The organism is Flavobacterium sp. PL11 (assembly GCF_035985025.1).
In the GTDB taxonomy this organism is placed as follows: Bacteria; Bacteroidota; Bacteroidia; order Flavobacteriales; family Flavobacteriaceae; genus Flavobacterium.
The window spans coordinates 1-50,345 of the sequence record NZ_JAXCIA010000026.1; the positions used below are offsets into that span (position 1 = coordinate 1).

A 50,345-nucleotide genomic window follows, 5' to 3' on the forward strand; every position below is an offset into this window, starting at 1 on the left:
CTTGATTCACTCAAACCTAATTTACCTGCGTGCAATAAACTATGTCCTAAGAAGTTCACCTTATAGCACGGTTTTATGCCGCTCTTTTCTCGGTTTACTTTTAGTTTCATCTTGTTTTCTATAAATTCTATGACGCTTGCCTGTACTCTTTCGGCACTCTTTTGACTGCTTACAAGTATTTGTACATCATCGGCATAGCGAACAAAATTTAAACCTCTGCGGCTTAATTCTTGGTCTAATTCATCTAAAACAATGTTGGAGAGTAATGGGCTTAGAGGGCTTCCTTGCGGAGTGCCTTTTGTCCGTTGTTCTTGAAGTCCATCGGTTAGAATGTCCGTCTTTAGAATCTTTAAGATAAGGCGCAAAAGTTGCTTATCTCCTATTCTAGTACTCAAGAGCCACATCAATCTTTGGTGATTGACTTCGTCAAAGAATTTGGCTAAGTCTAAATCTACTGCCTTGGTTTTGCCTAATTTGACAAACTTACAAGCCTGTCGCAGAGCTTGATGGGCGTTGCGTTTGGGACGGAATCCGTAACTGTTGGGCGAGAACTTGGGATCGAATATTGGTTGCAATACTTGACTGATGGCTTGTTGCACCACTCGGTCTTTGACCGTGGGGATACCCAATTGGCGAAAGCCGCCTTTGGGTTTTGGGATTTGGATCCCTCTAACGGCTTGTGGTTCATAGATTTCCTGTTGTAGTTCCATTTGAAGTTCTTGGTAATGCGTGGCAAACCAATCTCCAAAGTCTTGTACACTCATTTTATCTACTCCTGCACTCCCGCCATTGCTTCTTACCTGCTTATAGGCTTTTTGCAAATTACTGAAACTTATAACTTGTTTCAGTAAATTTGTTGTCTGATTTCGTTCTTCCTCGCATATAGAAAGCCACTCAGGATTTACCTTTCCACTGCTTTGATATCATACGGGTGTCGCTACAGCGAAAAGGGCGTTGCTATGAAAACATTCTTCCTGTCCAGCAGGCTTCATCTGATTCTTCAACTGTTTTCTATCCTTTTCCATTGTCTTTTACTATTCTAAAAAAAAAACTCCTCAGCTTTAAGGATTCAGCCCTTCGCTCCACATTCATTACAAATGCTTCTTCACTACTATGGCCTCGGCTGACTTCTGCAATAACACTTTGCCTAAACAGTTCGCTCGTCTCAGCCTCGGTTAACCATTGCAGACCTCCTACGGTAAACTCATATCTCTTTCAATGTAACTGACATAATTTACTACCTCTGTTTACGTCCAACTATCGGGCTTTGCGGTCTAATGCCCACTAACCCACAGAGTAAGCCTTGTATTATGTTTCTGTTCGTTCAGTCACTTGGATCAAGGAAGCTATTGCTATCGCAATAATCTTCAGATTCTCCCTCACGAAAGACACCCTTGCTCTTGGCTAACGATTCCCATTGGCAGGCTCGTTCGGGACTTGCACCCTATAGATATATGGTATGCGTAGCGCACAAACTAAAAAGCGTTTGCCTCGGCGACGCTTTTTTTATGAAGATTTAGAAATAATAATATTTTAATATGCTCTTTTCCACAAACTAAAATCTAAACTAACTCCTTAAAATATTGCAATAAAATACTATCATTTTTTAAGGTCGGCGTGAAAATTTCTAAAATACAAGGTTTCTCATTTTGAGTATATAATGTGTTCAAACTGCTAGTTAAACTCGTTTCGTTGCTCGCTATTGAATAATCATAACCATACATTTTAGCTAAGTGTTCTGCGGTTAAGCAGTGAGAGGTTTCAAAAAAGGTGTTAAAAACAGGACTTTCTTCATGTCCAGGCAAAATTCTAAATATACCGCCACCACCGTTATTTATGAGAATGATTTTGAAATTTTTGGGAACATAACTATTCCATAAAGCATTGCTATCGTATAGAAAACTAATATCACCAGTGATAAAAACGGTTTGTTTTTTATTAGCAACAGCCGCACCAATTGCAGTCGATGTGCTACCATCAATTCCGCTGGTTCCGCGATTACAATATACTTCGATTGATGGATTAATATCAATTAATTGTGCGTATCTGATGGCTGAACTATTACTGATTTGCAACTGACTATTTTCTGGTAAGCTTTGAATTACTTTCTCAAAAACAACAAAATCAGAAAATGGAATTTTAGACAAGTAGATTTCGTGTTTTGCTAATCGCAATTGTTTTATAGCATCCATCTTAACAAAATAGTCACAACTAATTACTTTTGTTAACGGTAAAAAAGCGTTAAAAAAAGCATTTGGCTCGAATTCAAAATGTTGGGTCAATACGCCAAAAGTGTCGTAAGCTCTGAGCGTATCAATATGCCAATGGTGTTTTGGTTTATATTTTCGCAAGAATGCCTTGATTCGCTTAGAGACAATCATTCCACCGAAAGTAACAAGTATTTCTGGTTTGAAATATTCAAAATCATTATTTGAAAAAGGAGATATTATCGTATCTATATTATTGATGAATGTACTGTGATGTAAGTTAGATGTAGTTTCTGTCATCACAACAATCGATTCATCTTCTCCAAAAGCATTGCTAATTTCTTGATCAATATTATCAGGATCATTTACACCAACTAAAACCATTTTTTTAGTTGATTGATTCCAAATATTCGCATATTGAGCAAGATCTTGAATGGAAATTTCCTGCGTATCTTTTGCGGAAGCGATATTATTTACATTTACAGAAAGCTCCGAAACAGTTTCGTAAAGAGGTTCTTCAAAAGGAGCATTGATGTGAACTGGTCCTTTTTTTATAATAGAAATATTAATTGCTTTATTAATTTTTACATCATTTTCATAAGAAACATCTGCTAGTAAGTTTGCATTATACAAAGAGTGATTTTCAAAAACATTTTCTTGACGAATGGTTTGGCCGTCGCCAATGTCAATTTTGCCTTGCGGACGGTCTGCTGAAATTACGATCAACGGAATCTGACTGTAAAAGGCTTCCGCAAAAGCAGGATAATAATTCAGTAAAGCAGATCCAGAAGTACACACTAAAACCACAGGTTTATTAGTTTGTTGCGCTATGCCCATTCCAAAAAAAGCAGCCGAACGTTCATCAGCAATACTGTAACATTGAAAAGCTGGATTATTGACAAATCCTATTGTTAAAGGAGCATTTCTAGAGCCTGGAGAAATAATTATGGTGGTAATTCCTTTGGCTAAACAAATTTCTATAATGCTTTGCGCTAAAGGTATTTTTGGGTAAATCATTGTATCATTTTTCTGAATTACAAAGTTACAAACTTGGAATGCTTTTTCCCTTAATTTTAGTTGTTTTTTATTAATTTTGAAGGAAATAAACAGCCAATGGAAATCAAATTACGAGCTTATAAAATAGAAGATACTCCCACGATTTTAAATATAATTAATTACAATATTTTGCACTCAACTGCTTTATATGATTACACTCTACGAACAGTAGAGCAGCAAAAATCAATCTTAGAAGATAAAGTGGCGAAAGGTTTTCCCGTTATCGTAGCAGAAATTGATGGATTTGTAGCAGGTTTTGGAATGTATAGTGAATTTCGTTTTCGTGAAGCTTATCGATTTACTGTAGAACATTCCGTTTATGTAAATGAGGAATATCATGGCCAAGGAATTGGCAAGTTATTGCTTATAGAACTTATCAAACTCGCTAAAATCCAAAAGCTTCATACAATGGTTGCAGTTATAGATGCTGAAAATAAAAGTAGCGTTGAATTTCACGAAAAATTTGGTTTTAAAACGGTGGGAATCATTAAAGAATCAGGTTATAAATTTGATCGCTGGCTTGATTCGGTTTTTATGCAATTGATATTGGAATAAAATTACTTTAATTTTAAAATCAACTTCTAACACTTTATTGATGTTACTTATAATTGTAAGTAAACTTTAGCTCTGCGGTGATATTAAATTCATTAGTATAAATGATAGAAACTAGTTGTCAAGTATTGAATTATTAAAAATAAAACAATTCCCACTAATGCCAATGTAATAAAACAACTTACTAAGTTGACAACCATATTTGGTAGGAAACGCAAATGACGATGCGTGAGGATTGGCTCTTGGTGCAGTCTTTTATAAAGGTAATTACTAAATATTTTATACTGATTTTTGATAAGTTCTATATTTTAAAAAGATTATTATTATCATCAAAAAAAGATTGAAAAAGCCTTATTAATTAATTATCTAAAGTACAAAATTTTTGAGAACAATAGATAGTTAGTTTAAAAAAAGCCGACTCAATTTATTGTGAGTCGGCCATACTGTTTTTAGAACTTAATTATAAAATATAATCAGTATTTATAAAATTTGATTCTTTACTGTCTAATAGTGCTTGTAGAATTTCGTTATTATAATCATTATCCTTAGATGCTACAAAAGTTCGTATTGAGAAAGATCGTAAGGCATCATGAATACTCAACGTTCCCACGGCAGAATCCTTTCTTCCGGTAAATGGTAAGACATCTGGTCCTCTTTGGCACGAACTGTTTAAGTTTACTCTACATACTAAATTTACTAAGGTATCGATCAGCGGAGCTATAGTTTTAATACTATTCCCAAATAAACTCACTTGCTGACCATAATTTGATTCAGCCATATCATTCAAAGGTTCTTGAATGTTTTTGAAGGCAATAATTGGAACAACTGGTCCAAATTGTTCTTCATGATATACACGCATTTCTTTATTTACTGGATATAAAACAGCTGGAAAAATATAATTATCAGTTCGTATTCCTCCTTTTTCATTAATAATAGAAGCTCCTTTGCTAATGGCATCATCTATTAATTCTTGAATATAGGCTGGTTTTTCTTTTTCAGGTAATGGAGTTAACATCACTGCCTTCTCCCATGGATTACCAAAAACAAGTGCATCAACTTTTGCAGCAAAACGCTTATTAAACTCATCAACAATGGTTTCGTGAACGTATAAAATTTTCAATGCTGTACAGCGTTGTCCATTAAATGAAAGGCTACCAGAAATACATTCTTGAATAGCTAAATCCAAATCAGCATCTGGTAAAATAATGGCAGGATTTTTAGCCTCTAAACCTAAGATCAAACGCAATCTATTTTTATTAGGATGTTGATCTTGTAATGCTATCGCCGAGGTACTATTTCCTATTAAAGCTAATATATCAACTTTTCCAGATTTCATAATGGGAGCCGCCACTTCGCGCCCGCGTCCATAAACAATGTTTATAACACCTTTTGGAAAACTGTTTCTAAATGCTTCTAATAATGGCGAAATAACTAAAACTCCGTGTTTTGCTGGTTTAAAAATTACGGGATTTCCCATAATTAATGCGGGAATTAATAATGAAAAAGTTTCATTTAAAGGATAATTGTATGGGCCAAGACATAAAACTACTCCAAGAGGTCCACGGCGCACCATTGCATTTATACCTTGAACTTTAGAAAAATGAGCGCTACGACTGTTTAATTCCTTAAGACTGTCAATTGTATCGTAAATATATTCTACTGTTCGATCAAATTCTTTTTCCGAATCTGAAAGTGATTTTCCTATTTCCCACATCAAATACTTAACAACTTCGGCTCTAGTTGTTTTCATTTGTGTAACAAAATTAGTCATACACTTAATTCTGTCTGCCACTTTCATTGTTGGCCATAGACCTTGTCCTTTATTAAATGCAGCGCTTGCAGAATTTACGGCCTCGAGTGCTTCTGCTTCTCCCATTAAAGGAACAGAACCAAGAATTGTTGCCGCATATTCTTCAGTTGACGATATCGTAGAAAAAACTGCTGTAGTCTGCCCTTCCCATTTTTTTAACTCACCGTCCACTAAGTAAGTATCTTGATTTAATAAATCTTTAATCTGATATTCTTCTGGTATTACATTCATAATTCTAGTTCGTTTGATTTGGTTTAGTAATTATTTTTATATTTCCTGCTCACTTACGGTGTTACAACTTCACCTTCCCAGTCCACTATTCCACCAGTAAGGTTATAAGCATTTTCGAATCCTAATTGATTCATGATTTCACAAGCTTTGGCACTTCTCATTCCTGAGCGACAGTACACAAAATAGTTTTTGTCTTTATCTAAAGCCTCGATAGCTTCTACAAATTCTTGCCCACTATGAATATCAATATTTATTGCGTTAGCAATAATTCCTTCTTTATATTCATCATCGGTTCGTACATCTAAAATTATTGCCTTTGGATCAGCATTTAATTTCGAAATCCAGTCGTTTTGCTCTAAATTCATAAGTATCTTTTTTTGTAAAAATACAATGTTTTTAATAAACAATTTGTCCAACATTTGTTAATTGCGAAGTTTTCTTAAGAAATCGTTTGCGAAATACAGTAAGTATCAACCGAATACAAATTCACCTTCAATAGCAAAAAATAATACTCTATAAAACCTATAGACTATTTTATATAATAATATACAAATCAGATACTTAACAGCGCACTTTATGGCAAAAGACCCTACATAAACGCTTTATTTAGACTACATTTACCGTAAATACCAGATAAAAAATTAAAATGCTTGATCCAATTAAAAAAATATTTCCCGCTTTCTCCTCTGAATTAATACAAGAAATCGAATCGAATGCCATTATCAATTCTTTTACAACTGATACTGTTATAATTAGAACTGGACAATATATAAAAAATACTGTTTTAGTGATTAGTGGTAAAATAAAAATCTACAGACAAGATGAAAATGGTGGTGAATTCTTTATGTATTATTTGCAGCCAGGCCAAGCCTGCGCCATTTCTATGATTTGTGCTACTAAAAACGAAAAAAGCCAGATTATGGCAAAAGTAGTTGAAGATGTAGAACTCGTAATGGTTCCTTTACCGCTAATGGATAAATGGATGATGGAGCATCGCAGTTGGTACGAATTTGTTATAAACACCTATCGAAGTCGTTTTGAGGAAGTACTTGAAGTAATTGATAGCATCGCATTTAGAGCTATGGATGAGCGATTAGAATTTTATCTTAAACGTCATGCAGATGTTTGCGGCTGCAATGAATTAAAATTATCACATCAAGAAATAGCCACAGAACTTAATACCTCAAGAGAAGTAATTTCTCGGCTATTAAAAAAAATGGAGCAACGAGGTTTAGTTAATTTATATCGAAACAACATCGAGTTATTAAAAGTGTAATTTACTGGAACTGATTATTTTTATTATTAAATAAATTGTTTCAAAAAATTAAATAATGGAATATTTAGGTTATTTTTTATCGATTATTATAGGAATTTCATTAGGATTAATTGGTGGAGGAGGATCGATTCTCGCAGTTCCTATTTTAGTTTATCTTTTCAAAATTAATCCAGAACAAGCAACAAGTTATTCCTTATTTATAGTAGGAATTACAGCGATGTTTGGAAGTTACAGCCATTATAAATTAGGTAACTTAAGGATTAAAGCGGCACTTATTTTTGCCATACCATCTGTGATCTCGTTACTTTTTGTTAGAGATTTCATAATGCCTAAAATTCCTACGGTTATTTTTAGCTTACATGATTTTGAATTTTCAAAAAACTTAGTGATCATGGTGGTATTTGCATTTTTAATGATAGTAGCATCACTTTCTATGATTAAAGAATCAAATCCAAGGGAAATTATAAAAGGTGACGGCTTTTTTAGAATAGCAAGTATTGGCCTTTTAGTTGGTTTTATAACTGGATTTCTGGGAGCCGGTGGCGGTTTTTTGATAATTCCTGCTTTACTTTTTTTGGGTAATATACCAATGAAACAAGCTATTGGTACCTCATTATTGATTATCTTTATTAATTCCCTAATTGGTTTTGGAGGAGATGTTATAAATGGATCTGAAATAAATTATCGATTACTTTTTAGCATATCAGCAATTGCACTTGCGGGGATGTTTATTGGAACTCATTTATCTAAAAAAATTGATGGCGCAAAATTAAAACCTGCATTTGGTTGGTTTGTTCTATTGATGGGAATTTATATTATCATCAAAGAATTCTTTTTATTATAAAGAGTAAAACTTTAATTTATAACAATTTAAACATACCTTAAAAACAATTCAAACTTAGATTTATAGATAAATTTTCTTTAGGTCTAATAACAAAAGATTTATGATCTACTTATCAATAATTTTTCATTTAGAATAAAATTTTAGTGCGACCTACGCAAATTAAAAAACAATGTAACTTATATCACTGTGTAATACAAAAAACAACGGTAAGTTTGTAAAACAAAAAATTATAATCATGCAAATAGAACAAATATATACAGGATGTTTAGCGCAAGGTGCTTATTACATCACTTCGAATGGAGAAGCAGCAATTGTAGATCCACTGCGCGAAACGCAACCATATTTAGATCGATTAGAACGAGACCAAGTAAAACTTAAATATATTTTTGAAACGCATTTTCATGCTGACTTTGTATCAGGCCATGTCGATTTAAGTAAACAAACGGGTGCTCCTATTGTTTACGGTCCTAATGCGAGCTGTGAATTTGATTGTATTTCTGCAAAAGACGGTCAGACTTTTGAACTTGGAAATGTAAAATTAAAAGTTTTACATACTCCTGGTCACACAATGGAAAGTACTACATACTTACTAATTGACGAAAACGGTAAAGAACATGCTATTTTTTCAGGTGATACTTTATTTATAGGCGATGTGGGAAGACCTGATTTGGCTCAAAAAGCAGCATCAATGACTCAGGAAGAATTAGCAGCCACGCTTTACCATTCTTTACGAGATAAAATAATGACCTTACCTGACGATGTAATTGTTTATCCAGCTCATGGTGCGGGAAGTGCTTGTGGAAAAAATATGAGTAAAGAGACAGTTTCTACTTTAGGCGAACAAAAAGCTACAAATTATGCTTTGCGAGCTGATATGACAGAAGCCGAATTTGTAAAAGAAGTAACCTATGGATTATTACCGCCACCAGCTTATTTTGGGATGAACGTTGCTATGAATAAAAAAGGCTACAACAGCTTTGAAAATGTTTTAAATTTAGGAATGCGAGCTTTAACTCCGGCAGGATTTGAAGCTGCGGCTGAGGAAACTGGGGCGTTGATATTAGATACACGTAAAAATGGTGATTTTGCTAAAGGCTTTATTCCTCAATCTATAAATATAGGAATCGATGGTGATTTTGCTCCATGGGTTGGCGCTTTAGTTGCGGATGTAAACCAGCCTATATTAATTATTAGCACAGTAGGTCAAGAGGAAGAAACTGTTACCAGATTAAGTCGAGTGGGTTTTGACAACTTAATTGGACATCTTGAAGGAGGATTTGAAGCTTGGTCAAAATCAGGAAATGAAATAGATACAATCAATAGAATCACTGCGGAAGAATTTGCTTCACAAGTTCAAATTGGCGAAAGCAAAGTCATAGACATTCGCAAAGAAAGTGAATACAGCGCAGAACATGTTGAGGAATCGTATAGTAAACCACTTGCTAATATTAATGAGTGGATTAAAGATATAAATCCAAAAGAACATTTTTTTATGCATTGTGCAGGTGGATATCGCAGTATGATTGCAGCTTCAATATTAGAAGCGCGCGGCTTTAGAAATTTTACTGAAGTTCAAGGCGGTTTCAACGCTATTACTGAAACAAATATACCAAAGACTGATTTTGTGTGCCAAACCAAAATACTAAAATAATTATTACACTTAAAAATGCTATTTTATGAAAAAGAATATGGGCGTAACTGATAAAATCACTCGGGTTTCAGCGGCATCACTAACTGCGATATTATATTTTACCAATATAACTAATGGGACAATAGCCATAATTTTAGGAGCAATTGCGCTACTATTTGTTTTGACTGGTTTTATTCGTTTCTGTCCACTGTATTTTCCATTTGGCTTTTTAACAAGAAATAAAATTTAGATGGTTAAATCAAACAAGGATGGAATTAAAATGGAGTCAATAACAGACTCAACATATTGGGAAACACAATATCAAAATAAAAATACCGGTTGGGATTTAGGAATGATTTCTCCTGCTATTACCTTATATATTGACTCATTAAAAGATAAAAATAGTGCAATTTTAATTCCTGGCTGTGGTAATACTTATGAAGCAGAATATTTATTAGCGCAAGGTTTTACAAACATTACAGTTATTGATATTTCCCCAACTCTGGTCTGTAGTTTAATAAAAAAATTTAGTCACAACGCATCTATTACTGTTATATTAGGTGATTATTTTGAACACGATGGAGTATATGATTTTATAATTGAACAAACATTTTTTTGTGCACTTCCGCCGGCTTTACGCCAAAAATATGCTCAAAAGATGAATGAACTATTAACTGTTGATGGTATTCTATTTGGACTTTTATTCAACAGACAGTTTGATTTAGGACCTCCTTTTGGAGGAAGTCAAAAAGAATATCAATCTATTTTTAAATCTAAATTTGATATTTTAAAAATGGAATTGTGTTTATACTCTGTTGCTCCTAGAGCAGGTTCGGAACTTTTTATCGAATTAAAAAAGTTAGCTTTTCCTTAATATCATCAAAAATTGGATAATTTTTTAATCCTTTAAAATTAAGTGTAATGAAAAATATATTAATGACAAATTGGAATATAATGCGATTTGTTCGCCTTGCAATAGCTCTATTTCTATTTAGCCAAGCTTACGTTACAAAAAATTGGATATTTGTGGGCATGGGAATATTTTTCTTAATCCAAGTAATCTTCAATTTTGGTTGTGGTCCAAATGGCTGCGCAGTTCCTAATCATAAATACAAAAAAAGATGAGTAATTTCGATGTAATAATCAATTCAGATAAACCTGTTTTAATTGACTTCTTTGCAACTTGGTGTGGACCATGCAAAATGCTTGGCCCAATTTTAAAGGAAGTAAAAGATAGTTTGGGCGACCGCATTTCAATTATAAAAATTGATGTAGATAGAAATCAACAGATAGCTTCAAAATTCCAAGTTCGTGGAGTTCCTACAATGATTTTATTTCAAAAAGGGAAACAATTATGGAGACAATCTGGTGTGCTTAGTAAGGAGGACATCATAAAGGTTATTTTAGAAAATAACAATCAGTAAACAAACGAATAAGTTTAATTTTAAAATAATGTCTTTACTAATTTTAAAATATAATTCTACTTTTCTATATTATTTTGCAAAGAATGGTAGCTCATTTTTATACTATTATTTATATTGCTTATTTAATTATATGTATCGGTACAAATAACATTCAAAAATTATAAAGACTATATATTTCTTAGTATTTTAGAGGTTAAATCTAATTTATAATGAGAAATATTTTTTTATATTTGGGATATCTGCACTGATTTTAACTGCAATAGTGTACTTTATTTTTGATGTTGGATTAATCTTAATATTTATATTAGCTATTATTTTAGTAATAGAATATGCTAATAGTACACAAAACAAACATGCTATTCTAAGAAATTTTCCCTTTTTAGGCTATTTCAGATATCTTTTTGAAATGATAAGTCTTGAGATCCAGCAATATTTTATTGAAAGACCTACTGATGGAAAACCATTTTCAAGAAATGAACGTTCCTTAGCATACTAGCGTGCTAAAAATATCGATTCTATAACACCTTTTGGAACACAATTAAATTTATGCGATTCCAATTATGAAGGAATTAAGCACTCTATTTTTCCAGTTATAGTCCGGGAAGAACTTCCGCGGGTTTTAGTGGGAGGCCCAGATTGTGCACAACCCTATCTTGCCTCTCTTCCAAACATTTCTGCGATGAGTTTTGGTTCGCTAAGCGAAAATGCGATCGTCGCTTTAAATAAAGGAGCTTTAAAAGGTAATTTTTATCACAATACTGGAAAAGGAGGATTGACTGATTTTCATTTACAAGGTGGAGATATAACCTGGCAAATAGGAACTGGTTATTATGGTTGTCGAGATAACAATGGCCACTTTTATGGTGGTAAATTTGCTAATAAAGCTAATTTGCCTGCTGTAAAAATGATCGAAATCAAATTGTCTCAAGGTGCAAAACCAGGACATGGTAGTGCATTACCTGCTGCTAAAAACACAGAGCAAATTTCAAAAATAAGAGGCGTTTTACCATACATAACAATTCTTTCGCCACAAGGACATTTTGCATTTACAGACACAACGGGTTTGCTACAGTTTACAGCAGCTTTGCGACATCTTGCTAATGGAAAACCTACTGGTTTCAAACGTTGTGTTAGTCGAACAAGCGAATTTGAAGCCACTTGTGAAGAAATGATTCTACAAAATAGCTATCCTGATTTTATAACAGTTGATGGAGCTGAAGGAAGCACTTGAGCTGCACCATTAGAATTTACTGATGTTGTGGGAATGCCATTTGAGCCTGCCTTAATTTTTGTAATTAAAACTTTAGTACGCTATGGCATTTGCGATAAAATAAGATTAATAAGTAGCGGGAAAATTATATCTGGCTATTCTATTTTAAGAGCAATTGCTTTAGGAGCGGACATTTGCCGTAGTGCGTGAGGATTTATGTTCTCATTAGGCTGTATTCAAGCTTTGCGATGTAACACCAATACCTGTCCAACAGGGGTGGCTACACAAGATTAAATGTTAATGAAAGGTTTAGTAGTTAGCGATAAATCAGAGCGCGTATTTCATTTTCATAAAAACACTTTACATGCCGCTAATGAACTATTAGCAGCAGCTGGCAAATATAGTTTCGCTGACGTTAATATTACTATCTTTATGAGAAGCGATGAGTTTGCTCATTTATCAGATCTTTATTTTTTTGCTAATTTAAAAAGCGTTACACACTATTTATATAACATGATTCAATAAAAAAAAAGTCCCAACTGAAAATCAGTTAGGACTTTTTTAGATAATTGAAATTATTTATTTCTTTGCTAAAGCAGAACTCATTTCCATAGAAATTGCAGAACGCTCCATTTTTAATTTCCCAGACATCGTTTCAACTACAACCGTAGTATCTGCTAATTCAGAAACTTTACCGTGAAGTCCACTTTTAGTGATGATTTTGTCACCAACTTTTAAAGCACTTTCAAATTCTTTCTCATTCTTAGCTTTTTTTTGCTGTGGTCTTATCATAAAGAAATAAATCACCACAAACATTAATATAAAAGGTGCAAATTGAGTTAACTGTTCCATAATTGTAATTTTATTTTTTGTTAATTATTACATTAAACCTCTACCGGCTTTAATGATTCTTTTGTTAGCATTTAATTCTTTTACTAAATTGTCTAAAATTCCGTTGATAAAAATACTACTTTTAGGAGTAGAATATTCTTTTGCAACCTCTAAATATTCGTTTAGTGTAACTTTGACCGGAATTGATGGAAATTTCAAAAATTCGCATATAGCCATTTTCAAGATTATCGTGTCAATTTCAGCAATTCTATCGGCATCCCAGTTAGGCGTTTTGTCAAGGTATTCCTTAGCTAATTCTTTCTCATTCAAAACTGTTTTGCGAAACAAGTCTTTTACAAAATCCCTGTCTTCATTATCTTTAAATAATTTTGGCACTCTAAAATTATCATTTTCACCTGATTTGATAGCTTTTAGTTGCTTAATAATATGAGTATTTACAAGCGGAATATCATCAACCCATGTTAATTTATCATCTTCTAAATAATCGTACAATTTTTCATTGGGAACAATAACATCCATAAATAGATCAACAATAAATTGACGGTCCTCTTCAAAATTATTTATTGTAGTATTCATATAATCAACATACAATTTACTGGCTTTAATATCATTTAAAAGCAGCAAAATATAATCATCATTTAAGGTCCAATTATTGATTTTACGAGTTTCTAGCGCAATACTTAAAGAATTGTTATCAGCAAGGATCTGGAAAATTTGATTTTTAATAAATTTCTCATTTGGCTTGCGTTCCTCTGCAGTAGCAAGGTGCTTAAGGCTCGATTTATGCAAGAAGATAGATTCTGTTTTACAAATTTCAATGAGCGAGGATAACATAATAAGGTATAAGTCTTGGATGTTGTCGATACTATAAAAAAGAAATTTTTCCTCTTTCTCTAAGTTATCTGAGCCGCTTTGATGCATCGCATAAATGGACTGCATAACTTTAACGCGAATGTGTCTTCTATTTACCACCTTGTAAGAACTTTTTATAAATTAGGGTGCAAAAATAAGTATTTCATTTATCAAAATAAAATATATCTGTACTTTATTTTTAACTGATTATCAGTTCACCTTAACCAATCAATTGCAGAAGAAAATAGACCTTTTAATAAAAATTATAAAAGCAATTTAACTTTTTTCTATCTCTTCTGCACTGATTTTTACCTCTGAATCACTGCCACTAAACGCCAATCACCAATCAATAATTACCAAAAACCAATCACCAATCACCAATCATTAATCACCAAAAATCAATCATTAATCACCAATCATTAATCACCAATCACCAACAACTAATAACTACTTTCTACTATTCTCGACTTTCCTTTTATCAATACGATTTTGAGCAATTGTCAAGGCCGCTTTATGAGTTGTGATATTATTTGCGATAGCAAAATCAAAAATTTCTAATGTAGTATCATAAATATTTTCAGTTCTACGAGTAATTTCTGCTTTATTATAATGCACTAATTCTGCATATACATTAATAATTCCTCCAGCGTTTATCAAAAAATCAGGAGCGTATAAAATGCCTCTTTCTTGTAAAATTAAACCATGTACATTCTCATCCGCTAATTGATTGTTAGCTGCACCAGCGATTACTTTTGCTTTAAGTTTATAAATAGTATCATTATTTATTGTTGCTCCCATTGCGCAAGGTGCATAGATATCAACATCTGCACTGTATAAATCATCACCTCTAAATATTGAAACGTTATATAAGGCAGCAACTTCATTTAGTTTTTGCTCATTAATATCAGCGATCGTGACAATTGCTCCTTCCTTAACTAAATAAGCGACTAAAGTTTCGCCTACATGACCTATTCCTTGAACTAAAACCTTTTTTCCGCTTAAGTTATCAGAACCAAATTGCTGTTTTGCTGCTGCTTTCATTCCCATAAAAACACCATAAGCTGTCACTGGCGATGGATTTCCTGAGCCACCTCTTTCCTCAGAGATTCCGGTAACATAAGGAGTAACATCTCTTACGATGTCCATGTCTTTGGTTTCCATTCCCATATCCTCAGCAGTAATATATCTTCCGCTTAATGAATGTACAAATTCTCCAAATTTACGCATTAACTCTGGCGTTTTTTGAGTCTTTGGGTCACCAATGATAACCGCTTTTCCTCCTCCAATGTCTAATCCTGTAATAGCTGCTTTGAAAGTCATTCCACGTGAAAGACGCAATACATCATTCAAGGCTTCCCATTCATTAGCATAGTTATACATCCTTGTGCCGCCTAAAGCTGGTCCCATAACTGAATTATGAATACCAATAATTGCTTTTAAACCTGTATCTTTGTCGTTGCAAAATACAATTTGTTCGTGATTATCAAATGATAATTGACCAAAAACGGGATCCATTTTTTGAAGTTCCTTTCCAGTTGTGAAAGCTGTATCCATAGCGTAGTTTTTTATAGTTATAAAATTATGAATTTGTCAAAAAGACTCTTCAAAAATACATAAAAAATACACTTACATAACTATCTTGCTAAAAATTCATTAATTCAGTAAAAAATATAAATAATATTTACTTTTTAAAATTAGTAAAAATTAATATTTAATTTAAAATCAATAACATTTCAACATAGAATTTCTTAATACAATGAAAGAATTACAATATTTAAACAAATACTTTGTCAAATACAAATACAGTTTTTTATTAGGTATCGTTTTTACAATTATTGCGCAAATCTTTATGCTGTTTACACCTAAGTTAATTAGTCAATCCTTTAAAGTTATTGAAGCTTTTGGGAATGACAAAACGATAGCCAAATCAGTAATACAAGAAGAGCTAATTTCAAATATACTTTTGATCATTGCTACCACTATAATTGCAGGGTTTCTTACTTTTTTGATGAGACAAACCTTAATTGTAATGTCAAGACATATCGAATTTGATCTTAAAAATGAAGTTTTTCGACAATATGAAAATCTTTCTCAAAACTTCTACAAACAAAGTCGTACTGGAGATTTGATGAATCGTATTAGTGAGGATGTGAGTAAAGTGAGAATGTATGTTGGTCCAGCCGTTATGTACACTATAAATACGGCCATTCGTTTTACAATTGTCATTATTTATATGTATAATGTTTCTCCAAGACTGACTTTGTACACATTGTTACCACTACCTATTTTATCATATGCTATTTTTAAATTGAGTTCAGAAATAAATGTCAGAAGTACTATTTTTCAACAGTATTTATCTAAAGTTTCGAGCTTTTCACAGGAAATTTTTTCAGGAATTCGTGTGATAAAAGCATACTCATTAGAAGATCAACACCAAAATAATATGGTGAACTTAGCTATTGAAAGCAAAAGCAAAAGTTTAAACTTAGCAAAGGTTCAATCACTTTTTGGACCGCTGATGTTAGCGCTAATTGGTATCAGTAACTTAGTGGTTATCTATTTTGGTGGATTAATGTACATTAATGGAACAATAAAAAACATTGGAACAATAGCCGAATTTATTTTGTATGTAAATATGCTAACCTGGCCAGTGGCGTCATTAGGATGGGTTTCTTCAATGGTGCAAGAAGCAGAAGCTTCCCAAAAAAGATTAAATGAATTTCTTAAAGTGCAACCAGAAATCAAAAATAACAATGAAAACAAATCCGTCATTAATGGCGCTATTTCCTTTGAAAATGTAAGTTATACGTATGAAGATACTAACATCACGGCTTTAAAAGGAATTACATTCTCAGTCAAAAAAGGAGAAACACTAGCCATTTTAGGTAAGACAGGTTCGGGGAAGTCTACGATCTTATCACTTATTTCACGAATGTATGACGTGTCCGGAGGTAAAGTAACTATTGATGGAAAAGAAATTAGTACCATCAATTTATTTGATTTAAGAAATAGTATTGGAATTGTACCACAAGATGCTTTTTTGTTTTCAGATAGTATCAAGAATAATATCATGTTTGGTAAAGAAAATGCAACAGATGAAGAAGTAAAATCAGCTGCTAAAAGCGCAGTTGTACATGATAATATAATGGGATTCAATAAGCAGTATGATACGGTGTTAGGTGAAAGAGGAATTACACTTTCTGGCGGTCAAAAACAGCGGGTTTCTATTGCAAGAGCGATTATAAAAAATCCGCCAATCTTACTTTTCGACGATTGTTTATCGGCTGTTGACACTCAAACAGAGGAAACAATTTTAAGCAATTTATATGAAATTTGTAAGGATAAAACAACAATTATTGTAAGTCATCGTGTATCATCAGCTAAAAACGCTGATAATATAATTATCATTGATAACGGTCAAATCGTTCAACAAGGTTCTCATAATCAATTGATAAATCAAGAAGGGTATTATTCCGCCTTATATTTGAAACAACTTTTAGAAAAAGAAATGCATTAATTGTTGTTTTATATCTATTTTTTATAGATTTTTGAAAACTAGTTAACAACCATAAATTGATAGAAAGGATTATGAGAGAACATGACATGTTAGAAAAAGAAGAGATATTTTCAAAAGTTTTAAGAGCTGGAAGAAGAACCTATTTCTTTGATGTGAGAGCTACAAAAGCTGATGATTATTATATTACAATTACTGAAAGTAAAAAATTTACAGAAGAAGATGGGTCGTTCCATTTTAAAAAGCATAAAATTTATTTGTATAAAGAAGACTTTACTTCATTTGCAGAAATTTTAGATGAAATGACCTCTTATGTACTAAATCATAAAGGGGAAGAGGTAATTTCAGAAAGACATCAAAAAGATTTTAAAAAAGAATATTCAGCAGAGAAAACGCATGATTATAGTATACCTCAAACATCAGTTTTTACAAATATAGAATTTGATGACATCTAATTTTTGAGAAGTGATTAAACGAAAGTTAAAAGCCTGAAGTTCATACGAACGTCAGGCTTTTTTGATTAAATTTGACCATATTTAATATAAAATGACTGAAACAAAATCACTTTTTTCTTTTCTTTACAGCAAACTTTTGTCAGAAAAGACAAAGAAAAGAGCAGAAATATTTTTTGTTTCCCTGGCCATTGTAAGCTTTCTACTGCACTTATTAATTATTGCATTAGTGGATCTAGAGTTAATAGTAGTAAACGATAATCTAAAAGTATTAAACAATCCAATAGCGGCAATTTACACTCCGTTTTCTTTTATATTAATTTATGAAGTTTATTTACTTGTTTATTACTTGCCCAAATCCACAACTATATATATCGGTAAACAATACGAAATAATCACTTTAATAATCATTAGAAGGATATTTAAAGACTTGACTAAACTAGAGTTCAATTCAAATTGGTTTAGTGTGAAAGCAAATGTCAATTTCACACTTGACATCATTGCGACAATAATTTTATTTTACTTAATCTTTGTTTTCTACAATCTCAATAGGAAAAATGAGATAAATCAGTCTAAAATTCAGAAAACAATTGCTATCACTAAATTTATAAAACTTAAAAATATTTTTGCGATTGCTTTGATACCAATATTTCTTGTACTGTCGATTTATAGTTTAGGACATTGGATTTATGATAATTTCTTTTCACTTAGCGAGATAGTTGACAAGATAAAAGACATTAATCATATATTCTTTGATGAATTTTTTACGGTCTTAATACTAATTGAAGTTCTCTTACTATTGTTTTCCTTCTTTTTAACGGACAAGTTTAGTAAAGTGATTAGGAACTCAGGCTTTATTATTTCTACTATTTTAATTAAAATATCATTCGGAACAGAAGGAATTTTAAATACTATACTTATTGTAACGGCTGTTTTATTTGGGGTGATTATTCTGGCAATTCATAATAAATACGAGACTTTAGAAGCATCAAAAATTTCGTCGTTAGAAACATAGATCAAGCTATTTTTAAGCCATTTTCAACTGTAAAATCAGGTGACAATAAAGTCACCTCTCCCTCCTTCCCCACAGCTCCTAATACTAAACATTCACTCATGAATTTTCCAATTTGCTTTTTTGGAAAATTTAAAACAGCAATAATTTGTCTATTGATTAAGATTTCTTTGGTATATAATTTAGTAATTTGGGCTGACGTTTTCTTTATCCCCATTACTGCACCAAAATCTATTTTTAACTGATAGGCTGGAATTCTGGCATCTACGAAATCGTTAATTTCAATAATTGTTCCTACTCTCATTTCTATTTTTTCAAAATCTTTCCACTTAATCTCCATCATATATGTTTTTATAAATTTTAAAGTTAATAATTCAAAATTATATTAACTATTAAAGCGGTTTTTTTAACGAATTACCAAAATGAGACACTAATAAATTGAAAATTGTAATATAAAGGTAAAATGCGTGTTTTATAATAAAAATGAATGTATTTTTGTGCTGTGTAATTTCACGTTTATGAAAAATTTTTTAAACATTTCGGCAAGATCGCTATCTTTTCCTAAGGTAGATTTTTTGTGCGCTGTGAAATTTTCACATTCTAAAGCCTTTGTCAATTAGACCTTCGTCTAAATAAAACAATCTACTTCTGGACGAAGGTTATTTCTACATCATTTATTCTATTTGCGTTTTTAAAAAATTATTGTTTTAAATTCTAAACTTACTTTACATCATGTTTGCAAAAAAATTAGCAGTTCATCACATAATTGGGGTGCTTACTACTTCGCTTTTACTTGTTACTTGTGCATTAATATTTGCAGGAAATATTCATTTTTTATTTTTGATTGTTCCATTCTATTTGTTGTATATTTATTTTCAAGATATAACGCAAAATAAACAAACCGTAAAAAAAAATTATCCAATTATTGGTCGCTTTAGATATTTATTAGAATCTATTCGGCCTGAAATGCGTCAATATTTTTTCGAAGGCGAATTAGATGGTAAACCTTTTAATAGAAGACAACGATCAATTGTATATCAAAGAGCAAAGAACGTAAAACAAACTATATCATTTGGTATGCAGGATGATCCTAATCGTATAGGTTATGAATGGGCAGCACATTCCATTTATCCAAAGCGAGCTGATAAACAATTTTTTAGAACTACTGTTGGAAATGAGCAATGCCTGCAGCCTTACAGTGCCAGCATTTACAACATTAGCGCGATGAGTTATGGGGCATTAAGTAAAACAGCCATTTCTTCTTTAAACAAAGGAGCACAATTAGGCGGTTTTGCTCATAACACAGGTGAAGGAGGAATTAGTGACTTTCATTTAGAGGGCGGCGACTTAATTTGGCAAATTGGGACAGGCTATTTTGGATGTAGAAACGATGATGGTTCTTTCTCTGAAGGATTGTTTAAAGAAAAAGCAAGTTTTCCACAAGTAAAAATGATAGAATTAAAACTTTCTCAAGGTGCTAAACCAGGACATGGAGGTTTATTACCTGGCGAAAAAAATACACCAGAAATTGCCAAAATTAGAAATGTTAAGCCGTATATTGCAGTACATTCACCAGCGGGACACACCGCTTTTTCAAACAGTGTTGAATTATTGCACTTCTTGCAAAAAATGAGATCATTATCTAATGGTAAACCTATTGGTTTTAAAATTTGTATAGGCCGACAAGATGAATTTATATCCATTGTTGAAGCAATGATACAAACAGGAATCATTCCTGATTTTATTACGATAGATGGAGCTGAAGGTGGTACAGGTGCAGCACCATTAGAATTTATTGATTATATGGGAATGGCGCTTTCTGACGCATTGATATTTGTAAGTAAAATATTAAAAGAATATGGAGTTAGAGACCAAATAAAAATTATGGCCTCTGGTAAAATTATTACTGGTTTTGATATTGCTAAAGCTATGTCACTTGGTGCTGATGTATGTTATAGTGCTAGGGGAATGATGTTTGCGTTAGGCTGTATTCAAGCATTGCAATGTGACAGTGGAAAATGCCCAGTAGGAATAGCTACTCAGGATCAAAATTTATATAAAGGATTAGACATAACGGATAAAAGTGTACGTGTTATGCATTTCCATAATAATACTTTAAAAGCATTTGCAGAGTTTATAGGAGCTTGTGGATTTGAAAGTCCAAAAGCGATTACTCCAAATGTATTTTATAGAAGGATTGATCATAAAACCAATGAAAGTTTTGCCTCATTGTTTTTTAATGATGTTCAAATTAGAACAAAAGATGAAAAAATAAATTTAAATTAAATGAATATGAAACCAATTCCAGTTTTAACGAATGCAGATTATAATGTGCTTCGAGAATTGACAAAGAATGCCAAAGACAGCACTAATATTAGAGAAATTGCTTTGCTAACTCAAGAGCTTAATCGAGCTATTATCAACAAAGACGGCACAGTGGATCAAAGTATTATTAGAATGAATTCAAAAGTTACAATTGAAGATGTTAACTCAAAGCAACAAATGAAAGTGCAAATCGTAATGCCATCACAAGCCAACTTAAAGGAAGGTAAAGTTTCAATATTAGCGCCAGTATGCGTTGCAATAATTGGATTTACAGAAAATGATGAAGTAGAATGGCAGTTACCATCAGGAATCAAGAATCTAAAAATTATTAGTGTAGATAATGAAACAAACCACTAATCAACTATTTTTTTAAACACCTCATTTATTTGAAGGTGTTTTTTTTTACATTAATTTATAAATATTAATGTTCTAACAAAAGCGATAAATAAATTTACATTATTTCAAAAAAATACCCCCAAAAAGCCTTTCACTTTGTGGGGGTAGTTCAAGCAGAAAGATACAAGATTATTTTAGATTGTAAATCAATATTTAATCTCAACTTCTATTTATTTACCTCTTACTTTCAATTTCATACCCAATGATATTAAGTAAGGATGATAATAAAATGTAGTTATTGTTTTTGTCATTCCGACATGCAGGAGTCGAAGATTTACCCGAACAGGCGAAGCAATGTCAACAAATAAGAGCAACAAACAAAGATTCTTCCTTCGTCAGAATAACAAAGTTGGAGAGCTAAAAGCTTACTATATTGACATTGACCTCGTACTTCAAAGCTTGTACCTAATACTTCAAATTTCGTAACTCGTACCTCAAACCTCGTAACTTACTTAACTTCCATTAACTCAACGTCAAAAATCAAAGTTGCATTTGGTGGAATTGCTCCTCCAGCACCACGAGATCCATATCCTAAATGAGATGGAATTACAAAACGTGCTTTATCACCTACTTGAAGTAAAGCGATACCTTCATCCCATCCTTCAATAACTTGACCTTGACCTAATTTAAATTCAATTGGTTTTTTCCTTGGATAAGAAGAATCAAAAACTTTCCCGTTTTCTAATGATCCTTCATAATGAACTGAAACTGTTTTACCACTTTCTGCTTGTTTACCTTCACCTCTTTGTATGAATTGGTAACGCAATCCGCTCTCTGTTTTTTCAAAACCAGCTGCTAGTTTTTCCATAGCTGCTTCAGCATCTGCTTTTAAAGTAACATCACGTTTGTTACGCGCTCCTTTAAAAGTGATAAAAGCTTCAACTGCATTCCAGTTTTTAGCTTCTTCACCTTCTCTAATAATTTCCAAAGATTCTAAAACATCTCCTTGCTCAACAGCATCTACAATATCTTGTCCTTCTACAACATGACCAAAAACAGTGTGTTTGTTATCCAACCAATCTGTTGGGATATGCGTAATGTAAAATTGAGAACCATTTGTTCCCGGTCCTGAGTTAGCCATAGCTAAAACTCCTGGACGGTTGTGTTTTAAACTTGGATGAAATTCGTCATCAAACTTGTATCCTGGATCTCCAGTTCCTGTTCCTTGTGGACAACCACCTTGAATCATGAAATCAGGAATTACTCTGTGAAATTTTAAACCATCGTAAAATTTAACTCCTTGCGGTTTTACTTTATTTTCAATATTTCCTTCTGCTAATCCTACGAAGTTTCCAACAGTTCCTGGAGTCAAATCGTATGTTAGTTTTACTAAAATAACACCTTTTGTAGTGATGAACTTAGCATATATTCCGTTTTCCATTTTTATAAAATTTTTATTGAAGGGCAAATTTACGAATTTAATTAGAGAATTACCAAAGTGATTGGAATACAAATTGAACTTCCATCAATCGCAGATATTATTAGCAACCAAAAAAAATGGCATCCATCAAGGATACCATTTTTAATAAATAGTACAATGGATTATTTTACATTTAATCCCGCGTTGTTCAAATACGATTGAACTTGCATTTCTTTACCAATAAAATCCTTAAAAGCTTTGTTTAAATCTACACTGTTACCAACTGATAAAATGTATTTTCTAAATCGTTCTGAATTTTCTCTTGTTAATCCACCATTTTCCTGCATCCAATCATAAACTGTGTAATCTAAAGTTTTTGACCAAGTATAAGCATAATAACCTGCAGCATACCCACCGCCCCAAATATGAGCAAAGTAAGGTGAATGGTATCTTGGGGGAACTTCATCTACTAATAAACCATATTTAGCTAGTGCTTCTTTTTCAAATTCTAATGTTGGTTTAAAATCCGTCTCCTTTTCTACTCTGTGCCAAGCCATGTCTAAGGTTGCCGCTGCTAAAAGCTCAGTCACTACGTATCCTTTATTAAAAGTATCTGCCTTTTTTATTTTGTCAATCAACGCTTGCGGTATCACTTCTTTCGTTTTATAATGAATCGCATAATTTTTTAAAATTGTAGGATCTAAAGCCGCATGCTCATTAATTTGTGATGGGAACTCAACGTAATCTCTTGGCACTGATGTTCCAGAAAGAGATTCATATTGCTGATTAGCAAATAATCCGTGTAAAGTATGACCAAATTCGTGAAACATAGTGGTCACATCGTCAAAACTTATTAATGAAGCATTTCCATCGATAGGTTTAGAGAAATTATAAACATTTACAATAACAGGTTTTTGTTTTAAATAATGGGACTGACTCACAAAATTATTCATCCATGCACCGCCACTTTTATTATCTCTGGTATAAAAATCTAAATAGTAAATAGCAAGAGATGAACCATCGTTATCAAATACTTCATACACTTTTACATCAGGATGATAAACTGGCAAATCCGTTCTTTCCTTGAATGTGATACCATACATTTGCTTTGCAGCAAAAAAGACTCCTTTTTCTAGAACGGTACCGATTTCAAAATAAGGTTTAATTTCACTTTCATCCAAATCGTATTTGGCCTTACGCACTTGTTCAGAGTAAAAATCCCAATCCCAAGGCTCTAATTTAAATCCTCCATTTTGAGAATCTATTAAATCTTGAATTTCCTTAGCTTCTACTTTAGCTTTGGCAACAGCTGGAGCAGCAAGTTTAGCTAATAATTCCATTGCTGGTGCTGGTGATTGCGCCATTTGATCTTGTAATTTCCATTCAGCAAAACTCTTTTTACCCATTAGCTTAGCTTTTTGTAAACGCAATTTTGCGATCTTTTCTAAAACTTCACGTGTATCGCCATCATCATTTTTTTCTGCACGATACCATGACGCTTTAAATATTTTCTCTCTACTAGCGCGACTAGTTAAACTAGCAAGAACAGGCTGTTGTGTGGTATTCAATAAATTAATTAAGTACTTTCCATCACTTCCTGCCTCGGTAGCTCTTGCTTTTGCAGCAGCAATTTCGCCAGCACTCATTCCGTTGAGTTCTTTAGCATCATCAAATAAAATAGCTCCGTTTTTACGAGCTATTAAAAGTTTGTTACCAAACAGCGTACTCAAACTTGCTAACTCGCCATTGATTTTTTTCATTTTATCTTTATCAGCAGCAGATAAATTAGCTCCAGCCAATTCAAATTTTTGCAAATAATATTCTGTCAATTTTTTGTCTTCTCCTTTTAAACTAGCTAAATTAATTGCTTTAAACCGGTTATATAACTGACTGTTTAAGTAAATCTTATCGCTATGTGCTGAGAAAACAGGCGCATATTCCGCTTCTATAGATTGTAGCGTAGGATTAGTATTTGAACCCGTTAAGTTATAAAAAGCGCTGGTCGAGCGTGACAAATCTATACCACTGGTTTCTAAAGCTACAACTGTGTTTAAGAAAGTAGGTTTTGTTTTATTTGTAGCAATCTTGCTAACTTCTTGATCATGAACTTTTAATGCGTACTCAAAAGCTGGTTTGTAATGTTCATCTTTGAATAAATTAAATGGTGGTGCTTGATATTGCAATGTACTTTTTTGTAAAAGAGGATTTGTCAGTTTTACAGATTGTGTTTGCGCATAAAGACTTTGCGTTGATAATGCAACGGTTAATAGTGCCGAACTGGCCAAAACAATTTTTGAAATAAATCGCATCATTAGTTTTTTAAAATTTGGGTATAAATGTAATCAAAAAACAACATTCAGAATTTGTAATCAAGTACTAGTTTTTGAGATTTTTGATAATTTATAGAATATTCCAAAAACTTAATTACTTTAGTAGTTCCAAATTATTCATAAACAACAACTAAAAAACCAAGCATCAATGAAACAATTACTAACTTTTTGCCTTTTATTTTGCGGATTACTGAATGCGCAAAATCAAACCACTTTAGAGTATTATCTTCCTCAAAACACTACTTACAATAAAAACATTCCTACTCCTAAAAGTATATTCCATTTTGAATTAGGAGAAATGCACACTGATCATACGCAAGTGGCAAATTATATGAACGTAGTAGCGAAAGCATCAGATCGAATTTCTATTGAAACTACCGGTTATACTTACGAAAACAGACCACTACAATTACTTACAATTTCAAGCCCTAAAAATTTAGCAAATATTGATGCCATTCTAAAGAGACATCAAGCTATCTCAGATGCTGGATCTAATAATAATGATCTTTCTGATCTGCCTATTGTTATTTATCTTGGATACTCTATTCATGGAAATGAATCCAGCGGAACTGGAGCCGCGATTGCACTAGCTTATTATCTTGCGGCAGGAGAAAGTCCAGAACTTGAAAAAACATTAGATAACACGATTATTTTACTTGATCCTTGCTTTAATCCTGATGGATTGCAACGTTTTTCGAGTTGGGTAAATAGTAATAAAAGCACCAACTTAGTTACTGATTCTAACGATAGAGAGTTTAATGAAATGTGGCCTAGAGGACGTTTCAACCATTACTGGTTTGATATGAACAGAGACTGGCTTCCAGTACAACTTCCAGAAAGTCAAGCAAGAATAAGATCATACCGTAAATGGATGCCAAATGTATTGTGTGATTTTCATGAAATGGGAACTGACGCTACTTATTTCTTTCAACCTGGAGAACCAACGCGAACGAATCCGCTGACTCCAGAACTGAACCAAATCCTGACTAAAAAAATTGCTGGTTATCACGCAAGAGCGTTGGATAAAATAGGAAGTTCTTATTTTATTGAGAAAAATTTTGATGATTTTTATTATGGTAAAGGGTCGTCCTATCCTGATATTAATGGTTCGATAGGGATTTTATTTGAGCAAGCAAGCTCACGCGGTCATGCGCAAGAAAGTGCTAATGGTATTTTGACTTTCCCTTTCACCATCAGAAATCAATTTACCACTAGTTTGTCTTCAATACAAGCAGCTTATGAAATGCGAAAAGAATTACTGGAATACCAAAGAGATTTTTATGTAAAAGCTCGAAATGACGGTAAAAAAAGCGCAACAAAAGGATATATTTTTGGCGATGAAAAAGACGCAACACGTGTAAATGAATTGGCAAAAATCCTAAATCAGCATAAAATTGAAATGCTGAAATTGAAAGAAGATATTACCATAAACAAAAAGAAATTTGATAAAAACCTAAGTTATATCATTCCTGTTGATCAACAAAACACAAAGTTAATCAACGCTATTTTTGATAGACAAACAAAGTTTAAGGATAGCTTGTTTTATGATATTTCAACATGGAGTTTTGATTTAGCTTTTAATCTAAATTTTGAAGCTCTGAATTCAATAGCACAAGCTGGAGCTAAATACCAACCCGTTATCAAAAAAGGTTTGGTTACTAAGAAAAGTAATATTGGTTATTTACTCGAATGGACGGATTACGATTCGCCTAAACTTTTAAATCAAATATTGTCTAAAAACTTGCGAGTTAGAGCCACTAAACAACCTTTTACATCTGCTGGCAAAACATATTCTTATGGTACACTTTTCGTTCCGGTTCAAAATCAAGAAATGGATTCAGATGCATTGTTTGAATATTTAAACAAGATAATAGTTGATTATGCTATAGAAATTGCAGCAGTAGATACTGGTTTTACAGAGGGAATCAATTTAGGAAATCCAAGTTTTGTAACCCTAACGCAACCAAAAGTAGCGATGGTCGTAGGACAAGGCGTTGACCCTTCTGACGCTGGTGAAATTTGGCATCTTTTAGACCAAAAAGCAGCAATGCCTTTGACTAAAATAAATTTAGAACAATTGCAAAATGTAGATCTTAATAGATACACCACTTTAATTTTAGCAAATGGAAATTATAATGGGTTTTCCAATAAAGCGATTGCAAAAATAGAGCAATGGATTCAAACAGGTGGAACTTTAATCGCATATCAGGATGCTATCAAATGGTTGAATGATGTAAAGTTTATAGATGTGACTTTCAAAACTATAAAAAACGAAGCTAAAAATATTTCATTTGAAAAAGCTGATGATTATCGTGGTGCAAAATTAATTTCGGGGGCAATATTTGAAACCAAATTAGATTTGTCACATCCTATCAATTTTGGAATGCCAAGAAATACATTACCCATTTTTAGAAATACATCAATAATTATGGAACCGAATAAAAGCAGTTTTAATAATCCTATTCGATACACGAAAAACCCATTAATAAGCGGTTATATCTCAAAAGAGAATTTAGATTTGCTAAAAGAAACAGTACCTTTTCAATCCATACGAAAAGGCGATGGTAGAATTATTATTTTTACGGACAACACTAATTTCAGAGCATTTTGGCTAGGTACAGAAAAATTATTGTGGAACGCTATTTTCTTTAGCAAATTGATGTAAGTTGGAAATTTTGGCTTTATCAAAATAATATAATTCTCAATCCTGTTTGGCGAAAACCAAGCAGGATTTTCTTTTTCGAACAATCGATTACATTGTGTGATATACAACCGCCTAACTCAAAAACAACTACAACTGCTAAAAAAAACATTGTACATTTACGCTTTCAAATAAAAATAAAATTATGCGTATTGATATTGTTACAGTTTTACCTGAATTACTAAGAAGTCCTTTTGAAGCTTCTATAATGAAACGCGCGATTGAAAAAGGGATAGTTGAAGTTCATTTTCATAATTTACGTGATTACACCACTAATAGACAGAAAAGCGTTGATGATTATCCTTACGGCGGCGGTGCAGGTATGGTTATGACTGTGCAACCAATTGACGCCTGCATTACACATTTAAAAAGTGAGAGAGAATACGATGAAATCATATATATGTCGCCTGATGGAGAAACTTTAAATCAAAAAATGGCTAACACGATGTCGATGTATGAAAATATTATTATTCTTTGTGGTCATTATAAAGGAGTGGATCAACGTGTAAGAGAGCATTTTATTACAAAAGAAATTTCAATAGGTGACTATGTTTTAAGTGGCGGAGAATTAGGAGCATTAGTTTTATCAGATGCTTTAATCAGACTAATTCCTGGTGTTTTAAGTGATGAAACATCAGCTTTGACAGATAGTTTTCAAGATGGATTACTTTCTGGTCCTATTTATACAAGACCTGCAGATTATAGAGGTTGGAAAGTCCCAGAGGTATTAACCAGCGGAAATTTTGCCAAAATTGATAAATGGCGTGAAGATATGGCGTATGAACATACTAAAAATAGAAGACCGGATTTGTTAGAGGAATAGACAGTGATTCGTGATTGGTGATTCGTGATGCGTGATTGGTGATTCGTGATTCGTGATTCGTGATGCGTGATTCGTGATGCGTGATTCGTGATGCGTAATTGCTGATTCGTGATGCGTACTGCGTGATGCGTGATGCGTGATGCGTGATTGGTGATTTGTGATTGGTTCGCAATGATTGCTGGACAGTATTTAATTGCTTCTAAAATAGCTTTGTTTAAAACTGGAAATTATATTTTTAAATTCCAAATTTTAACTAAAATTTTAAATTAGCTTCTTGTCAGGAAATATCAAAGTGAATATAAATATAAAACTTGTTAATTAAAACAATAGTCCTATATTTGCACCCGAATTCAGATTAACCTCTGGCGAGATCCGCGAATGTTGATTTGATAAAAAACCATAATTAAAGATATCATGGCAGATTTGATGAAATTCGTTCAAAACGAATTAGTTGCAAAAAAAGATTTCCCAGTTTTCGCAGCAGGTGATACTATCACTGTTTACTACGAAATTAGAGAGGGTGAAAAAACAAGAACACAGTTTTTTAAAGGAGTTGTTATCCAAAGAAGAGGTTCTGCTAATACAGAAACTTTTACAATTCGTAAAATGTCAGGTGCTATTGGAGTAGAGCGTATCTTCCCAGTTAACTTGCCAGCTTTACAAAAAATTGAAATTAACAAAAAAGGTTCAGTTCGTAGAGCAAGAATTTTCTACTTTAGAGAACTTACCGGTAAAAAAGCAAAAATTAAAGACAAAAGAAGATAGTTTACTATCCTTTTACAATAAGAAATCCTCAACAATGTTGGGGATTTTTTTTTGTAAAAATAAAATATAATTATTTTGGTAAAAATCAGCGATCTACAATTCATTTTATTTTAAAACAGAAATAACACAATTGCTATGATTTTTGAAATCATAAATTAGATGCCAAAATATTTCCATATTCGTGATTAGTTATTTGTAAAATACTGATTTGATAATTAAACTATTCCTGTGCAAACTTAGATGAAACTGACTACCTTATACGAAATCGTTTTATTACCTTTGTGCCTATTTTGAAAAACAAGAATTATATTTACCAATACATTATGACAAAAATTAAAGTAGCTAATCCAGTAGTTGAATTGGATGGAGATGAAATGACACGAATTATATGGTCTTTTATTAAAGATAAATTAATTCTTCCTTATTTAGACTTAGATATTAAATATTATGATTTAGGAATGGAAAGTAGAGATGCTACGAATGACCAAATCACAATTGATTCTGCTGAAGCCATCAAAAAATACAATGTTGGTATTAAATGCGCTACTATTACTCCTGATGAAGATCGTGTAAAAGAATTTGGCTTAAAAAAAATGTGGAAATCTCCAAACGGCACTATACGTAATATTGTAGGTGGAACCGTTTTCCGTGAGCCTATCATAATGAAAAATGTTCCTCGCTATGTGCAAGGTTGGACAAAACCTATCGTTATTGGTCGTCACGCTTTTGGGGATCAATATAAAGCTACTGATACGGTAATTAAAGGAAAAGGAAAGTTGACTATGACTTTTGTTCCTGAAGAAGGAGAAACTCAAACTTGGGAAGTTTACGATTATAAAGGTGACGGTGTTGCAATGTCTATGTATAACACAGACGAAAGTATATACGGATTTGCTCACTCTTCATTTCAAATGGCTTTGACAAAAAAATGGCCTTTGTACCTTTCGACAAAAAACACAATTTTAAAGGCTTATGATGGTCGTTTCAAAGATGTTTTTGAAGAAGTGTTTCAAGCTAATTACAAAACTCAATTTGAAGAAGCTGGAATTACTTACGAACACCGATTGATTGATGACATGGTTGCATCAGTTATGAAATGGAATGGCGGATTTGTTTGGGCTTGCAAAAACTATGATGGCGATGTGCAATCAGATACTGTTGCGCAAGGTTTTGGTTCACTAGGATTAATGACTTCTGTGTTAGTAACTCCTGATGGAAAAACTGTTGAGGCTGAAGCGGCACACGGTACCGTAACGAGACACTTTAGACAACATCAACAAGGAAAAGCAACATCTACTAATCCTATTGCTTCTATTTTTGCATGGACAAGAGGATTAGAACACAGGGGAAAATTAGACGAAAATCAACCATTAATTGATTTCTGTCGTACTCTAGAACAAGTGTGTATAGATACTGTAGAAAGTGGAAAAATGACTAAAGATTTAGCAATGCTTGTTAAACCAGAAGGATTAACTCCAGCTGATTATTTAACAACTGAAGCTTTCTTAGCAGCAATAAAAGAAAACTTAGATACTAAATTAGCTTAATTTATTTTATGAACTATAATAAAAGACGACTGGAAACAGTTGTCTTTTTTTTTACCAACAATACATTAACAATTGTTGACTGAAATTTTACACCGTTTTTGTTGAAATTTGCAATTCAAAATATAAAAAATGATTACAAAAAAAATTATACCCTTTCTAATTTTTATCTTCTGTTTTACCACTTCTTTTTCGCAAGAAAAATTTACTCTTAGTGGAACAATTATGGATGTGAATACAAATGAAACATTAATTGGTGTAAACATTGTCATTCCGCAGCTAAAAACTGGAGTTACAACTAATGAATATGGATTTTATTCCATTACACTTCCCCAAGGAAAGTATACCCTACAAATAAGTTCTATAGGATTTCAAACTGTTGAAGAGTCAATAGAACTAAATCAAAGCACCAAAAAAAATTATAAATTATTTGGTAATGAAACAGCTTTAAAAGAAGTGATTATTACTGATAACAAAACGAAAACAGATATTAAGCGACCAGAAATGAGCGTAAACAAACTCTCGATTTCTGCTATTAAAAAAATGCCTGTCGTTCTTGGTGAAGTAGATATTATCAAATCCCTTTTATTACTACCTGGAGTTACAAATGCTGGCGAAGGCGCTTCTGGTTTTAATGTTCGTGGTGGTGGCGCTGATCAAAATTTAATTTTGTTAGATGAAGCAATGATTTTTAACTCTTCGCATGTCTTTGGATTTTTCTCAGTCTTTAATCCAGATGCAATTAAGGATTTAAAATTATACAAAGGCGGAATTCCAGCGCGTTACGGTGGAAGAGCTTCTTCTGTCTTAGATATCTATCAAAAAGATGGAAGTAGCAAAAGTTTTAAAGTCAATGGTGGAATTGGATTAATATCAAGTCGAATCTTAGCCGAAGGACCATTAGTGAAAGACAAAGGCTCTTTTCTTATTGGCGGTCGTAGCTCGTATGCACACTTATTTTTAAAATTATCAGAAAAACAGAAAGATAATGCTGCTTACTTTTATGATTTGAATACCAAACTAAGTTATAAACTAGATCCAAATAATAATTTATACTTATCCGGCTATTTTGGTAGAGATGTTTTTTCGTTAAACAAAAGCTTTACTAACACTTATGGAAATGCAACTTTAAATTTAAGATGGAATCATCTATTCTCTGATAAGTTATTTTCAAACTTATCACTTATTTATAGCGATTATTACTACGGCTTAGATTTAGATTTTGTAGGCTTCAAATGGGATTCTGGTATAAAAAATTATAATATCAAATATGATTTTAAGAACTATATATCGGATAAATTCAAATTGAATTATGGCGTAAATGGTATTTATTATGAATTTAATCCTGGAACGATAAAACCATCTGATGAAAATTCAGGAATCAATTTTGATCAATTGGATAAAAAATATGCTTTTGAACCTGCACTATATTTAAACGCAGATCATGATATTTCAAATAAAGTTTCTGTTTCTTACGGACTTCGGTACAGTTTATTTTACCGTTTAGGGCAATCAGATGTAAATATTTATCAAAATAATAATCCAGTAACTTTCAATACAGACTTGCAGATTTACGAAAAAGCCATACCCATTGGAACTAAATCTTTTAGTAAAAACAAATCTATGAAATCTTATAATTATCTAGAACCGCGTTTTTCTTTAGCGTATCAATTAGATGATGATCAATCGATAAAAACGAGTTACAATAGAATGGTTCAATATTTACAATTAATTTCAAACACCTCCTCTCCTACACCACTTGATATATGGACACCAAGTGATGCATTTATAAAGCCTCAAATTGCAGATCAAGTTGCTCTTGGTTATTTTAGAAATTTAAAAGAAGGCGAATACTCTTTAGAAGTTGAAACCTACTATAAAACCGTAAAAAATAGATTAGATTATATAGACGGAGCAGATTTAATTGCAAACAAAGCTATAGAGCAAGTGATCTTAAATGGTGAACTCAGATCTTACGGTTTAGAATTGATGTTTAGAAAAAATGAGGGAAGATTGAATGGATGGATTGCTTATACATTAGCAAAATCACAGCAAAGAACTCCGGGAAGAACAGTAAACGAACTTGGAATTAATAACGGTAATTGGTACAATTCAGTATATGATAAATTACATAACATAGCAATAACAAGCGCATATAACTTGAATGATAAATGGTCTTTTGGTGCAAACTTTGCTTTTCAAACAGGTCAGCCTGTAACGTATCCAAATGGTCAGTACCAATATCTAGGAATTACAGTTCCAAGTTATGGATTACGCAATGAAAATAGACTTCCTGCTTACCATCATTTAGATATCTCTGCAACTCTAACACCTAGAAAAAACATAAACCGAAATTGGAAAGGCGAATGGGTTTTTAGCATTTACAATTTATACAATCGTAAAAATGCAGCAGCTATCAATTTTAGGCAAAATTCAGATAGTGGCAATAATGAAGCTGTGAAAACATCCATCTTTGGAATGGTTCCAGCAGTTAGTTATAATTTTAAATTTTAATTATTATGAAACAAATATCATTTATACTACTTTTATTCATAGCCTTTTTCACAACAAGTTGTGAAGATGTTATCGATTTAAATTTAGATACCGCGGCACCAAAACTGGTTATAACAGCGTCAATAAATTGGAAAAAAGGGAGCACTGGAAACCAACAAAAAATTATTTTATCAACCACTACAAGTTTTTACAGTAAAGATATTCCTAAAGTTTCTGGAGCAATTATTACTGTAAAAAATAGCGAAAATCTTACTTTTAAATTTGTAGAATCAACTACAAAAGGAGAATATATATGCTCTAATTTTCTTCCTGTTCTAAATGAAACATATAGATTAACTGTTATCAGTAATGGAGAAACCTATACTGCGAATGAAATATTGCAAGCGGTTGCTCCAATTACTAATATTGAGCAAAATGATGAGGGTGGATTTACTGGCGATCAAATAGAAATTAAAACTTTTTATTCAGATCCTACTAATCAGGCTAACTATTATTTGTACAAATATAGCTACTCTAATCAAGTGAAATCTAACTATTATGTAGATCAAGATGAGTTTTTTAATGGTAATAAATTTTTTAGTGTTTCTCAAAACGATGATTTAAAAAAAGGAGATAAAGTAGACGTTACACATTTTGGAATATCGAAGCAATATTATAATTATATGAGTGTGTTAGTCAGTATTTCTAATAATGCTGGAGGCGGACCATTTCAGTCACCACCAGCAACAGTAAGGGGAAATATAATCAACACTACTAAATTTGATAATTATCCACTAGGCTATTTTTCTTTAAGTGAAATAGATACTAAAAGTTATACTATAGAATAATTTTTGTTTATTAATTTTTAAAAGCATTTCCAGCTTTTCATTACAAGTTCACTTAAAAAAAAATTTTTTTTCCAATGTTCTTGCAAGAGCTTCTTTTAGTCGCTTTGCGAGAACAGGAAAAAATGATTTTTTGTCGCGTGAAGCTTTTCATTTCAATCTGGGCTAAAAAGTAAATCAAATAGTATAGCTCAAAACTTCAACTACTCTATTTTAAAAGTGAGATTATTTTATATCTTGGTCTCATTCGTAAATCTTAACTCCTAAATAATAATCGCAATGTCTTCACACCATATCGTTAGGGATGATCAAGAACCAGCATTAATTATTGCAAATGGTGCATCGTGTAATCCTGAATTATTAGGTCAGTTACTAGAATGGTCTCCTTTAATTATTGTACTTGATTCTGCAATGGAAAGAGTTATGAAATTAAACATAAAAGTGGATGTTCTTTTAGGCGATTTTGATCGCGATTTTAATTTTGAACAATATAAAACGCTGCAATATCCAATAGAAATAATTCACACACCTGATCAAAACAAAACCGATTTAGAAAAAGCATTTGATTATTTAATAGAGAGAAAAATTCCGGCGGTAAATGTCGTTTGGGCAACAGGGCGAAGAGCTGATCATACCATTACTAACATTACAAACATTGTGCGCTACAGAGATTTGCTCAAAATTGTTATTTTAGATGATCATTCAAAAGTTTTCCTATTGCCTAAAACATTCCAAAAATGGTATACAGCAAACACTCCCATTTCGTTAATTCCGGTTGGGCATGTTACTGGCATTCATTCGCAAAACTTATTTTATCCGCTGGAAAATGATACATTAACTATTGGTTTTCGAACAGGAAGTAGCAATCATGCAGCTCAAGACGGAATTGTAACCATAGAACACAATGAAGGAGACATGTTGTTAATGGAATGTTTGGACTAAATTTTACTGTAATTTCAGTAAAGCATTTCTAATAATTTCATAGTGGCTCCAAGGAATAAAATGATTAGCTTTTTGGATAGTTATGGTATCCATTGACTTTGCATTTACAAAGTTCTTTGTCATAAAAGCAACATTACTGTAGGGCACTAAAACATCTTTAGTTCCGTGAACAATGGTAACATTTGTAATGATCTTGTGCAACTCAGGCTTTAAATTAAATAGATCTTTTTTCAACCACCACAATTCATCGTTTGAAGGTCTTAATGCACCCGGAATCAAATACCTAACTGGAGAAACCATGATGATTTTTCTCCACTTCTCAGGATTCTCCGCTTTTGGATCCAATGAGCCTGCGAGTATAACAATATTTGAATACCAATCTGGATGGTCTAAAGCTAACTTTGCTACTACTGGTCCACCTACAGAGTGTCCGACTAAAATTAATGGCTTTTTGTTCCGAATCACTTTTATAAACTCTGAAATTCTTTGTGACTGAACGCTTAAATTCTGAGCTTCGCCAAAATCACTATAACCAAAACCTGGGCGATCAATAGCAATCAATCTGTACTTTTTTAATAGTAAAGTGTCCGCGAGATATTCCTTAAAAGCGTTCCAACTTCCTGGTGAACCGTGAATAAAAAGAAGCGTTGGCTTTAGCGTGTCACCAGTTTCTATATAATGAATTTTATAACCATCAAATTGTTTTGTTTTATCTTTAAAAGCTACTGCGCTTTTTTCAAAATATTTTATAGTTTCCTTTTTTGAAAATCGTAAAGTCATACAGGATTGACATAATATAACATAAGTAATCATTAATAATAATGCGACATATCGTTTTTTAAAACGAATCCGATTGGAGTTTAAAACCATATTTAGTACTTTTTACGCTTATTCAGTAATTGAAGTGTATAAAAGTACTCGTTTTACAAATGGCAAAGAAGTTTATAATGCGTAACATTTAATTTTTTTATTTCTCAAATTCTCAAAAACAACCTAATTTTTTTACAAAAACACTTATCACTATCTTTACATCGAAAAATAGAAAATGAAAGAGAAAAACACTACCGAAAAAACTAATCTACATCCTAGAAATCAAGATCGATTTGGATATAATTTTGATGAATTAATTGCGGTTTATTCTGTATTAAAAAAATATGTTGCAATAAATGAACATCAAATCGAAACGATAGATTTCAGCAACCCTGAAGCTGTAAAAGCGCTAAACAAAGCTTTATTAATTCATCATTATGATATTCAAGATTGGGATATTCCTAAAGATTATCTTTGTCCTCCTATTCCTGGACGAGCTGATTATGTTCATTATATCGCTGATTTATTAGCCACAAATAATAACGGTATTATTCCCGAGGGAGAAACGGTGCAAGTGCTAGATATTGGTATTGGCGCAAATTGTATTTATCCCATTATAGGAAATGCTACTTATGGTTGGAGTTTTGTAGGAACTGACATTGATGAAAAAGCTTTACAGAATTGTAAAAATATCATTGCGGCTAATCCTAAATTAATAGATGCTATAAGTTTACAATTGCAAACCGACTCGAGATTTATTTTTAAAAATATAATCACGCCCGAAGACAAATTTTCATTTACCATTTGTAATCCGCCTTTTCATGCCTCACAAGAAGAGGCTACGAAAAGTTCCATTCGTAAAATAAATAATTTGGAATCCAGAGATATCCATAATAAAAGTACACAACCACTCTTAAATTTTGGTGGGCAAAATGCAGAATTATGGTGTAAAGGTGGTGAACTAGGGTTTATCACTCAGATGGCTTACGAAAGTGCTAAATATCCACTGCAATGCTTATGGTTTACCACTTTAGTTTCTAAGAAAGAAAATCTTTCTAGTATTTATAAAACGCTAAATAAAGTTAGCGCTGTTGATGTTAAAACCATTGAGATGGCTCAAGGCCAAAAAACAAGTAGAATAGTTGCATGGACTTTTATGACCGCAGCACAACAGAAAGCTTGGAAGTTTGAATTGTAACTAATTTAATTTAAAAAAGTTATGAAAATTAAATTGCGCAATCAAATATGTAGTGCTGTTGAAAAATAAGGAATTTTAATAGTAACAGCTATTTAACAACTACCAAATAAGAGAATAAATTATTAATTAACATAAATTCGGATTATAAAATAGCTTATTAACGTTATTTAAGTAGTAGATTAGCAGGATTAACTTAAATAACAAAAAATGAAAAAATTTCTACTTGTTTTAATCTTATTATTTTCAATCGGTCTGTCTGCTCAGGAAATTTAAGTTTCCGGCTTAATAACCGATGAAACCAAAGCTGCCTTACCTGGTGTAACGATTGTGGTAAAGGGAACTAAAAAAGGCACCACATCAGATATTGATGGAAAGTTCACAATCACCGCCAATTCAGGCGACATTTTACAATTCTCTTATGTAGGATTAGAAACAAAATCTGTTACTGTAAAAGGATCAGTGATCAATGTAACATTAGTAGGAAGTGGCGAAACGCTTCAAGATGTAGTGGTAATAGGATCTCGCAATCCTGCACGAACAGTAACTGAATCTGCAGTGCCTATTGATGTAATTTCTATGAAAGAAATCGCTTCCCAAGGTCCGCAAGTGAATTTGAATCAAATTTTGAATATGGTTGCTCCATCATTCACTTCAAACACTACTACTGTTGCTGATGGAACAGATCATATTGATCCAGCGCAATTGAGAGGTTTAGGCCCAGATCAAGTTTTAGTATTGGTAAATGGCAAAAGAAGACATACTTCTGCATTAGTAAATATAAACGGTTCTCCTGGTCGTGGATCTGTAGGTACAGATTTGAATGCTATTCCTGCTTTTGCAATAGAAAAAATCGAGGTATTAAGAGACGGTGCTTCTGCTCAATATGGATCTGATGCTATTGCTGGTGTAATTAATATCAATGTAAAGAAAAACACCAATAAATTAGATGTTAATCTTTTTGGAGGAGGACACTTTTCTAAAGGAGCAAACGACCATAGAGGTGGTGTTGATGGAAGCAATTATCAATTAGACTTAAATTACGGTACCAGTTTAGGTAAAGAAAAAAGTTTTATTAATGCAACTGCCAGTTTTCAATTAAGAGATTATACAAGTAGAGCCAGAGATGTGCAAACTTCATTATTTAACGGCTACAATGCTATTGAAGACAGAGCAGCAGCGGCTGGAACTAATATTAATTCTTTATTTGGTAATATTACTAATACACCAAATACTGCACAAATACTTACAGTACTAAAACAATATGCACCAGCTGTTAGCTATTTTACGCCAGCACAGCAAACTGCAATTCAAGGTGCAGGATCTATTGCTGATATGCAATCTGCCTTAAACTTTGACGCTTCTGCTGGAGAATTGGCGTACAGAAAATTAGAGCGAAGGGATTTTAGCATGAAAGTTGGACAATCCGCAGTAAAAAGTGCTCAATTCTTTTTGAATGCTGCTTATCCAATCACAGATAAAATAGAAGCGTATGCTTTTGGTGGAACAAGTTTTAGAGATGGTGATGCTGCTGGATTTTATAGAAAACCAAACCAATCTAGATCGTATACAGGTATATATCCAAATGGTTTTTTACCCGAAATTCATACAGCAATTAATGATGTTTCTATTGCAGCAGGACTTAGAGGTACGATCTTTGAAAATTGGAATTTTGATTTAAGTAATACTTATGGTAAAAATGCTTTAGATTACTCTATTGAAAATACAATTAATACTACCCTAAGAGAGAAATCTCCAACTATATTTGATGCTGGTGGTTTGGCTTTCGCCCAAAACACAACAAATTTTGACATGAATAGAAAATTTGACAAATTAAATGTTGCTTTTGGTGCAGAATACCGTAATGAAAACTTCACTATTACTCAGGGTGAACCAGATTCCTATTTTCAATACGATATTAACGGATCTCCAGTAACAGGTACAACTCCAAATAATGTTAAAGTTACGGACTTTTACGATGGTGTTCTAGGTGGATACGCTGGTGCGATATACGGAACTGCTTCAACCACATATAACGGACAAAGGCCAGGTGGAGCACAAGTTTTTCCTGGATTTAGACCATCAAACGCGATTGATAAAGGGCGTAATAGTTTTGCTTTATACACTGATTTAGAATATGATGTAACAGAAAAATGGTTAGTTAATGGAGCACTACGTTTTGAAAATTATTCTGATTTTGGGAACACTACTAATTTTAAAGTAGCAACCCGTTATAAATTAACAGAAAATGTCAATATAAGAGGAGCCGTTTCTACAGGATTTAGAGCACCATCATTACACCTAATTTACTTTAATTCGACAGCTACACAATTCGTAGGTGGAGTACCATTTGAAGTAGGAACGTTTAGTAATGATTCGCAACCAGCCAAAGCTTTAGGAATTCCTCAATTAAAGCAAGAAAAATCTAAAAGTGCAAGTATAGGTTTTACTGCCAAAATTCCAACAGCTAATCTTACCTTAACTGCTGATGCTTATGTTGTGCAAATTAACGACAGAGTAGTTCTAACGGACCAATTTGCTCGTCCCTCTGGTAGTTTCGCAGCTGGAACACCTCAAAGAGATCTTCAACTTCAATTTGATGCAGCGGGAGCTACGGCAGCTACATTTTTTGCTAACGCAATTAATACAGAATCTAAAGGAATTGATATTGTAATTAGTCATAAAACAAATTTTGGAAATAACGTTTCATTGAAATCTGATTTATCAGGTACGTTTTCACAAACCTATAGAATTGGTGAAATAAAAGGATCTCCAACTTTAATCGCTAATGGTCAAGTTAATCGATATTATTCTGAAGCCAGTAGAGTATATTTACAAGAAGCAATTCCTAGAGTGAAAGCAAATTTATCTAATTCACTTTCTTATAAAAAGTTCGATTTCTTTTTAAGAAACGTTTATTTTGGCAAAGTTACTGATCCAAATACTGCGGATGCAAATGGAGATGGAAGAGTCGAAGGCGCAATTGTAAATGGTCAAGTAATTGAGGTAGAACACCCAATTTGGGGAGCAAAAATAATTACAGATTTGTCTGTAGGTTTCAAAATTACTCCAGCAGCCAAAGTAGTAATTGGTGCAAATAATATATTTGATATTTACCCAGATTCAAATCTTATTTCGCAAAAGGCTATTAAACCAAGATTAGTTGGTGGAGCTGTCGATTATACAGCTGCTCCATCTACTATTGATTTATCAAATGATAATCAATTTGTATATTCAAGAAACACCTCTCAGTTTGGTATGAATGGAAGATTTTTATTCGCTAGATTAAGTTTTAGTTTTTAATATTTTTCTTATTAAATATAAAACCATTCGTTAAGACGGATGGTTTTTTTTTGGCTTAAACTTAGGTAAAATTAATTTGCATTATTTGTACCTTTACGACTCTAAATTTTCTCCCAAATTAAATGAATTTTCAAGTAGTATCCGATTATTTGCCGAAAGGCGACCAACCTCAAGCGATTGAAAAATTAGCTCAGGGAATTTTTGATGGTGATCCTTTCCAAACTCTTTTAGGAGTTACTGGTTCTGGAAAAACCTTTACCGTGGCTAATGTGATTCAGGAAGTGCAAAGACCAACTTTAGTTTTAGCACATAATAAAACATTAGCAGCACAGTTATATTCTGAATTTAAGCAGTTTTTCCCAAATAACGCTGTAGAATATTTTGTATCTTATTATGATTATTACCAGCCCGAAGCTTTTATGCCTGTAACTGGTGTTTTTATTGAAAAGGATTTATCTATCAATGAAGAGCTTGAAAAAATGCGAATGTCAACAACGGCATCATTACTTTCGGGACGAAGAGATATTTTGGTAGTTGCATCCGTTTCCTGTTTGTATGGTATTGGAAATCCCGTGGAATTTCAAAAAAATTTAATTCCTATTGAGAAAGGCCAAATTATTTCAAGAACTAAATTATTACACCAACTGGTTCAAAGTTTATATTCAAGAACAGAAGCCGATTTTACACCAGGAAATTTCAGAATTAAGGGCGATACAGTAGATGTGTATCCAAGTTATGCAGATGAAGCATACCGTATTCATTTTTTTGGTGATGAAATTGAGGAAATTGAAAGCTTTGATACTAAAGATTCTAAAGTTTTAGAGAAATTTGAAAGATTGACCATTTATCCAGCTAATATGTTTGTGACTTCACCAGATGTATTACAAGCTGCAATATGGGAAATTCAACAAGATTTAGTAAAACAAGTTGATTATTTTAAGGAGATAGGAAAACATTTAGAAGCAAAACGACTTGAAGAGCGAACTAATTTTGATTTAGAGATGATTCGGGAATTAGGGTATTGCTCTGGAATTGAAAACTATTCGCGATATCTTGACGGACGTTTACCAGGCACAAGACCTTTCTGCTTATTGGATTATTTTCCTAAAGATTATTTAATGATTGTCGATGAAAGTCACGTTACACTCTCACAAGTGAGCGCCATGTATGGAGGAGATAGAAGTAGAAAAGAAAATTTAGTTGAATATGGTTTCCGACTTCCAGCAGCAATGGACAATCGTCCGTTAAAATTTGAAGAATTTGAAGCCATGCAAAATCAAGTCATTTATGTATCAGCCACTCCCGCAGATTATGAATTAGCAAAGACCGAAGGTGTTGTTGTTGAGCAAGTGATAAGACCTACAGGATTACTTGATCCGATCATCGAAATCCGACCTAGTTTAAATCAAATTGATGATTTAATAGAAGAAATTCAAGTTAGAGCAGAGATAGATGAGCGCGTTTTGGTTACTACGCTTACAAAAAGAATGGCGGAAGAGCTCGCTAAATATTTAACTAAAGTAGATATTCGTTGTCGTTACATCCACTCTGAAATAGACACACTCGAACGAATTGAAATTATGCAAGATTTGCGAAAAGGAATTTTTGATGTATTGATAGGCGTTAATTTACTTCGTGAAGGATTGGATTTACCGGAGGTTTCTCTTGTTGCTATTTTGGATGCTGATAAGGAAGGATTTTTAAGAAGCCATCGCTCCCTTACGCAAACCATTGGTAGAGCAGCTAGGAATTTAAATGGAAAAGCGATTATGTATGCTGATAAAATTACGAATAGCATGCAAAAAACTATCGATGAAACCAACTATCGCAGAACAAAACAAATAAATTACAATACAGAAAATAATTTGATTCCAATGGCACTTAATAAAAAAATTGAAAGTGCATTTACTAAAAATCCTTTAGTAGATTATGAATTAGGATTGACCATTGATACTGCGGCTGAAATTGAAACTGCTTATTTGCCACGACCTGAAATTGAAAAATTGATTCGGGAGAAACGTAAATCAATGGAAAAAGCTGCTAAAGATCTTGATTTCTTACAGGCAGCAAAATTTCGTGATGATATTAAAAAATTACAAGGGCAGTTAAGCTAGATATTTATCTATTATGCTTTGTACAAGTTTCACTTTATGATTTCCATCAAAATTTTGTTAGTAGTAATCAGTAATAATAAATTTTTGGAATTTAAGATTTTTAATACTTGTATTGTCATTGGGAAAATTGAATTAAAATTACTGGCAGTCCGTTAATATTTTTAAATCGGGGGAGCCAATTCAATATTATTGCAACAATTTCTATTTTATTTTTTTTTACATGTTCGATAATTTAAGTTGTTTATAAAGGTATTGTAATAGTGAAATAAAAATAAAAAATGATATAATACTTTGTAACTGTTGCTACTATAAATTTGTATGTATAACCGATTTAAATATTTAAATTATGAAAAATACAGACAAAGACAGTAAAAAAACAGAGTCTAAAAAAGAAACTTCAAAGAGTGCTGAAACGGATAAAAAAAGCATCAAAGGAAAGATTAAAGCTAAATCGTCAGCTGCTGATGGATTGCGTGAACTTTTTGTAGATTCTTTAAAAGATATCTATTGGGCAGAAAAAGCGCTTACTAAAGCATTACCTAAAATGCATAAAAACGCAACCAATGACAACCTAATCACCGCAATTGCAGACCATTTAGAAGTCACTAAAACTCAAGTAGAGCGCCTTGAAGAAGTTTTTAAAATTATAGGTGAAAAAGCAGTTGCAAAAAAATGTGATGCTATGGAAGGCTTGATTAAAGAAGGCGAAAGCATAATGGAAGAAACAGAAATTGGAGCCGTTCGTGATGCAGGTATTATTGCAGCATCTCAAAAGATTGAGCATTATGAAATTGCCACTTATGGAACCTTAGTCGCATTTGCGAAGACTTTGGGCGAAGATCAAGCTGCAGAAATATTAGCCACCACACTAGCTGAAGAAAAAGAAGCTGATGTTACATTAACTGAAGCGGCTTATAATACCATAAATTTTGATGCGGCAGAAGAAGGAGAAGATGATAACGATGATGATGACGATAATGATGATGATGAAGAAGATAAAAAAAAGGATAAAAAAAAAGGAGATAAAAAGTCGTAATAAATAGCATAATAAAGTAATATGCCTGCATTATCTAGTATTGTGCAGGCATATTTTTATTATGAAGATTAGTAGCAAAATTATATATCGATTACATGATAAATTATTGTAATTTAACTGATATTTAAATTATTGATTACTATTTTCAATAGTTAAATTAACGTGTGTTAAAATACATTTCTACAATCATAATCCCATTTTAAAATTTTATTAAAATATAAATATAGCGTGTGGTAAATTCCACTACAGTGAAAAATTACTTTTTAAATGAAAGTACTTTCGATTTCGATTTAATCACAAAAAATTTATAATTCTCAACTATTCAAACCCTTTTTTATTTGTTTAGTAAAAAGATAGAATTGAGGAGCGTTTATCTTAATAAATCAGTAATTTAGTTTTAAAATCTAAAGCAAATGGAACTTATAATAAGAGAATATAATTTACAGTTAAAACATACATTTACAATCTCACGTGAATCAATCGACTTCCAGCCTTCATTAATAGTCGAATTAAAAAATGGTGAAATATCAGGTTTTGGTGAAGCAACTTCAAACCCATATTACAAGACAACTGTAGCAATAATGAAACAGGATTTAGAAGATATTCGCGATATAATTGAATCTGTTAATAACAAAACACCCGAAGATTTTTATCATCATATATATCCTTATTTAAAAAATGATATGTTTGCCTTATGTGCTCTAGATATGGCGTATAATGATTTATTTGCACGCCAAAAAGGAAAAAAACTATATGATTTATGGAATTATAAAATAGATAACAATCCACTAACAGATTATACTATAGGAATTGCATCTGTTGAAAAAATGGTAGAAAAAATGCAAGAACTACCCTGGCCTATTTATAAAATTAAATTAGGAACTAAAGAAGATATTGCTATTGTTACTGAACTTAGAAAACATACTGATGCTATTTTTAGAATAGATGCTAATTGCGGATGGACAGTAGAGGAAACAATAAAAAATGCTGCTGAATTAAAAAAACTTGGAGTAGAGTTTTTAGAGCAACCTTTAAAAGCTGATGATTGGGAAGGACATAAAGAAGTTTATAAACATTCCGCTTTACCAATAATAGCTGATGAAAGTTGTATCATTGAAGAAGATGTTGCCAAGTGCTTACATCACTTTCATGGTGTCAATATTAAGTTAGTAAAATGTGGTGGTTTGACCCCTGCAAGAAGAATGATTAAAGAAGCAAAAATGTTAGGCTTGAAAACGATGGTAGGCTGTATGACTGAATCAACCGTGGGAATTTCTGCTATTGCTCAATTATTACCTCAATTAGATTATGTTGATATGGATGGAGCTTTACTGTTAGCCTCTGATATAGCCACAGGTGTCACTATAGATTATGGAAAAATAATCTATTCTAAATGGGATGGAACTGGCGTAACCCTAATATAATTATAAAGTGCAAGTTGAACAATTTCCAGATCGCGAAATACAAGTTGGTGGTAAATTATATCGATATTTTGGAGGGACGGCATACTTAGGCCTGCCTACTCACCCACAATTTCAAGAGTTACTTATAAAAAATATTATAAGATGGGGAACTGCTTATGGCAGCTCTAGAAATTCTAATATTAAATTATCGGCCTACGATAATGCAGAATTATTTTTAGCTTCATTTATTAAAGCAAAAGCAGCTCTTACAGTTTCTTCTGGTATGTTAGCTGCAAAATTAGTGCTAGAAGAATTAAGCCATAATAATAATTGTTTTTATCATTTTCCAAATATACATGCTGCATTAAAAATAGTCAATAGTCAACCTTTTTATATTGACAATCAATTAAATCCCTGCTTATTAAATAACATCACTGAAAAAATTACAATTTTAGTAGACTCTGTACCCACTTTTCAAACAAAACCTATTGATTTTTCTATTTTGGAAATGATTTCAAAATCTAAAGAAATAACATTAGTTATCGATGAATCTCATTCATTAGGCTTATTAGGAATAAACGGTTGTGGACTTTATTCGAACATTTCCTTGCTTTATATTAAAAGAAAAATTATGATTGCTTCTCTTGGTAAAGCTTTTGGTTTAACAGGAGGAGTGATTGCTAGTGATATTGAATTTATAAATAAGATTAAGAATCTTGACACCTTTATTTCCAGTGCAGGTATAAATGCAGCATTTGCACAAACTATTGCAGAGGCAGGAAGCATATACAGCGAACAGCATAAAAGGTTAAAGGAAAATTTAATATACTTAGGCAGTAAGCTAAGCAAAAATAAAGCAATTCAATTTGATATGGGTTATCCATTAATTTATCCAAAAACAAAGGGAATAAATGAAATATTGTTAGCAAACGATATAATTATCACTAATTTTAAATATCCATTATTAGACCAAGAATTAAATAGAATCGTCATTACTGCCAATCATTTAAAGCAGGATTTGGACGCTTTAATTTTAATTTTAAACCATCATCAAATGTGATTTATAAAGATGAAACAAGTATATTTTAAGTGTACCTTTGTAAAAAATTAAAAAAAATGACAAATAACGATATCTTTAAAAAACTTCGTGTAGCTTTAATGTTACGTGACGACCAAATAGTTGAAATATTAGAACTAGTAGATTTTAGAATTACAAAATCAGAATTAGGTGCTTTTTTCCGAGATGAAAAGCATGAAAATTATGTAGAATGTGGAGACCAGGTATTGCGTAATTTCTTAAATGGTCTTATAATTCATTTGCGTGGAACTAAAGAAAATCCAAAAAATCCAAATAATGTTTTAGCTAAGCATAAAGCACAAATTCCTAGTAAAGATGGAGCTAAAGACAGACCAGAATTTAAGGCAAAGCCAAAGGATGAAGAAAGGTCGCGCGGTGACGAGGCACCTTCGAAATCGAGACCTACAACAAAAAATACTGCTAAAAAACAATATCCTAAGGGAAATTCAAAGCCACAAGTTGTTGAAAATGTAAAATTTAATTTTGGTAAAAATAAAAAATCATAATTTTGAAAACAGCTCTTATAATTGGAAGTACAGGTTTAGTAGGTTCACAATTATTGGACTTACTTTTAGAAAGTAACGATTACAAAAATGTGATTGCTTTCACAAAAAGGGATATGAATATAAATCATCCCAAGCTAGTACAACATATTATAGATTTTGATAAGCCTGAATCTTATAAGCACTTAGTAATTGGTGATGATTTCTTTTGCTGTATTGGTACGACAATTAAAGTAGCAGGAAGCCAAAAAGCCTTCAGAAAAGTTGACTTTGAATATCCTAAGCAGTTTGCGTTATATGCGCTGGAAAATAAAGTGGAGCAATTTCTATTAATTTCAGCACTTGGAGCAAAAGCGAATTCATCAAATTTTTATTTGAAAACTAAGGCTGAAATTGAAAATTTTCTTAAAGAATGTACCTTTGAAAGTGTAGCGGTACTAAGACCATCGCTTTTACTAGGAGATCGATCTCAATTTCGATTTGCAGAAAAGATGGGAGCCTATTTTATGAAAGTTTTCTCTTTTGTATTTGTAGGTAAATTAAAGAAATTTAAAGCTATTGAAAGCAAAGTATTAGCTAAAGCACTTTTGAATGTTGCTAATACTACAAGAAAAGGAATTGTAATATATGAATCTGATGAGATACAAGAAATTGGAAAGTAAAATTTCGAAAAGTCGATACTAGTAAATAAATCATTTACAATCTTTATTAATTGACTTTTCATTTTCTACTTAATTAACGTGGTTTTAGATTTAAAAGCTTTTTGTACTTGAAAATACTTAAAATCAAAACTATACTAAATTGATTATATCATTTTCAAACAATTCATCTTTAAATAGATCTATTTTATCAATGATCTTAATCATTAATAAAGGCAACTTTGAAAATTTATCTGGTCACGATAATAGCTGTTTAGATACTCAATAAGTTAAATTTCAAAATGCTGTCTTGCTGCTATTGTAAAATGTATTTTGATATGAAATTTGTAGTGATTATATAAATTGAATAAATTCCGCTATAAAATGAATTACAATGGATTTGTTGAGCTGTTATTGAATTTACATTATAAATAATACAAACGTCCGCTTCATTTTATTTTTTTAATTTAAAAGCAGCTATTATTCTATATTGTTTCAAATATTATTAATTATAAAAACAAAAAAAAAGCCGAACTATTTCTAGTTCGGCTTTTCAAAATTATACTTTTGGAATATAATCTTGTGAAGATTTAACAGCTAAAGTGTAAATTACTAAACCAAATCCAATTTTGTTGATAGCATCTCCGATGTTGTAAACTACATCAATGTTACCTTCAGGCATAAAACTGCTGTACCATCCTGTTGTTCCCATCATGTATCCTATTGGATAGATTGCCCATCCAACAAGGATGAACCAACATAAAATATTGTGTGCTTTCTGAATCTCTCCTCCAGCAGCAACAGCTAATTTTGCAGCTTCTCCTAACCAGATTTCGTACACAATTAAGAAGTATGCAGCTCCAGAAACAAATCCCCAGAATGCGGCGCTGTCAGGAGCTATAACCTCTCCAATGTAACCAGCTACTAACATCACTACAGAATAAAGAATCATTTTCCATAACAATGATTGTTTAGCACCTGCTACTTTAAGTATTAGGTAAAATTCCAGAGCCATTAATGGCACAGTTAGAACCCAGTCAATGTAACGGAAGAATGTTGGAGATTCACCAAATGTCTCCCAATAATCTCTCATGTAGAAATAATGTACTGCAGCAATAAAGGTAATTAAACCTGAAACTAAAACTGATGTTCGCCATTTTTTGTCAAACTGGCTTAAGGATAAAAAGAAAAATGCGGCAGCGGCCATCATAGCCATACTACCTACGAAAAATGTAAAGCCAACGTAATCTGTTGGTAACATTTTTGTTGCTAATCCTGAAATAAACATAAAATTTGTCATAGAAAATTATTTAAAGGTTTTGTTTGTTTAACCAAAGATATAAAAAGATCAACAATAAAAATATTTTTGTTTAGTTTTTTTTATCTATTTTTAAACAATAATTAAAATTATGAAAAATTACACTAATATAGCACTTGTTGCCAGCTTTTTCGGTCTTTGGATGGATTCTTATTTTTCCAATCATATTCAAATAATTTTGGGATTTCTATTGATATTTTCATTCGGAATACTGCATGGCGCTAATGATTTACTATTAATCAAAAATCTAAACAAGAAAAATATTAATAAATCTTGGCTGAAAATATTGGGATATTATGTTTTTGTGGTTTTAATAGGTATTTTATTATTTGTAATTCTTCCGCAATTTGCACTATTGTTGTTTATAATTATCAGTTCATACCATTTTGGTGAGCAAGAATGGCAACAATTAGGGATTGAATTTTCAAAAATGTTAATAATAACTTTTCAGTTTTCTTATGGTCTCCTTATCTTACTGTTATTATTTAATTTTCATACAATTCAAACACAAGATATAATTTTCAAAATAACAACTTTCTCTGTCCCTTATTATATTTTTTCTTTGGCACTAAAAATTGTAGCACCATTATATATTGTAATGAGTGGATTTATTTTTTATAAAGCTGAAAAATTAAGAAAGAAAATAGTTTTTGAATTATTTTTTATGTTACTGTTTACAATACTTTTTAATTCGTCAAGTTTAATTTGGGGTTTTGCCATTTATTTCGTGCTATGGCACAGCATACCCTCTATTATTGACCAAATAAAGTTTTTGAATGGTTCGTTTTCGGTCAATAATTTTATCATGTATTGTCGAAACGCAGGGATCTACTGGCTGATTTCCATTATAGGTATTGCTGGTATCTATTTTCTATTTCGCGAGGAAGAATTATTTAATGCTGTATTTTTCTCTTTTCTAGCAGCAATCACATTTCCACATACATTTGTTATTAATAAAATGTTTAGTGGTAAAGAATTAAACCACTCTTGAGAAACATTTAGTAACATTATTATTCTATTTTATAATGATAATTATGAAAGTTCTTATCAATTATTCTAATGGAATACTACAGTAAAATCAATTGTTCGATAACACCCTTATTAAAAATTGGTGCGTGCTGAATTGATGAGGTCTCCCTTATTTTCAATTTTTAGCTTATCATGTAATAATTTCGCTTCAAGAAACAGATTCAAACAGAATATCAAAATATTGAATCTTCAAATGACAACAATTATATTAAATAAGATAGAAATTTAATAGGATAGCTACGTAAGTTACAAAAACAATTTATTGTCGTAATTAACTGTCGTCGCGTAGCCAACTATATTGACTTAAATTGGAAGAAAAAACCATCATCGTTCAATCTCATGTTTTCTTAACATTATAAAAAATGTTATTTTAAAACCTTGAATTCAACTTATAAATGCAACTTTTGAGAAAAGAGTTGCAAGTAGATTAAATTTTTACAGAAAGAGAGAAAAGAAAATAAATTCTTTTCCC

At 32.1% G+C, this 50,345-nt stretch carries 41 protein-coding genes and 1 pseudogene; 30 read left to right on the plus strand and 12 right to left on the minus strand.

Annotated elements, in window-relative coordinates; all coding sequences use genetic code 11:
- Together ltrA and menD are read right to left on the minus strand one after the other, a co-directional pair.
- Positions 1-821: group II intron reverse transcriptase/maturase (gene ltrA / locus RCH18_RS12700; protein ID WP_326937136.1), on the minus strand; the 821-nt coding region annotated here is incomplete at its 3' end.
- A 741-nt stretch (positions 822-1,562) separates the two neighbouring features.
- The gene (gene menD / locus RCH18_RS12705) at positions 1,563-3,224 is read right to left on the minus strand and encodes a 2-succinyl-5-enolpyruvyl-6-hydroxy-3-cyclohexene-1-carboxylic-acid synthase (RefSeq protein ID WP_326937137.1); all 1,662 of its coding nucleotides are present in this window, start codon (positions 3,222-3,224) and stop codon (positions 1,563-1,565) included.
- Between the two features lie 96 nt (positions 3,225-3,320).
- On the opposite strand from menD, the gene RCH18_RS12710 reads away from it, so the two are divergent.
- Positions 3,321-3,818: a GNAT family N-acetyltransferase gene (locus RCH18_RS12710; RefSeq protein ID WP_326937138.1), complete on the plus strand. Its 498-nt coding sequence runs from the start codon at positions 3,321-3,323 to the stop codon at positions 3,816-3,818.
- A gap of 457 nt (positions 3,819-4,275) precedes the next feature.
- Here RCH18_RS12710 and RCH18_RS12715 read toward each other — a convergent pair whose 3' ends face one another.
- Both RCH18_RS12715 and RCH18_RS12720 read right to left on the minus strand, forming a co-directional pair.
- The gene (locus tag RCH18_RS12715; protein ID WP_326937139.1) at positions 4,276-5,856 is read right to left on the minus strand and encodes an NADP-dependent glyceraldehyde-3-phosphate dehydrogenase; all 1,581 of its coding nucleotides are present in this window, start codon (positions 5,854-5,856) and stop codon (positions 4,276-4,278) included.
- 53 nt (positions 5,857-5,909) lie between these two features.
- Positions 5,910-6,221 carry a rhodanese-like domain-containing protein gene (locus tag RCH18_RS12720; RefSeq protein WP_326937140.1) on the minus strand — a complete coding sequence of 104 codons (312 nt, stop codon included), beginning with the start codon at positions 6,219-6,221 and terminating at the stop codon, positions 5,910-5,912.
- Positions 6,222-6,502: 281 nt separating this feature from the next.
- On the opposite strand from RCH18_RS12720, the gene RCH18_RS12725 reads away from it, so the two are divergent.
- The 8 genes and pseudogenes from RCH18_RS12725 (at position 6,503) to RCH18_RS12760 (ending at position 12,765) form a co-directional block, all read left to right on the plus strand.
- Positions 6,503-7,132, plus strand: coding sequence for a Crp/Fnr family transcriptional regulator (locus RCH18_RS12725; RefSeq protein ID WP_326937141.1), 630 nt, complete (start codon positions 6,503-6,505; stop codon positions 7,130-7,132).
- Positions 7,133-7,187: 55 nt separating this feature from the next.
- Positions 7,188-7,976, plus strand: a complete 789-nt coding sequence (locus tag RCH18_RS12730; protein ID WP_326937142.1) for a sulfite exporter TauE/SafE family protein — start codon at positions 7,188-7,190, stop codon at positions 7,974-7,976.
- Between the two features lie 235 nt (positions 7,977-8,211).
- Entirely contained in the window at positions 8,212-9,627 is a 1,416-nt protein-coding gene (locus RCH18_RS12735) for an MBL fold metallo-hydrolase (protein WP_326937143.1), read from the plus strand.
- 25 nt (positions 9,628-9,652) lie between these two features.
- Positions 9,653-9,856 (plus strand): YgaP family membrane protein, encoded by a 204-nt coding sequence (locus RCH18_RS12740; RefSeq protein WP_326937144.1) that lies wholly within the window; start codon positions 9,653-9,655, stop codon positions 9,854-9,856.
- The gene (locus RCH18_RS12745) at positions 9,857-10,480 is read left to right on the plus strand and encodes a methyltransferase domain-containing protein (RefSeq protein WP_326937145.1); all 624 of its coding nucleotides are present in this window, start codon (positions 9,857-9,859) and stop codon (positions 10,478-10,480) included.
- Between the two features lie 47 nt (positions 10,481-10,527).
- A complete protein-coding gene (locus RCH18_RS12750; RefSeq protein ID WP_326937147.1) occupies positions 10,528-10,731 on the plus strand; it encodes a hypothetical protein in 204 nt (67 codons plus the stop codon).
- Positions 10,728-11,030, plus strand: a complete 303-nt coding sequence (trxA, locus tag RCH18_RS12755) for a thioredoxin (RefSeq protein WP_326937148.1) — start codon at positions 10,728-10,730, stop codon at positions 11,028-11,030. The genes RCH18_RS12750 and trxA overlap by 4 nt, the downstream gene beginning before the upstream one ends.
- A gap of 202 nt (positions 11,031-11,232) precedes the next feature.
- Positions 11,233-12,765, plus strand: a pseudogene (locus RCH18_RS12760) (FMN-binding glutamate synthase family protein).
- A 54-nt stretch (positions 12,766-12,819) separates the two neighbouring features.
- Here RCH18_RS12760 and yajC read toward each other — a convergent pair.
- The 3 genes from yajC to RCH18_RS12775 form a co-directional block, all read right to left on the minus strand.
- Complete coding sequence (gene yajC, locus RCH18_RS12765) at positions 12,820-13,092, minus strand: preprotein translocase subunit YajC (protein ID WP_326937149.1); 273 nt, start codon at positions 13,090-13,092, stop codon at positions 12,820-12,822.
- A 27-nt stretch (positions 13,093-13,119) separates the two neighbouring features.
- Positions 13,120-14,031, minus strand: coding sequence for a transcription antitermination factor NusB (gene nusB, locus RCH18_RS12770; protein ID WP_326937173.1), 912 nt, complete (start codon positions 14,029-14,031; stop codon positions 13,120-13,122).
- 360 nt (positions 14,032-14,391) lie between these two features.
- A complete protein-coding gene (locus RCH18_RS12775) occupies positions 14,392-15,498 on the minus strand; it encodes a Glu/Leu/Phe/Val family dehydrogenase (RefSeq protein WP_326937150.1) in 1,107 nt (368 codons plus the stop codon).
- A 202-nt stretch (positions 15,499-15,700) separates the two neighbouring features.
- Here RCH18_RS12775 and RCH18_RS12780 point away from each other — a divergent pair, with 202 nt between their 5' ends.
- The 3 genes from RCH18_RS12780 (at position 15,701) to RCH18_RS12790 (ending at position 18,925) form a co-directional block, all read left to right on the plus strand.
- On the plus strand, positions 15,701-17,461 hold the full coding sequence (locus RCH18_RS12780; RefSeq protein WP_326937151.1) for an ABC transporter ATP-binding protein: 1,761 nt from the start codon (positions 15,701-15,703) through the stop codon (positions 17,459-17,461).
- 71 nt (positions 17,462-17,532) lie between these two features.
- Entirely contained in the window at positions 17,533-17,913 is a 381-nt protein-coding gene (locus RCH18_RS12785; RefSeq protein ID WP_326937174.1) for a PUR family DNA/RNA-binding protein, read from the plus strand.
- A 91-nt stretch (positions 17,914-18,004) separates the two neighbouring features.
- Positions 18,005-18,925 carry a hypothetical protein gene (locus RCH18_RS12790; protein WP_326937152.1) on the plus strand — a complete coding sequence of 307 codons (921 nt, stop codon included), beginning with the start codon at positions 18,005-18,007 and terminating at the stop codon, positions 18,923-18,925.
- A 1-nt stretch (position 18,926) separates the two neighbouring features.
- On the opposite strand, the gene RCH18_RS12795 is transcribed toward RCH18_RS12790, so the two are convergent.
- Positions 18,927-19,262 (minus strand): tRNA-binding protein, encoded by a 336-nt coding sequence (locus tag RCH18_RS12795; RefSeq protein ID WP_326937175.1) that lies wholly within the window; start codon positions 19,260-19,262, stop codon positions 18,927-18,929.
- A gap of 392 nt (positions 19,263-19,654) precedes the next feature.
- Here RCH18_RS12795 and RCH18_RS12800 point away from each other — a divergent pair, with 392 nt between their 5' ends.
- Together RCH18_RS12800 and RCH18_RS12805 are read left to right on the plus strand one after the other, a co-directional pair.
- On the plus strand, positions 19,655-21,208 hold the full coding sequence (locus tag RCH18_RS12800) for an FMN-binding glutamate synthase family protein (RefSeq protein ID WP_326937153.1): 1,554 nt from the start codon (positions 19,655-19,657) through the stop codon (positions 21,206-21,208).
- Between the two features lie 6 nt (positions 21,209-21,214).
- Positions 21,215-21,604 carry a GreA/GreB family elongation factor gene (locus RCH18_RS12805; RefSeq protein WP_326937154.1) on the plus strand — a complete coding sequence of 130 codons (390 nt, stop codon included), beginning with the start codon at positions 21,215-21,217 and terminating at the stop codon, positions 21,602-21,604.
- A 487-nt stretch (positions 21,605-22,091) separates the two neighbouring features.
- Here the strand turns inward: RCH18_RS12805 and RCH18_RS12810 are convergent, their stop codons facing one another.
- Both RCH18_RS12810 and RCH18_RS12815 read right to left on the minus strand, forming a co-directional pair.
- A complete protein-coding gene (locus RCH18_RS12810; protein ID WP_326937155.1) occupies positions 22,092-23,024 on the minus strand; it encodes a peptidylprolyl isomerase in 933 nt (310 codons plus the stop codon).
- Between the two features lie 161 nt (positions 23,025-23,185).
- Positions 23,186-25,312: a M3 family metallopeptidase gene (locus RCH18_RS12815; protein WP_326937176.1), complete on the minus strand. Its 2,127-nt coding sequence runs from the start codon at positions 25,310-25,312 to the stop codon at positions 23,186-23,188.
- Between the two features lie 169 nt (positions 25,313-25,481).
- Here RCH18_RS12815 and RCH18_RS12820 point away from each other — a divergent pair, with 169 nt between their 5' ends.
- The 7 genes from RCH18_RS12820 (at position 25,482) to RCH18_RS12850 (ending at position 35,446) form a co-directional block, all read left to right on the plus strand.
- Complete coding sequence (locus tag RCH18_RS12820; RefSeq protein WP_326937156.1) at positions 25,482-27,998, plus strand: M14 family zinc carboxypeptidase; 2,517 nt, start codon at positions 25,482-25,484, stop codon at positions 27,996-27,998.
- A 181-nt stretch (positions 27,999-28,179) separates the two neighbouring features.
- Positions 28,180-28,857, plus strand: coding sequence for a tRNA (guanosine(37)-N1)-methyltransferase TrmD (gene trmD, locus RCH18_RS12825; RefSeq protein WP_326937157.1), 678 nt, complete (start codon positions 28,180-28,182; stop codon positions 28,855-28,857).
- Between the two features lie 414 nt (positions 28,858-29,271).
- Positions 29,272-29,622: a 50S ribosomal protein L19 gene (rplS, locus tag RCH18_RS12830; protein WP_326937158.1), complete on the plus strand. Its 351-nt coding sequence runs from the start codon at positions 29,272-29,274 to the stop codon at positions 29,620-29,622.
- Positions 29,623-29,945: 323 nt separating this feature from the next.
- Positions 29,946-31,169: an isocitrate dehydrogenase (NADP(+)) gene (locus RCH18_RS12835; RefSeq protein ID WP_326937159.1), complete on the plus strand. Its 1,224-nt coding sequence runs from the start codon at positions 29,946-29,948 to the stop codon at positions 31,167-31,169.
- 129 nt (positions 31,170-31,298) lie between these two features.
- Positions 31,299-33,680, plus strand: a complete 2,382-nt coding sequence (locus RCH18_RS12840) for a TonB-dependent receptor (RefSeq protein ID WP_326937160.1) — start codon at positions 31,299-31,301, stop codon at positions 33,678-33,680.
- 5 nt (positions 33,681-33,685) lie between these two features.
- Positions 33,686-34,507, plus strand: a complete 822-nt coding sequence (locus RCH18_RS12845; protein ID WP_326937161.1) for a DUF4249 domain-containing protein — start codon at positions 33,686-33,688, stop codon at positions 34,505-34,507.
- A 276-nt stretch (positions 34,508-34,783) separates the two neighbouring features.
- A complete protein-coding gene (locus RCH18_RS12850; protein WP_326937162.1) occupies positions 34,784-35,446 on the plus strand; it encodes a thiamine diphosphokinase in 663 nt (220 codons plus the stop codon).
- A 3-nt stretch (positions 35,447-35,449) separates the two neighbouring features.
- On the opposite strand, the gene RCH18_RS12855 is transcribed toward RCH18_RS12850, so the two are convergent.
- On the minus strand, positions 35,450-36,316 hold the full coding sequence (locus RCH18_RS12855) for an alpha/beta fold hydrolase (protein ID WP_326937163.1): 867 nt from the start codon (positions 36,314-36,316) through the stop codon (positions 35,450-35,452).
- Positions 36,317-36,491: 175 nt separating this feature from the next.
- On the opposite strand from RCH18_RS12855, the gene rlmF reads away from it, so the two are divergent.
- The 8 genes from rlmF (at position 36,492) to RCH18_RS12895 (ending at position 47,550) form a co-directional block, all read left to right on the plus strand.
- On the plus strand, positions 36,492-37,454 hold the full coding sequence (rlmF, locus tag RCH18_RS12860) for a 23S rRNA (adenine(1618)-N(6))-methyltransferase RlmF (RefSeq protein ID WP_326937164.1): 963 nt from the start codon (positions 36,492-36,494) through the stop codon (positions 37,452-37,454).
- 285 nt (positions 37,455-37,739) lie between these two features.
- Positions 37,740-40,754: a TonB-dependent receptor gene (locus RCH18_RS12865; protein ID WP_442788161.1), complete on the plus strand. Its 3,015-nt coding sequence runs from the start codon at positions 37,740-37,742 to the stop codon at positions 40,752-40,754.
- 122 nt (positions 40,755-40,876) lie between these two features.
- Complete coding sequence (gene uvrB, locus RCH18_RS12870; RefSeq protein WP_326937165.1) at positions 40,877-42,868, plus strand: excinuclease ABC subunit UvrB; 1,992 nt, start codon at positions 40,877-40,879, stop codon at positions 42,866-42,868.
- Positions 42,869-43,214: 346 nt separating this feature from the next.
- Positions 43,215-43,904, plus strand: a complete 690-nt coding sequence (locus RCH18_RS12875; protein ID WP_326937166.1) for a YciE/YciF ferroxidase family protein — start codon at positions 43,215-43,217, stop codon at positions 43,902-43,904.
- Positions 43,905-44,317: 413 nt separating this feature from the next.
- Entirely contained in the window at positions 44,318-45,328 is a 1,011-nt protein-coding gene (locus RCH18_RS12880; RefSeq protein WP_326937167.1) for a dipeptide epimerase, read from the plus strand.
- Positions 45,329-45,335: 7 nt separating this feature from the next.
- Positions 45,336-46,367 (plus strand): aminotransferase class I/II-fold pyridoxal phosphate-dependent enzyme, encoded by a 1,032-nt coding sequence (locus RCH18_RS12885; protein ID WP_326937168.1) that lies wholly within the window; start codon positions 45,336-45,338, stop codon positions 46,365-46,367.
- A 56-nt stretch (positions 46,368-46,423) separates the two neighbouring features.
- Complete coding sequence (locus tag RCH18_RS12890; RefSeq protein ID WP_326937169.1) at positions 46,424-46,891, plus strand: DUF1456 family protein; 468 nt, start codon at positions 46,424-46,426, stop codon at positions 46,889-46,891.
- A gap of 2 nt (positions 46,892-46,893) precedes the next feature.
- A complete protein-coding gene (locus RCH18_RS12895) occupies positions 46,894-47,550 on the plus strand; it encodes an oxidoreductase (RefSeq protein WP_326937170.1) in 657 nt (218 codons plus the stop codon).
- Positions 47,551-48,085: 535 nt separating this feature from the next.
- Here RCH18_RS12895 and RCH18_RS12900 read toward each other — a convergent pair.
- Positions 48,086-48,826 (minus strand): bacteriorhodopsin-like, encoded by a 741-nt coding sequence (locus tag RCH18_RS12900; RefSeq protein ID WP_326937171.1) that lies wholly within the window; start codon positions 48,824-48,826, stop codon positions 48,086-48,088.
- 109 nt (positions 48,827-48,935) lie between these two features.
- On the opposite strand from RCH18_RS12900, the gene RCH18_RS12905 reads away from it, so the two are divergent.
- On the plus strand, positions 48,936-49,835 hold the full coding sequence (locus RCH18_RS12905) for a Brp/Blh family beta-carotene 15,15'-dioxygenase (protein ID WP_326937172.1): 900 nt from the start codon (positions 48,936-48,938) through the stop codon (positions 49,833-49,835).
- Positions 49,836-50,345 lie beyond the last annotated feature (510 nt).

Bases quoted from the DNA above. Each gene is read 5' to 3' on its own strand.
- menD (WP_326937137.1), bottom strand. From the start codon at position 3,224: ATGATTTACCCAAAAATACCTTTAGCGCAAAGCATTATAGAAATTTGT.
- RCH18_RS12710 (WP_326937138.1), top strand. From the start codon at position 3,321: ATGGAAATCAAATTACGAGCTTATAAAATAGAAGATACTCCCACGATT.
- RCH18_RS12715 (WP_326937139.1), bottom strand. From the start codon at position 5,856: ATGAATGTAATACCAGAAGAATATCAGATTAAAGATTTATTAAATCAA.
- RCH18_RS12720 (WP_326937140.1), bottom strand. From the start codon at position 6,221: ATGAATTTAGAGCAAAACGACTGGATTTCGAAATTAAATGCTGATCCA.
- RCH18_RS12725 (WP_326937141.1), top strand. From the start codon at position 6,503: ATGCTTGATCCAATTAAAAAAATATTTCCCGCTTTCTCCTCTGAATTA.
- RCH18_RS12730 (WP_326937142.1), top strand. From the start codon at position 7,188: ATGGAATATTTAGGTTATTTTTTATCGATTATTATAGGAATTTCATTA.
- RCH18_RS12735 (WP_326937143.1), top strand. From the start codon at position 8,212: ATGCAAATAGAACAAATATATACAGGATGTTTAGCGCAAGGTGCTTAT.
- RCH18_RS12740 (WP_326937144.1), top strand. From the start codon at position 9,653: ATGAAAAAGAATATGGGCGTAACTGATAAAATCACTCGGGTTTCAGCG.
- RCH18_RS12745 (WP_326937145.1), top strand. From the start codon at position 9,857: ATGGTTAAATCAAACAAGGATGGAATTAAAATGGAGTCAATAACAGAC.
- RCH18_RS12750 (WP_326937147.1), top strand. From the start codon at position 10,528: ATGAAAAATATATTAATGACAAATTGGAATATAATGCGATTTGTTCGC.
- trxA (WP_326937148.1), top strand. From the start codon at position 10,728: ATGAGTAATTTCGATGTAATAATCAATTCAGATAAACCTGTTTTAATT.
- yajC (WP_326937149.1), bottom strand. From the start codon at position 13,092: ATGGAACAGTTAACTCAATTTGCACCTTTTATATTAATGTTTGTGGTG.
- nusB (WP_326937173.1), bottom strand. From the start codon at position 14,031: ATGCAGTCCATTTATGCGATGCATCAAAGCGGCTCAGATAACTTAGAG.
- RCH18_RS12775 (WP_326937150.1), bottom strand. From the start codon at position 15,498: ATGGATACAGCTTTCACAACTGGAAAGGAACTTCAAAAAATGGATCCC.
- RCH18_RS12780 (WP_326937151.1), top strand. From the start codon at position 15,701: ATGAAAGAATTACAATATTTAAACAAATACTTTGTCAAATACAAATAC.
- RCH18_RS12785 (WP_326937174.1), top strand. From the start codon at position 17,533: ATGAGAGAACATGACATGTTAGAAAAAGAAGAGATATTTTCAAAAGTT.
- RCH18_RS12790 (WP_326937152.1), top strand. From the start codon at position 18,005: ATGACTGAAACAAAATCACTTTTTTCTTTTCTTTACAGCAAACTTTTG.
- RCH18_RS12795 (WP_326937175.1), bottom strand. From the start codon at position 19,262: ATGGAGATTAAGTGGAAAGATTTTGAAAAAATAGAAATGAGAGTAGGA.
- RCH18_RS12800 (WP_326937153.1), top strand. From the start codon at position 19,655: ATGTTTGCAAAAAAATTAGCAGTTCATCACATAATTGGGGTGCTTACT.
- RCH18_RS12805 (WP_326937154.1), top strand. From the start codon at position 21,215: ATGAAACCAATTCCAGTTTTAACGAATGCAGATTATAATGTGCTTCGA.
- RCH18_RS12810 (WP_326937155.1), bottom strand. From the start codon at position 23,024: ATGGAAAACGGAATATATGCTAAGTTCATCACTACAAAAGGTGTTATT.
- RCH18_RS12815 (WP_326937176.1), bottom strand. From the start codon at position 25,312: ATGCGATTTATTTCAAAAATTGTTTTGGCCAGTTCGGCACTATTAACC.
- RCH18_RS12820 (WP_326937156.1), top strand. From the start codon at position 25,482: ATGAAACAATTACTAACTTTTTGCCTTTTATTTTGCGGATTACTGAAT.
- trmD (WP_326937157.1), top strand. From the start codon at position 28,180: ATGCGTATTGATATTGTTACAGTTTTACCTGAATTACTAAGAAGTCCT.
- rplS (WP_326937158.1), top strand. From the start codon at position 29,272: ATGGCAGATTTGATGAAATTCGTTCAAAACGAATTAGTTGCAAAAAAA.
- RCH18_RS12835 (WP_326937159.1), top strand. From the start codon at position 29,946: ATGACAAAAATTAAAGTAGCTAATCCAGTAGTTGAATTGGATGGAGAT.
- RCH18_RS12840 (WP_326937160.1), top strand. From the start codon at position 31,299: ATGATTACAAAAAAAATTATACCCTTTCTAATTTTTATCTTCTGTTTT.
- RCH18_RS12845 (WP_326937161.1), top strand. From the start codon at position 33,686: ATGAAACAAATATCATTTATACTACTTTTATTCATAGCCTTTTTCACA.
- RCH18_RS12850 (WP_326937162.1), top strand. From the start codon at position 34,784: ATGTCTTCACACCATATCGTTAGGGATGATCAAGAACCAGCATTAATT.
- RCH18_RS12855 (WP_326937163.1), bottom strand. From the start codon at position 36,316: ATGGTTTTAAACTCCAATCGGATTCGTTTTAAAAAACGATATGTCGCA.
- rlmF (WP_326937164.1), top strand. From the start codon at position 36,492: ATGAAAGAGAAAAACACTACCGAAAAAACTAATCTACATCCTAGAAAT.
- uvrB (WP_326937165.1), top strand. From the start codon at position 40,877: ATGAATTTTCAAGTAGTATCCGATTATTTGCCGAAAGGCGACCAACCT.
- RCH18_RS12875 (WP_326937166.1), top strand. From the start codon at position 43,215: ATGAAAAATACAGACAAAGACAGTAAAAAAACAGAGTCTAAAAAAGAA.
- RCH18_RS12880 (WP_326937167.1), top strand. From the start codon at position 44,318: ATGGAACTTATAATAAGAGAATATAATTTACAGTTAAAACATACATTT.
- RCH18_RS12890 (WP_326937169.1), top strand. From the start codon at position 46,424: ATGACAAATAACGATATCTTTAAAAAACTTCGTGTAGCTTTAATGTTA.
- RCH18_RS12900 (WP_326937171.1), bottom strand. From the start codon at position 48,826: ATGACAAATTTTATGTTTATTTCAGGATTAGCAACAAAAATGTTACCA.
- RCH18_RS12905 (WP_326937172.1), top strand. From the start codon at position 48,936: ATGAAAAATTACACTAATATAGCACTTGTTGCCAGCTTTTTCGGTCTT.